General features: G+C 39.3%; 56 protein-coding genes and 1 riboswitch (1 of these 57 running past the window's edge). Of the genes, 10 read left to right on the plus strand and 46 right to left on the minus strand.

All coding sequences use genetic code 11. The annotated features are described in order from the left end of the window. Positions 1–229 precede the first annotated feature (229 nt). Complete coding sequence (locus AC25Y1_RS16175; RefSeq protein ID WP_488149100.1) at positions 230–1,132, minus strand: DMT family transporter; 903 nt, start codon at positions 1,130–1,132, stop codon at positions 230–232. A 225-nt stretch (positions 1,133–1,357) separates the two neighbouring features. On the opposite strand from AC25Y1_RS16175, the gene AC25Y1_RS16180 reads away from it, so the two are divergent. Beyond that, positions 1,358–2,359, plus strand: a complete 1,002-nt coding sequence (locus AC25Y1_RS16180) for a cation diffusion facilitator family transporter (protein ID WP_488149037.1) — start codon at positions 1,358–1,360, stop codon at positions 2,357–2,359. Positions 2,360–2,414: 55 nt separating this feature from the next. Here the strand turns inward: AC25Y1_RS16180 and AC25Y1_RS16185 are convergent, their stop codons facing one another. After that, on the minus strand, positions 2,415–3,578 hold the full coding sequence (locus tag AC25Y1_RS16185) for an iron-containing alcohol dehydrogenase (RefSeq protein ID WP_488149038.1): 1,164 nt from the start codon (positions 3,576–3,578) through the stop codon (positions 2,415–2,417). A gap of 118 nt (positions 3,579–3,696) precedes the next feature. Here AC25Y1_RS16185 and AC25Y1_RS16190 point away from each other — a divergent pair, with 118 nt between their 5' ends. Then, positions 3,697–3,939, plus strand: a complete 243-nt coding sequence (locus AC25Y1_RS16190; RefSeq protein ID WP_488149039.1) for a DUF378 domain-containing protein — start codon at positions 3,697–3,699, stop codon at positions 3,937–3,939. 43 nt (positions 3,940–3,982) lie between these two features. On the opposite strand, the gene AC25Y1_RS16195 is transcribed toward AC25Y1_RS16190, so the two are convergent. From AC25Y1_RS16195 to pruA, 3 genes are all read right to left on the minus strand, one after another. Further along, positions 3,983–5,227, minus strand: coding sequence for a Glu/Leu/Phe/Val family dehydrogenase (locus tag AC25Y1_RS16195; protein WP_488149040.1), 1,245 nt, complete (start codon positions 5,225–5,227; stop codon positions 3,983–3,985). A 78-nt stretch (positions 5,228–5,305) separates the two neighbouring features. Then, positions 5,306–6,496 carry an ornithine--oxo-acid transaminase gene (locus AC25Y1_RS16200; RefSeq protein WP_488149041.1) on the minus strand — a complete coding sequence of 397 codons (1,191 nt, stop codon included), beginning with the start codon at positions 6,494–6,496 and terminating at the stop codon, positions 5,306–5,308. Positions 6,497–6,596: 100 nt separating this feature from the next. Continuing rightward, entirely contained in the window at positions 6,597–8,144 is a 1,548-nt protein-coding gene (pruA, locus tag AC25Y1_RS16205; RefSeq protein ID WP_488149042.1) for an L-glutamate gamma-semialdehyde dehydrogenase, read from the minus strand. A 151-nt stretch (positions 8,145–8,295) separates the two neighbouring features. Between pruA and AC25Y1_RS16210 the strand changes: the two genes are divergently transcribed. Beyond that, positions 8,296–9,612, plus strand: coding sequence for an AAA-type ATPase lid domain-containing protein (locus tag AC25Y1_RS16210; protein ID WP_488149043.1), 1,317 nt, complete (start codon positions 8,296–8,298; stop codon positions 9,610–9,612). Positions 9,613–9,635: 23 nt separating this feature from the next. On the opposite strand, the gene yugI is transcribed toward AC25Y1_RS16210, so the two are convergent. From yugI to AC25Y1_RS16230, 4 genes are all read right to left on the minus strand, one after another. Further along, positions 9,636–10,013 (minus strand): S1 domain-containing post-transcriptional regulator GSP13, encoded by a 378-nt coding sequence (yugI, locus tag AC25Y1_RS16215; RefSeq protein ID WP_488149044.1) that lies wholly within the window; start codon positions 10,011–10,013, stop codon positions 9,636–9,638. 98 nt (positions 10,014–10,111) lie between these two features. Then, positions 10,112–12,301: an RNA polymerase sigma factor gene (locus AC25Y1_RS16220; protein WP_488149045.1), complete on the minus strand. Its 2,190-nt coding sequence runs from the start codon at positions 12,299–12,301 to the stop codon at positions 10,112–10,114. 50 nt (positions 12,302–12,351) lie between these two features. Further along, positions 12,352–14,934: a hypothetical protein gene (locus tag AC25Y1_RS16225; protein WP_488149046.1), complete on the minus strand. Its 2,583-nt coding sequence runs from the start codon at positions 14,932–14,934 to the stop codon at positions 12,352–12,354. 99 nt (positions 14,935–15,033) lie between these two features. Then, the gene (locus AC25Y1_RS16230) at positions 15,034–15,393 is read right to left on the minus strand and encodes a hypothetical protein (RefSeq protein WP_488149047.1); all 360 of its coding nucleotides are present in this window, start codon (positions 15,391–15,393) and stop codon (positions 15,034–15,036) included. A 129-nt stretch (positions 15,394–15,522) separates the two neighbouring features. On the opposite strand from AC25Y1_RS16230, the gene AC25Y1_RS16235 reads away from it, so the two are divergent. Further along, positions 15,523–16,851 carry a sodium-dependent transporter gene (locus tag AC25Y1_RS16235; RefSeq protein ID WP_488149048.1) on the plus strand — a complete coding sequence of 443 codons (1,329 nt, stop codon included), beginning with the start codon at positions 15,523–15,525 and terminating at the stop codon, positions 16,849–16,851. A gap of 43 nt (positions 16,852–16,894) precedes the next feature. Here the strand turns inward: AC25Y1_RS16235 and AC25Y1_RS16240 are convergent, their stop codons facing one another. After that, positions 16,895–17,155, minus strand: coding sequence for a DUF1871 family protein (locus AC25Y1_RS16240; protein WP_488149049.1), 261 nt, complete (start codon positions 17,153–17,155; stop codon positions 16,895–16,897). A gap of 86 nt (positions 17,156–17,241) precedes the next feature. Here AC25Y1_RS16240 and AC25Y1_RS16245 point away from each other — a divergent pair, with 86 nt between their 5' ends. After that, the gene (locus AC25Y1_RS16245) at positions 17,242–18,444 is read left to right on the plus strand and encodes a MalY/PatB family protein (RefSeq protein ID WP_488149050.1); all 1,203 of its coding nucleotides are present in this window, start codon (positions 17,242–17,244) and stop codon (positions 18,442–18,444) included. 159 nt (positions 18,445–18,603) lie between these two features. Here AC25Y1_RS16245 and AC25Y1_RS16250 read toward each other — a convergent pair whose 3' ends face one another. The 3 genes from AC25Y1_RS16250 to AC25Y1_RS16260 are packed head-to-tail and all read right to left on the minus strand — an operon-like array spanning position 18,604 to position 20,179. After that, a complete protein-coding gene (locus AC25Y1_RS16250; protein ID WP_488149051.1) occupies positions 18,604–18,822 on the minus strand; it encodes a hypothetical protein in 219 nt (72 codons plus the stop codon). A 40-nt stretch (positions 18,823–18,862) separates the two neighbouring features. Beyond that, positions 18,863–19,450, minus strand: coding sequence for a peptidylprolyl isomerase (locus AC25Y1_RS16255; RefSeq protein ID WP_488149052.1), 588 nt, complete (start codon positions 19,448–19,450; stop codon positions 18,863–18,865). A 12-nt stretch (positions 19,451–19,462) separates the two neighbouring features. Then, entirely contained in the window at positions 19,463–20,179 is a 717-nt protein-coding gene (locus AC25Y1_RS16260) for a peptidylprolyl isomerase (protein ID WP_488149101.1), read from the minus strand. Between the two features lie 127 nt (positions 20,180–20,306). Between AC25Y1_RS16260 and AC25Y1_RS16265 the strand changes: the two genes are divergently transcribed. Together AC25Y1_RS16265 and AC25Y1_RS16270 are read left to right on the plus strand one after the other, a co-directional pair. Further along, complete coding sequence (locus AC25Y1_RS16265; protein WP_488149053.1) at positions 20,307–21,545, plus strand: MFS transporter; 1,239 nt, start codon at positions 20,307–20,309, stop codon at positions 21,543–21,545. Positions 21,546–21,775: 230 nt separating this feature from the next. After that, entirely contained in the window at positions 21,776–22,795 is a 1,020-nt protein-coding gene (locus AC25Y1_RS16270) for a DUF1646 family protein (RefSeq protein WP_488149054.1), read from the plus strand. 61 nt (positions 22,796–22,856) lie between these two features. On the opposite strand, the gene AC25Y1_RS16275 is transcribed toward AC25Y1_RS16270, so the two are convergent. Then, entirely contained in the window at positions 22,857–23,111 is a 255-nt protein-coding gene (locus AC25Y1_RS16275; RefSeq protein ID WP_488149055.1) for a hypothetical protein, read from the minus strand. Positions 23,112–23,174: 63 nt separating this feature from the next. Next, on the minus strand, positions 23,175–24,686 hold the full coding sequence (locus AC25Y1_RS16280) for a leucyl aminopeptidase (protein WP_488149056.1): 1,512 nt from the start codon (positions 24,684–24,686) through the stop codon (positions 23,175–23,177). Between the two features lie 156 nt (positions 24,687–24,842). On the opposite strand from AC25Y1_RS16280, the gene AC25Y1_RS16285 reads away from it, so the two are divergent. After that, positions 24,843–25,319: a divergent PAP2 family protein gene (locus AC25Y1_RS16285; RefSeq protein ID WP_488149057.1), complete on the plus strand. Its 477-nt coding sequence runs from the start codon at positions 24,843–24,845 to the stop codon at positions 25,317–25,319. Positions 25,320–25,368: 49 nt separating this feature from the next. Here the strand turns inward: AC25Y1_RS16285 and AC25Y1_RS16290 are convergent, their stop codons facing one another. The 4 genes from AC25Y1_RS16290 to AC25Y1_RS16305 all read right to left on the minus strand — a co-directional run bounded on the left by AC25Y1_RS16290 (position 25,369) and on the right by AC25Y1_RS16305 (position 28,190). Beyond that, positions 25,369–25,728, minus strand: coding sequence for a YuiB family protein (locus AC25Y1_RS16290; protein ID WP_488149102.1), 360 nt, complete (start codon positions 25,726–25,728; stop codon positions 25,369–25,371). 185 nt (positions 25,729–25,913) lie between these two features. Further along, a complete protein-coding gene (locus AC25Y1_RS16295) occupies positions 25,914–27,125 on the minus strand; it encodes an NAD(P)/FAD-dependent oxidoreductase (protein WP_488149058.1) in 1,212 nt (403 codons plus the stop codon). Between the two features lie 298 nt (positions 27,126–27,423). After that, on the minus strand, positions 27,424–27,786 hold the full coding sequence (locus AC25Y1_RS16300) for a HesB/IscA family protein (protein ID WP_488149059.1): 363 nt from the start codon (positions 27,784–27,786) through the stop codon (positions 27,424–27,426). A 167-nt stretch (positions 27,787–27,953) separates the two neighbouring features. Further along, positions 27,954–28,190 (minus strand): NifU family protein, encoded by a 237-nt coding sequence (locus AC25Y1_RS16305; RefSeq protein WP_488149060.1) that lies wholly within the window; start codon positions 28,188–28,190, stop codon positions 27,954–27,956. 87 nt (positions 28,191–28,277) lie between these two features. Between AC25Y1_RS16305 and AC25Y1_RS16310 the strand changes: the two genes are divergently transcribed. Beyond that, positions 28,278–28,604, plus strand: a complete 327-nt coding sequence (locus AC25Y1_RS16310; RefSeq protein WP_488149061.1) for a YuzD family protein — start codon at positions 28,278–28,280, stop codon at positions 28,602–28,604. 437 nt (positions 28,605–29,041) lie between these two features. Here the strand turns inward: AC25Y1_RS16310 and AC25Y1_RS16315 are convergent, their stop codons facing one another. Beyond that, complete coding sequence (locus tag AC25Y1_RS16315; protein ID WP_488149062.1) at positions 29,042–30,109, minus strand: NAD(P)/FAD-dependent oxidoreductase; 1,068 nt, start codon at positions 30,107–30,109, stop codon at positions 29,042–29,044. Positions 30,110–30,246: 137 nt separating this feature from the next. Between AC25Y1_RS16315 and AC25Y1_RS16320 the strand changes: the two genes are divergently transcribed. Continuing rightward, positions 30,247–30,483 carry a YuzB family protein gene (locus AC25Y1_RS16320; RefSeq protein WP_488149063.1) on the plus strand — a complete coding sequence of 79 codons (237 nt, stop codon included), beginning with the start codon at positions 30,247–30,249 and terminating at the stop codon, positions 30,481–30,483. A 57-nt stretch (positions 30,484–30,540) separates the two neighbouring features. Here AC25Y1_RS16320 and AC25Y1_RS16325 read toward each other — a convergent pair whose 3' ends face one another. From AC25Y1_RS16325 to AC25Y1_RS16450, 26 genes are all read right to left on the minus strand, one after another. After that, positions 30,541–31,305, minus strand: a complete 765-nt coding sequence (locus AC25Y1_RS16325; protein WP_488149064.1) for a TIGR01457 family HAD-type hydrolase — start codon at positions 31,303–31,305, stop codon at positions 30,541–30,543. Beyond that, a complete protein-coding gene (locus AC25Y1_RS16330; RefSeq protein ID WP_488149065.1) occupies positions 31,302–31,757 on the minus strand; it encodes a DUF86 domain-containing protein in 456 nt (151 codons plus the stop codon). The genes AC25Y1_RS16325 and AC25Y1_RS16330 overlap by 4 nt, the downstream gene beginning before the upstream one ends. Positions 31,758–31,878: 121 nt before the next feature. After that, positions 31,879–32,169: a YutD family protein gene (locus AC25Y1_RS16335; protein ID WP_488149066.1), complete on the minus strand. Its 291-nt coding sequence runs from the start codon at positions 32,167–32,169 to the stop codon at positions 31,879–31,881. A gap of 18 nt (positions 32,170–32,187) precedes the next feature. After that, positions 32,188–33,135, minus strand: coding sequence for a lipoyl synthase (gene lipA / locus AC25Y1_RS16340; RefSeq protein WP_488149103.1), 948 nt, complete (start codon positions 33,133–33,135; stop codon positions 32,188–32,190). Between the two features lie 240 nt (positions 33,136–33,375). Continuing rightward, complete coding sequence (locus tag AC25Y1_RS16345) at positions 33,376–34,080, minus strand: ABC transporter ATP-binding protein (protein WP_488149104.1); 705 nt, start codon at positions 34,078–34,080, stop codon at positions 33,376–33,378. Beyond that, a complete protein-coding gene (locus AC25Y1_RS16350) occupies positions 34,073–34,861 on the minus strand; it encodes an ABC transporter ATP-binding protein (RefSeq protein WP_488149067.1) in 789 nt (262 codons plus the stop codon). The genes AC25Y1_RS16345 and AC25Y1_RS16350 overlap by 8 nt, the downstream gene beginning before the upstream one ends. Next, positions 34,851–35,801 (minus strand): branched-chain amino acid ABC transporter permease, encoded by a 951-nt coding sequence (locus tag AC25Y1_RS16355; RefSeq protein WP_488149068.1) that lies wholly within the window; start codon positions 35,799–35,801, stop codon positions 34,851–34,853. The genes AC25Y1_RS16350 and AC25Y1_RS16355 overlap by 11 nt, the downstream gene beginning before the upstream one ends. Before the next feature lie 12 nt (positions 35,802–35,813). Beyond that, complete coding sequence (locus tag AC25Y1_RS16360) at positions 35,814–36,689, minus strand: branched-chain amino acid ABC transporter permease (RefSeq protein WP_488149069.1); 876 nt, start codon at positions 36,687–36,689, stop codon at positions 35,814–35,816. A 101-nt stretch (positions 36,690–36,790) separates the two neighbouring features. Then, positions 36,791–37,957: an ABC transporter substrate-binding protein gene (locus AC25Y1_RS16365; RefSeq protein WP_488149070.1), complete on the minus strand. Its 1,167-nt coding sequence runs from the start codon at positions 37,955–37,957 to the stop codon at positions 36,791–36,793. Between the two features lie 296 nt (positions 37,958–38,253). Continuing rightward, on the minus strand, positions 38,254–39,834 hold the full coding sequence (locus tag AC25Y1_RS16370; RefSeq protein WP_488149071.1) for a Na+/H+ antiporter NhaC family protein: 1,581 nt from the start codon (positions 39,832–39,834) through the stop codon (positions 38,254–38,256). A 134-nt stretch (positions 39,835–39,968) separates the two neighbouring features. Continuing rightward, positions 39,969–40,149: riboswitch (Lysine riboswitch) on the minus strand. A gap of 57 nt (positions 40,150–40,206) precedes the next feature. Then, entirely contained in the window at positions 40,207–40,977 is a 771-nt protein-coding gene (yunB, locus tag AC25Y1_RS16375) for a sporulation protein YunB (protein ID WP_488149072.1), read from the minus strand. A gap of 14 nt (positions 40,978–40,991) precedes the next feature. Then, positions 40,992–42,383: a bifunctional metallophosphatase/5'-nucleotidase gene (locus tag AC25Y1_RS16380; protein WP_488149073.1), complete on the minus strand. Its 1,392-nt coding sequence runs from the start codon at positions 42,381–42,383 to the stop codon at positions 40,992–40,994. Between the two features lie 18 nt (positions 42,384–42,401). Next, positions 42,402–43,226, minus strand: a complete 825-nt coding sequence (locus AC25Y1_RS16385) for a sulfite exporter TauE/SafE family protein (RefSeq protein WP_488149074.1) — start codon at positions 43,224–43,226, stop codon at positions 42,402–42,404. Then, complete coding sequence (locus AC25Y1_RS16390) at positions 43,226–44,089, minus strand: DUF72 domain-containing protein (protein ID WP_488149075.1); 864 nt, start codon at positions 44,087–44,089, stop codon at positions 43,226–43,228. The genes AC25Y1_RS16385 and AC25Y1_RS16390 overlap by 1 nt, the downstream gene beginning before the upstream one ends. A gap of 174 nt (positions 44,090–44,263) precedes the next feature. Beyond that, positions 44,264–45,661: a Fe-S cluster assembly protein SufB gene (gene sufB / locus AC25Y1_RS16395; protein WP_488149076.1), complete on the minus strand. Its 1,398-nt coding sequence runs from the start codon at positions 45,659–45,661 to the stop codon at positions 44,264–44,266. 22 nt (positions 45,662–45,683) lie between these two features. Continuing rightward, complete coding sequence (gene sufU, locus AC25Y1_RS16400; RefSeq protein ID WP_488149077.1) at positions 45,684–46,121, minus strand: Fe-S cluster assembly sulfur transfer protein SufU; 438 nt, start codon at positions 46,119–46,121, stop codon at positions 45,684–45,686. Further along, positions 46,111–47,340: a cysteine desulfurase gene (locus AC25Y1_RS16405; protein WP_488149078.1), complete on the minus strand. Its 1,230-nt coding sequence runs from the start codon at positions 47,338–47,340 to the stop codon at positions 46,111–46,113. The genes sufU and AC25Y1_RS16405 overlap by 11 nt, the downstream gene beginning before the upstream one ends. Beyond that, positions 47,340–48,647, minus strand: a complete 1,308-nt coding sequence (gene sufD / locus AC25Y1_RS16410; protein ID WP_488149079.1) for a Fe-S cluster assembly protein SufD — start codon at positions 48,645–48,647, stop codon at positions 47,340–47,342. Before sufD ends, AC25Y1_RS16405 begins: the two co-directional genes overlap by 1 nt. Positions 48,648–48,665: 18 nt before the next feature. Then, on the minus strand, positions 48,666–49,445 hold the full coding sequence (sufC, locus tag AC25Y1_RS16415; protein ID WP_488149080.1) for a Fe-S cluster assembly ATPase SufC: 780 nt from the start codon (positions 49,443–49,445) through the stop codon (positions 48,666–48,668). A gap of 272 nt (positions 49,446–49,717) precedes the next feature. Then, a complete protein-coding gene (locus AC25Y1_RS16420; RefSeq protein WP_488149081.1) occupies positions 49,718–50,914 on the minus strand; it encodes a dicarboxylate/amino acid:cation symporter in 1,197 nt (398 codons plus the stop codon). Positions 50,915–51,158: 244 nt separating this feature from the next. Then, on the minus strand, positions 51,159–52,193 hold the full coding sequence (locus AC25Y1_RS16425) for an ABC transporter ATP-binding protein (RefSeq protein WP_488149082.1): 1,035 nt from the start codon (positions 52,191–52,193) through the stop codon (positions 51,159–51,161). Beyond that, positions 52,186–53,214 carry an ABC transporter ATP-binding protein gene (locus AC25Y1_RS16430; protein ID WP_488149083.1) on the minus strand — a complete coding sequence of 343 codons (1,029 nt, stop codon included), beginning with the start codon at positions 53,212–53,214 and terminating at the stop codon, positions 52,186–52,188. Before AC25Y1_RS16430 ends, AC25Y1_RS16425 begins: the two co-directional genes overlap by 8 nt. Positions 53,215–53,228: 14 nt before the next feature. Further along, a complete protein-coding gene (locus AC25Y1_RS16435) occupies positions 53,229–54,152 on the minus strand; it encodes an ABC transporter permease (RefSeq protein ID WP_488149084.1) in 924 nt (307 codons plus the stop codon). After that, positions 54,152–55,087: an ABC transporter permease gene (locus AC25Y1_RS16440; RefSeq protein WP_488149085.1), complete on the minus strand. Its 936-nt coding sequence runs from the start codon at positions 55,085–55,087 to the stop codon at positions 54,152–54,154. Before AC25Y1_RS16440 ends, AC25Y1_RS16435 begins: the two co-directional genes overlap by 1 nt. Before the next feature lie 129 nt (positions 55,088–55,216). Further along, entirely contained in the window at positions 55,217–56,854 is a 1,638-nt protein-coding gene (locus tag AC25Y1_RS16445) for a peptide ABC transporter substrate-binding protein (protein ID WP_488149086.1), read from the minus strand. A 208-nt stretch (positions 56,855–57,062) separates the two neighbouring features. Next, positions 57,063–57,671: the 3' portion of a MetQ/NlpA family ABC transporter substrate-binding protein gene (locus AC25Y1_RS16450; RefSeq protein WP_488149087.1), read on the minus strand. Its footprint extends 243 nt past the window's final position; only the last 609 of its 852 coding nucleotides appear in the window; the start codon falls outside the window, past its right edge; it ends in the stop codon at positions 57,063–57,065.

The raw sequence follows: 57,671 nt of genomic DNA on the forward strand, positions 1-57,671 counted from the left end.
ATATATCTTGACGTTTTGCTGTTCAGTTTTCAAGGTTCATTTTTGTTTCTTTTTTAAATCAGAAGAAGTATTAAGTTAGTTCGTTTCGCTTCTCTTCTGTAACAGCGACTTCTCAAATATAACAAATCCTACATTCAATGTCAACAGTTATTTTAAATTCTTTTTTTCTGTTGAATAAGAACGGCTTCTTAAGGACAAGTAATAATATACCCCAAGAAGCACTAAGAAATCAAGTCTTTTTTAAAAATAATATTTTTCTCATAGTTTTCCTATCTACAACAAACAATAGAATCCCCATAATAACAACAAGTCCTCCAGTTATTTGAGCTACTGAAAGCGTTTCGTGGAAGACATAATAAGCTAAGATTGACGCACCTACTGGCTCAAATAAGATTGCTATGGATATTACATTTGTACTAACCCACTTAAGCGCCCAATTAAATAATGAGTGCCCCAATAGATTCGGAATAAGCGCAAGTAGCAAAAACCACATCCAATCCATACTTGGATGTGGGCCAAACGATTCTCCTCTTACAATGACGTAGAAGAATAGTGTCACCGTACTGATGGAGTAAACAATAAATGTATACGTAATTAAAGAGAGATGTCGACGAACTACTTGTCCAAATAATAGATATGCCGTTATTAACGCACAACCAATCAAAGCCAGCATATCACCAAATAATGCAGTGCCACTCACTTTAAAGTCTCCCCAACTTATGATAAAGCTACCAGCAATCGCAATTAAAGCGGATAAAATTGTTTTAAAGCTTAACTTTTCCTTAAAGAAAAAGTAAGTACCCGCGAAGGCGAATATTGGCTGTAGTGTAACTAATACCGTAGAACTGGCTACGGATGTATAATTTAGCGATTCAAACCAGAAAATGAAATGAAACGCCAAAAACACACCAGCGAAGGTAGTGTTGATCCAGTCTTGTTTAGTTAATAGTTTAATTTCCCATCTATATTTGTACAGAAAAACGGGTAATAGTAATAAGACAGAGAACAACATACGATAAAATGCAATCACACCCGCGTCCGCAGTAGCTAATTTGACAAAAATAGCCGATAGAGCGACTGATATCACGCCAATCATTATTGGAATGTATGGATTGATGCCTGGTTTTTCCATAAAGAACACATCACTTTCATAATTAATAGAGCACACAATATTCATCAGTATATCATCTACCGAAGTTACAAACCTTCTATAGAAGGTATATGTCATTAAAAAGTATTAATCCTATAATATTTTTTAATTATAGTCCTATCTAGTTAACAAAGTTTAAATATGTCTATAACAAGGGAATATAAGTTTAACAACAATTTGTTGTTCCATTAAAGGGAGGATTTTTAAATGACAGGTATGTTTAAACTATTAAAAGAAGGAAATAAACCTTCTCTGCTCGCAGGAATCGTAAATACCATTATTGCAATTTTGAAAGGCATCGCATTTTTCCTAACTGGAAATGTAGCTATGTTTGCGGAGACACTTCACTCAATTGGTGATGCTGCAAATCAATTTTTCGTATTTATTGGCTCAGCATTATCAAAAAAGGCACCAACTCCTCAATTTCCAAATGGATTCGGACGAGTCGTTAATTTAGTTTGCCTCGGAGCTGTAATCATAGTCGCAATTATGTCTTATGAAGCAGTAAAAGAAGGTTGGCATCATGTAATGAATCCAACTGAATCAGGCGGATTTATCATTAACCTATCCGTGCTTGGTATTGCAATCATTCTTGAAGTTGGAGTCCTTTATAAAGCAGGACAGGAAATATTACATGAGGCCGGGATTAAAAAAGGTGGTATTGCACCACTAACATTAGGCTTTACTAATCTAAATAAAGCAAAACCTGCTACAAAACTTGTTTTCATGGAAGATCTTGTTGCCACAGCCGGTGGTATTTTAGCTTTTATCGCAGTTTTACTTGCGCATTTCCTTGGACTGCTCGTTGCAGAAGGTGTTGCTTCTATAATGATCGGGTTAATGATGTTTTATGTTGTCGGGAAAATCTTCCTTGAAAATGCTCGAGGTGCAATTGGAGAAACTGATGAAGAAATGCTTAATCACATCGCACATCTTGTTGCTATGGATTCCGATATTAAGGATATTCAACAAATCGAGGTGATCAAAGAAGGAGAGTTTCTTCATGTTCAAGTAATAGCCGAGGTTAATCCCTCCCTTACACTCGCTTATATAGATGATATACGTGATCGACTTATGAAGATCATCTTAAATCAAAAAGGTGTACAGGATGTTATTATATCATTTGATGAAGATGATGGTATCCGATCTTGGAAAGGATCAAATGAAATGATTAAAGTTGATGATTATAGTTCGAAACTTCCTGAATAACCATTTATTTAAAAAAACCGTCACGCAGCCCTCTGTTGCGTGACGGTTTTTCACATTATAAAGAGGCTACTAGCACTTTTTCAACATCTTCTTTATTCATATTCGAAAATCGACCGATGTTACCATTAATAGTAGCTTTTTCGGTCATTATGCTGATTTTAGAATTATCTATCCCATAATCTGCAAGTGTTTCTGGTGCGCCAATCGAAGACCAGAATGATCTTAAACGGTCAATTCCCTCTAAGGCAACTTCTTTTGTCGTTTTACCTTCGGAATTGACTTGGAATACTTTTTCCGCCATCCTTGCAAATCTCTTAGGATTTACATCCACATTTTGCCTCATCCAATGTGGGAATATAATTGCTAAGCCGCCTGCATGGGGGATGTCGTAAACTGCTGAAATTGCATGTTCGATTTCATGTGATGCCCAGTCCCCTAGGTAACCTAAGCGCAGGAAGTTATTTAGCCCTAGTGTTCCTGCTATTAGAATCGTTTCTCGTAAGTCATAATTTTCAAGGTCTTCCACAAGTTTGGGGCCATTTTCAATAATTGCGCGTAGTACACCTTCGCACATCTCATCTTGGACCGGCGTGTTTGTTGCTTCATTAAAGTATTGTTCGAAGATATGAGACATCATGTCAACAATACCGTATACTGTTTGGTCTTTAGGTACGGACATTGTATAGGTCGGATCTAAAATCGAGAATTTCGGGAATGTAAACGGACTTCCCCACCCGTATTTCTCTTTTGTATCTTCGTTTGTAATAACCGATCCGGCATTCATTTCAGAACCTGTTGCTGCCAAAGTCAGTACTGTACCAAACGGAAGTCCATCAGTTGGGAATGCTTTTTTACTAACAAAATCCCAGGCATCTCCATCATACTTTGCCGCACAGGCTATGAGTTTCGTACAATCAATTACCGACCCACCCCCGACTGCTAGTAAAAAGTCGATTCCTTGCTCTTTACAAATTTCTGCCCCTTTACGTGCAGTTGAAATACGTGGATTTGGTTCAACTCCCGCTAATTCATGGACTTCCATACCTAATTCTTTGAGTAGTGACATGACTTCATCATAAAGTCCGTTTCTTTTTATACTCCCACCACCATAAACAACAAGAACTTTTTTCCCGTAACTCGGTAATTCTTCAGTAAGCTTTGCTAATTGGCCTTTACCAAATATTAATTTGACTGGGTTGTGAAATGTGAATTCATTCATTATAAGAAAGCCTCCTCTTCTTCTCCTTATTATCCGAAACGTGATTCATGAATGCAAAATATATGTATTTTGTATTTATTCTTAACAAATGGACATACTTAATATGGAGGTGTTTTACATGGAAACTGTACAAAGAATCGCCCTCGCATTAGTCATAATTGGTGCATTAAACTGGGGTCTTGCTGGTTTTTTTCGATTTGATGTTGTTGGAGAATTAGCTGGTGGTTCTGCGGAGCCGATTGCTAGACTTATTTATATTGTTATCGGTGTTGCAGGACTTCTTAGCCTCAGCTTACTATTTGAGGAGTGGCGAGATAGGGACGTTTCAAAGGTGACTGTTCCACGCCCAGAAGAAATATAAAAAGACATCTCCCGGTTTATTTCGGGAAATGTCTTTTTGATTGTTAAGCCCAACCACGGAAACGTGATGCTTCTGCAGTTGCACGAACACCGACCATGTATGCAGCTAAGCGCATATCTATATTTCGATTCGTCGCTGTGGTATAAACATTTTCGAATGCTTCTACCATTTTCTCTGTTAACTTTTCACGAACTTCTTCTTCAGACCAATAGTAGCCCATATTGTTCTGCACCCATTCAAAGTACGAAACAGTAACGCCGCCCGCACTTGCTAATACGTCCGGAACAAGAAGAATTCCACGTTCAGTAAGTATCTGTGTTGCTTCTGCCGTCGTTGGACCATTAGCTGCCTCTACAACGATGCTTGCTTTTATATTATGTGCATTTTCTTCAGTTATTTGGTTGGCAATTGCAGCCGGTACAAGGATATCGCAATCGAGTTCAAATAGTTCCTTATTGGTAATTGTATCTTCAAAAAGTGTTGTTACTGTGCCGAAGCTATCACGACGATCTAATAAATAATCGATATCTAGACCATTCGGGTCATGTAGCGCACCATATGCATCAGAAATACCAATTACTTTTGCGCCAGCATCATGAAGGAATTTTGACAAGAAACTTCCTGCATTACCAAAACCTTGGATTACAACACGTGCACCCTTCATATCAATGCCACGACGTTTTGCGGCTTCTTCGATAACAATTGTTACACCTTCTGCCGTTGCACGATCTCTACCTTGAGAACCCCCAAGAACAATCGGTTTACCTGTTATAAATCCTGGTGAGTTAAATTCATCAATTCGACTATACTCATCCATCATCCATGCCATAATTTGAGCATTTGTAAAAACATCTGGAGCCGGAATATCCTTCGCTGGTCCCATAACCTGGCTCAGCGCACGGACATATCCACGACTTAAACGTTCAAGTTCGCCCATTGACATTTCACGAGGATCACAGATAACTGCACCTTTACCCCCACCATACGGAAGATTCACGATTCCGCATTTCAATGTCATCCACATTGCAAGTGCTTTCACTTCAATGTAATCTACATCAGGGTGGAAACGCACGCCGCCTTTTGTCGGACCAACAGCATCGTTGTGTTGGCCACGGAAACCTGTAAACACTTTAATTTTACCATCATCCATACGGATAGGAATCCGTACTTCAACCATACGAATTGGATCTTTTAGAAGATCGTACATTCCTTCATCGTAACCGAGTTTATCAAGAGCTTCTTTAATGACATCTTGCGTGGACGTTAACAGCTTCATATTATCAGTCAATTGTTTTTTCGCCTCTTTGATTTAATTTTTTCTTCGCAAATATTATAGCATATTGATTGACACCTTGAAACTAATATTTTAGGCAAAAACTTGTTTGATTTTCTCAAGTGCCCAATCAATTTCTTCTTTGGTAATAACGAGTGGCGGTGCAAAACGAATGACAGTATCATGCGTTTCTTTACATAGTAATCCTAACTCTTTCAACTTTTCACAATATGGTCGAGCATCTGTTAACAATTCCACGCCAATGAATAATCCGCGACCTCTCACTTCTTTAATCTGAGGATCATTTATCTTCTTTAATTCTTCCATGAAATAGTTACCAAGTTCTTGTGCATTAGCTGCAAGATTCTCGTCTTCTAGAACTTCTAATGATGCAATGGACACTGCGCATGCCATTGGGTTTCCACCAAATGTAGAGCCGTGTGATCCTGGATCGAACACGCTAAGAATATCTCTGTTTGCTACGACACATGAGATTGGAAATACGCCACCGCCAAGTGCTTTTCCTAACACGTACATGTCAGGCTCAATGCCTTCCCATTCACATGCGAACATTTTACCTGTTCGGCCAAGACCTGCTTGGATTTCATCTGCGATAAATAATACATTATGCTTTGTGCAAAGGTCGCGTGCTGCTTTTATGTAACCTTCTGGAGGAATAATAATGCCCGCTTCACCTTGTATTGGTTCAATTAGAAATGCTGCTGTGTTTGGTGTTATTGCAGCTTCGAGTTCATCGATATTACCATATGAAACTAGTTTAATGCCAGGTAGCATAGGGCCGAATCCACGTTGATATTCTGCTTCTGAAGATAGTGAGATAGCCGCCATTGTACGACCATGGAAGTTACCATTACAACCGATAATTTCTGCTTGTCCATCGGCAACGCCTTTTACATCATACGCCCAACGTCTAGCCGTTTTTATTGCAGTTTCTACCGCTTCTGCACCTGTATTCATTGGCAAAGCCATTTCTTTTCCTGACATTTCACAAATCTTTTCATACCATGGTCCAAGTTGATCATTATGAAATGCACGTGAGGTTAACGTTACACGGTCCGCTTGTTCTTTCAATGCATTAATAATTTTCGGGTGACGGTGACCTTGGTTAACAGCTGAATACGCTGCAAGCATATCCATATACTTATTACCCTCAGGATCTTTCACCCAAACTCCCTCTGCTTCTGAAATGACAATTGGTAATGGATGGTAATTATTCGCACCAAACTTTTCTGTTTGTTCAATTACATTTGCTGACACCGACAATATAATTCCCTCCTTCTTTAATAACCAATTGTCTCTTCGATATCGAAGAGACAATTCTTTATAGGTTCATGTATATATATTATCGCATTTCTTCTTACTTTTATAGTGTTTCTGAAGTTGTTTGTCCTTGCATATGAAGTTGCAAGTAATCTGGTCCGCCTGCTTTAGAGTCAGTACCTGACATATTGAAGCCGCCAAATGGTTGGTATCCAACAATTGCACCTGTGCAACCACGGTTAAAGTAAAGGTTACCGACATGGAAATCTTCGCGGGCTTGTTCAATATGCTCACGGTTATTTGTAATGACTGCACCTGTTAGGCCGTAGTCTGTGTTGTTGGCAAACTCAATTGCTTCGTCGAAACTTTTCGCTTTCGATAAGCCAACAACTGGTCCAAAGATTTCTTCTTGCATAACCCGAGCTGTTGGATCTAGGTCAGCAAATACTGTCGGTGCGACGAAATAGCCTTTTGAATCGTCACCTGTACCACCTGTAACTAGACGACCTTCTTCTTTTCCGATTTCGATGTATTTCATAACTTTGTCGTACGAAGCTTGGTCAATAACCGGTCCAGTAAAGTTCGAGTTATCTGATGAATCACCGTAAGTCAATTCTTTTGTCAGTTCTTCAACACGTGCTACAACTTGATCATAAACTTCTTCATGGATGATTGCACGTGAACATGCTGAACATTTCTGTCCGCTGAAACCGAATGCTGATTTAACAATGGATTGTGCTGCTAATTCCAAATCAGCCTGATTATCAACAACAATTGTATCTTTACCGCCCATTTCTGCGATAACGCGTTTCAACCAAATTTGTCCTTCATTTACTTTTGCTGCTCGTCCAAAAATTCTAGTTCCTACTTCACGTGAACCTGTAAATGAAACGAAACGTGTTCTTGGATGATCGACTAAGTAGTCGCCGACCTCTGCCCCCGAACCCGGGATGAAGTTAACGACACCTGCAGGCATTCCTGCTTCTTCAAGAACTTCGATAAATTTAAATGCAATAACTGGTGTTGTTGATGCCGGTTTAAGAAGTACTGTATTTCCAGTTACGAGTGCAGCAGCAGTCGTTCCAGCCATAATTGCGAATGCAAAGTTCCATGGGGAGATAACAACTCCAACACCTAGTGGGATGTAGTGGAACTGATTATATTCGCCAGGACGACTTACTACAGGCATGCCCTTTTTCAAATCAAGCATTTGACGGCCATAGTACTCCAAGAAGTCGATTCCTTCCGCGACGTCAGCATCTGCCTCATTCCAAGGTTTTCCTGCTTCTTTTGTCAGTAAGGCTGAAAATTCATCTTTACGACGACGTACGATTGCAGCTGCTTTGAATAAAACATCTGCACGGAATTCTGGTTTAACTTTTCTCCATGTATTAAATGTTTCATCTGCTACTTTCATGGCTTGCTCAGCTAACTCTTTACTAGCCTTAGATACACGACCAATGACTTCTTCTTTATTAGATGGGTTTGTAGATACTAGTTTTTCATCAGTTGTTATACGTTCTCCGCCGATGATTAATGGATAGTCTTCACCTAAATAGCCTTCGACTTGTTTTAATGCGCTCATGTACGCGTTGTAATTTTCTTCATTTGTAAAATCTGTGAATGGTTCATGTTTGTATGGAATCATCATAATTTCCTCCTTCAATAATGTAAGGTGCATAAAAAGTTTGCACTTTGTAATTGATTACATATATAATAATGCAAAAGATTCTTGCTTAATTCAAGTAATATTACTTTTTTCTTTTAATCTTCTTTACTAATTTTTTGACTGGAGGAATTTTATGCGCAAAGAAATGGATGCACTTTTTCCGTTCTATACGTTTGCCGTCGAACATGCAGCTCTTGGCATACATGCGATCGACCGTGTAGGTAACACCATTATTTATAATAAAAAGATGAAGCAAATTGAGGGACTTGCTTTAGAAGACGTTCAGGATCGTTCAATTTTGGAGTTGTTTAATTTTGAACAAGAGGAGAGCACTTTACTGAAAGTTTTGCAAAGTGGACATGAATGGTTAAATGTAAAACAAACTTATTGGAACCGAGATGGTATTGAAATTACGACGATTAATGACACTTATCCAGTTTTTGATGACGGAAAATTAATCGGAGCCATTGAACTTTCACGTGATGTGACAGCTTTAGAAAAAAGCTTACAACAACCTGATGCACGGTTTTATAAACCGACTACGTTCAACGAAATCATTGCAGAATCCTCTTCAATGAAAACAGTTGTCTCAACTGCAAAAAAAGCAGCCAAAGCGAAACTTTCGGTTCTTTTAATTGGTGAGACGGGAACAGGCAAAGAACTCATTGCTGAAAGCATTCACAATGCATTATCTCCCTCACTTCAATACTTTTATACGCTGCATTGTCAGAGTTCAGATCCACTTCTCATTGATCGTTTACTCGAAGATTTAAGTGATACTGAAAGCTATACGTTATTTTGTGAACGAATCGAATTATTATCCATTCCTTTGCAAAAGAAATTACTCTCTCTTTTGTCAAAAATGAATGATGGGAATCGCCAATTTATCGCCAGCATTGGGGATGACCCTGTTGAATTGATTGCTTCTGGAAGCTTATTGAAGGAACTTTATTATTTCTTCTCTTCTTTTGCGATTAGAATTCCACCTTTACGCAAGAGACGTGAAGATATGATGCCATTCATATTCGCTTATTTACAGCAGAGAAGTGAACGCTATAAGAGTACCATTACGGATATTGCTCCAGAAGTAAAAAAGGTTTTCGATCAATATGAATGGCCAGGGAATATTCGCGAACTTGAGATTCTCTTGGATGAAATCACTTCACTCGCATCGACAGAGACTGTAATTACACATAGTATGTTACCACTTCATTTTAGAGTGAAAACAGGTGATGAAGCCGACCAAACTATTGGCGCTGAGGATTTTATCGTGCAGCGCAACAAAGAACTATTACCACTCGATGATTATTTATATTCGGCTGAAGAATATTATATAAAAAAAGCGATGAAACTCCATGGTAATAATGTAACTCGAACTGCCAATGCTTTAGGCATGAGCCGACAAAGTCTGCAATACCGTCTGCGGAAAATAAATAAAATAAAAAAATGAGCGGTAGGCGTATTGCCTTCCCCTCATTTTCCTGATTGACCAAATTTCTCGATCCAATCTTCTAGCTTTTCCTCTAATGAATTAAATCCTTCTGCATCGTGTTTTTTTATACGTTCTTGCAAAGTCTCACGTGGCCGTTCGTCTCGACGCTCTGGTTTTTCTAAAAGTGCGCGAATCGACAAACTGATTTTATCGTCTTTTTCGATTACCTCCAGGACCTTTACTTCTACTTCATCACCAATTGATAAGAATTCGTTGATATCTTTTACGAAACCATAGGTGATTTCAGAAATATGGACTAAACCTTGAGTTTGTTCATCGAGTGAAACGAATGCGCCATACGGTTGAATACCCGTTACTTTCCCTGTGAGCTTTTCTCCTGCTTTATACCGTCTAGCCAATTGAAACAGCTCCCAAATTTTGATAACGAATCTGCCCTGAGGCCATCTCAATTATACCACGTATGCATATTACGGGCAAAAAAGCATGCGGTATTTACTTATTGGAGCTCATAAATCGTCCAGATATCGATATCGTCATCGAAAAGCACTCTTGCGAAATAATCGATGGTACCGTCTTCCTCTAGACCTATATTGCCATTTTTCTCATAACCAACTGTGGCTAGTTGCGAACCGTTTATACTGCCATCCCCTATATCTACAAATATTGACTCCACTTGTTCCAATATCGCCTCTTCTTTTGTCCAGTTTTCCATAAAATCTTCAAAAGAAATCGGATTGTATTCGCGGTTCAATAATTGCCACATTGTCTCTGGATCTTCGACATCATTCGCATAGTAATAAACACCGATAATCAGTAAAGGGTTCGCATCTTGTAATGTCACAAGATTATAATCGCGATTGTGAGAGAAGCTATGATACAACGCTGCCACTGTTGCTTGGTACTCAGGATCCTGGGTTAAGGTGGTCATTGTCCCGAATCCGATAATTTCATCGATCGTAAACAAATCCAAACTATTATCCTTCGCATAGCTTAACGCATTGGAAATGTGCTCCACATTTAAACGGTTATAACTTTTGGATTCTTTCCAACCGCTTGCTTTCATTTCTGACAAGATTTCCTTCATAATACGCGCTGCTGGAGATTCCTCTCCTATATTCCCGATTTTCTCCCAAGCCTCACGATACGCTACCTTCAGACTGCCTTCTTCATCAAATATCTTTCTTGTTTCATCCTGTTGGCCAAAATACACTTCCGCCTCGCTCTCAATAACCAATACATTAAATAACGATGAATAAGTATGCGGTAGGATACTATATTGCATATCCTCTGGTTGGGTTGCAAGCAATGTTTTTTCCATATCAATCAACTGGTCGACATATTCATCCAATGAATAAGTATCGGTCGGAAAGTATAATAACGGTTGTTTTTCAAGTAACGTCATATATCCACTCATATCTTCATGAAGAGATTTTCTAATATTCCCACTCAATTCATTGGTCTGGTATGTCGGAAAGAAAGGCGCCATATAAGGAATTGAGACCGGATAATAATTTTGCTTTTCTAACCCAATGAGAAGATCCCGAAGATCCTCTGGGTAAGTGTCCATCTTTTCCATAAACTTTTCGATATTAATTGAGTCATTGACTATCGCCTTATCAATTAATTCGTGATGTTTGAAGTAAACTTGATAAAAACCATCGAGAATTTCTTCTAACTTTTGAATGTATTCAATGATAAATATTTCACTTTTTTCTTTATCATTTGTTAGTGGGTTTTTTATCAACTGTGCAGCCATTTCAGATGGAAGCTTTAATTGTTCCAGTATTGCTTGATATTCTTTCTTCAATTCTTTTTTATCGAATTTTTCTTCTCTACTTAATTGTCTTTCGTAATTTCTAATCATTTCGTCAAAGTCACTGCGTGCTGTTTCCGAAAATCGATTGCCAAACGAGTAATCGTCTTGTTCTATTGTTTCGGCAAAACCTAATTCAGTGAACTTATCAGCTACTTCTTTTTCAAATGAAATTTTCAAACGTTCTATATATTTTTCAGCTGAAGATTTTTGGTATTCCTCGCCCGAGACGATTGAAACCGCTATAAGGGTTACTAAGGTGACAATCCCTGCCACCCAGGCAAGGATTACTTTCTTAGCGGACTTTGGTTTTACTTCTGGGTGATGAAGGACTTGTTCTACCTCAAAAAGATTTTCATAGACAAATTGAAAACGAATTCGTTCATAAGATTTTTTAAGGAATTGAAGTTGTTTTTCGAGATTTTGTTGAACTCTCTTTAGCTTTTCGAATGCTTCAGTTTGTCTATTCAATACCTCATCTTCAGGCAAACCTGTAATGAATGCGGCTTCTTTTTCCGTCATATCATGAAAATAGGTTAAGAGGAAGATGATCTTATCTTCACCGTTCAGATGATTAATTCTTTCATGAAGTTGTTGATCTTCTTCAAACTGTAATCTTGTTTCTTCTTCTGTAGATTGTTCAAGCTTTTTCATTGTATCGAATGCAATCTGGTACATGCGTAAACAAAGTTGTTTTTCATTTTCAACTTCAGTTATTTGGCTATACAGTTTCCTGAATGTCGCTTGAGTGACTTGTTGAATTTGGATAGTATTACATCCATATTGGAAAGCTAACAATTCGATCTTTTTGACTTGTGTGTTCATCCACTGCTCAAATGCATTTTTGTCTCCTGATTGTAGCTGATTGAACAACGCTATGTCCTCCGTGATTTACATCATCCCCCTACAAAACTGTATCTATATTATTTTACTGGATACACAACACGCCAACCATTCTTTGTCCACATCATATTGATTGCTTTTACTTGTGGTTCATTTGATGCAACTAACGTAGCAACACCTGGCCAGTTTCCATCCTCATCTTGGTCCAGACCCTCAAACGCAATGGATGTGAACATATCCTCAAATTTCCCTTGTGGCTCTCCACTTACTTCTTCAAGATATTGTTCTTTGTTTAAGTTTGTTTTTTCATCTTGGTAATGGAGCGTATATTGTGTGTCAAAATCACCTTGCTCAGCTGCGTAAAAATAAGCCGCAATTACATCTATGGGACTCAAATACGCCATATCATTAAGTGTGATGGAGTCTTTGAAATAATCATAATGATAGCTAATCCAATCCCGATCCATTTCAATCGTTTTTGTTTCAGGAATTTTAACGGTTGACGGTAGTGGCTGATGGACGTATCCATTAATCGAAAACTGACCATTGTTATCGACTAGAACTGTAACATGTTGTTCACTTAGCTGATTTTTATTGACAATCACGTTAGCGAAATAGTTTCTACCATGCTGCTCAATATCTTCCTCAGAAAATTCAATGGTTGTCGCTTCATCAAATAATGAAATTCCTTTTTGCCATTCCGCGATATAAGTAGTAGTCCACTCGGACCATTCCCTTTCTGACAGCCCCCCTGTCCCATAGTCGAATAAATTAAACATGACAAGCGGGTCGTCCATTTCATTTGCATAGTCATAGACAGCAACGGCATAAATCGGTGACAGGTTTTTAAAAACGGCTTTGTCGTATTTTTTACTAAACTCGACATATAACTTTTCCACTTTAGCGTTGAATTCATCACTTGGCAAATTAATTTTCTCACTGACGACTGTTGGCCTTTTGCCAAACATTTTCTCAGCGAGCTTACCGTTCCGTGCCATTTCGACTGCTTCGAGGATTGATGCATGATTTAGTTTTTCCCAGCTGTCTGATTTCTGCCAATTAGATTGGTACATTTCGTCAACAATCGGTTGAATTAAATAGATTAAAGGGAGCGCTTCCTCATCATGATAGTAATAAGAGAGATTTTGCCAAGCTTGTTGATAGGATGTTGGAACGGTACCTTTTTCAAACTCTTCTAGAATGGCCTTTCCTTTCATCAATTCTAGTAAAAAAGATACAAAATGTGACTCAAGTTCTATATATAACTCGTCGTCGTCATCCTCCAATGCAATAATGGCTTGTTGGATAGTGTCAAGTTCACTGGAAATCCATCCCGGACTGTACACCATATTGGCATGGTTAAGATAATAATCATAGGACAGCATTTCACCATATGGACGCGTTGTATGGTGAACATATGAAAGATACTGGTCATGTATGGCTGACTTGTAGTAGCAAGCATTGATGTCAAATGTATGTTTTTTTGCACAGAGTTGAATGGATTGGTCACGCATTGTGTCAATCATATGTTGAAGTTCATTTGGAAAACCTTCCCTTGAAAACATGAGTGCGTGTGCTCTTTGCGATCCTCCATCAAATTCATCAATCGTTTCTCTGTAGTCCCAAATGATACCGTTATAAATCAAGATTAAGTCCTTAACTTTTTCACTATAGTTTCTGATATATTCAATACTCTCAGTTTCAGTTTCACTTCCGTAAAGTGGTTCAAGTTGGATGTCGATAATCATTTCGGACGGCAATTTCAGCGATTCAATAATCATCCCTATTTCTCTTTCCATATTTACAGAGACCAACCCGTCTTTTATTACTTGCTTCAATATTTGAAAATCTTGATCAGCTTTCTGAATGAAACCTAATTGATTGAAGCGCGCTTTTTCTAACTGAAGTAAAATTTGTCGTTTTGTACGTTCTGATTTATATTCTTCTTCCAATGTTTTAAATGATTCCATATCAGAGGCATTCACAGTTCTCTGCTCATTTTGACCCGGGAATAGGATTGGCCTAGAAAGTAGAATAATAGCTAATAAAAATGCCGCAATTATTGTCCAGGCAATTGTTTTCTTTGATTTCTTCTTATTTGTTATGCTGGCTGGTTGTTCTATAGCACCAAAAACTTGATTTGCTTTAAATTTTACGGGTAATCGGTTATAGGATTTTTTTAATAAGTTCAGACTTTTCTCGTCGATACCGAGTAATTTGTCGGCTTCATGAATGCTGGCTTGAACAAGAGCTTCTGAGACATGGGCAATATAGGAAATTTGCTCGCTCGTTAACTGATGTAAATTAGATAGAATGAAAGAAATTTTATATCCTCGATTCATTTCTACGATTTTTTTATGGAGAAGCGAATCTTCTTTAAACGGAAAAACATCTTCTGGGACTGGTAATGTTGGTTGAATTCGCGAGAGCTTCTTCAATAATAGCTTATAGAGTGTAAGTAATAATGGACAATCCTCATCAAGTTTTATTAGCTCATTGCGAAGTGTGATATATGTATCCAACGTCACCTCGTTAGCTTCTTCTATTGTTAGTCCATATTGAAATGCAAAATGCATCATTTTTTCGGAATGTATGTCTATCCATTCTGGAAGTTTTGTATAGTCCCCGTTTTTCGCACTACGTATGAGTTCGTTCTCTTTCACTCCCCACCAACCCCTTTGCTCACAAAATGTTCATCATCCTTATTATACCAGAAGGTACACATTATTCAGTTTGTTTTTAAGATTATTTTAAATCTTTTCTTATATTGCATAACCGTGAAAAACAGGCGAAGGGTTGAAAACATCTCCCTTCGTTTGATATTTTAAGATTTCCCTGCCGTTTCCACGTTCTTCTTTGTATGATTTTTCTAATTCTAGACGAAACTGATCTGTGATTTCCCACTCATTCATTGGTGCCACATCACGGTTCTCGGTCAGATTGCAGGTTGCGGTTAAAAAGCCGATGATAAAGACCTCTTGTGTTACGACTGTTACATCTTCTAGATACGCACCGCAATGGTAGGCGAATTTTTCGACAGTCCGGTCATGTCGTTTCATCAATTCGCCGTATGCTTTTTTATCGCCTTGTTGTGCGTTTGTAATGAGTTGAATTTCGTCCAAGGGCTACCCCCACTTTCTTCTTATGTATGTGATACGACACTTTTATAGGATTTGTTTCACTTCCGATGTATTCTTTGTAAATTTCATGTACAATGAGAAAATGTTTGTAAATAGAAAGAGTGATGAATTATGGCGCCACGTGAACAGTGGACATCTAAAATTGGTTTTATCCTTGCCGCAGCGGGTAGTGCAATTGGGCTCGGTGCAATATGGAAATTTCCTTATATGGCGGGAACAAATGGTGGTAGTGTGTTTGTTCTGCTATTTATTATTAGTACGATTGCAATTGGACTCCCTATCCTTCTGGCAGAGTTTGTTATAGGCCGGATGGGACAATCCGATGCCGTCACTGCATTTAAACGATTGGCTCCCGGCAGTAAATGGAATTGGATTGGTTGGCTCGGTTTTGCTTTTGGATTTATCGTATTATCTTTTTATAGTGTTGTTGGCGGTTGGATTTTGTCTTATTTAGCCCGGGCAGTTATTTTCAAACTCAATGGTTTGGATTATAGTTTGGTATTCGATTCCATTACGGCGAACCCCATGGAAATTTTACTTTCACAAGCGGTCTTTATGCTACTCACCATTTGGATTGTACAAGGTGGGATTAAAGCGGGGATTGAACGAGCGAGTCGATGGATGATGCCGCTACTGTTTATCTTTTTTATCATCCTTGCCATTCGATCATTAACGCTAGATGGTGCGATGGAAGGTGTAAAGTTCTTATTTGTTCCGGATTGGTCTTTACTAACAGGCGAAACCTTTATCCTTGCGCTGGGACAAGCATTTTTCTCCCTTAGCGTAGGTGTGACTGGTATGTTGACATATGCTTCTTACTTATCAAAAGATGAGCAGCTTGGACAATCCGCAGTGAATGTTTCCATCTTGAACATTGTGATTTCAATTTTAGCGGGGCTTGTTATTTTTCCAGCAGTCTTTGCGCTCGGACAATCCCCTACTGAAGGACCTGGTCTTATCTTTGTCGTTTTACCGGCTATTTTTGAACAAATCCCCTTTGGGAATCTGTTTATGATTATCTTCTTTGTATTAATGCTCTTTGCAACTTTGACTTCTTCTATTTCAATGTTGGAAATTGTTGTATCAACAGGGATTCGTCAGCGCACAGAGCGTAGAAAACGTGCTGCTTGGATTTTGGGATCACTTATTTTCATCATTGGAATCCCAAGTGCTTTATCTTTTGGCGTATTATCTGATGTAAAGATATTCGGTAGTTCAATTTTCGATTTTGCAGATTTATTAACAAGTCGAATCGGGATGCCGATTGGCGCCCTATTGATTTCGATATTTGCCGGATTTGTCTTAACGAAAAAACAAACAGTTGATGAACTCAATACTCATCCGGCGATACATGGGATTTGGAAGTTTCTGGTGAGGTTTGCAGCACCAGCGGCAATCATCATTATCCTAGTCGCATGGATTTTTGAAATTTCATCTTAATTAAAACAACCTATGGATTTAACATCCATAGGTTGTTTTTATTTCAAACGATGCATTTCGCTTCGAATTTTATTGCTAAAAGCTTATAGGAAATCTGAACACACTTTTCGATAGGGATCCATATTGCATAGGAATGTTCGTAAATTTCCCGAATTTTTTTCGCGAGATCTGCGGGATGGTCAAGACGATGCAGTTCAGTTAGGACATCCACGATTTCAAGTTCATATGCTTTTTCACCTTGGTCAAATGGGTCCCACTGTTCCATTAGAATTATTGCCTTTTTATTGATATCGATTGTTTCCATAATTCATTCACCTTATTTTTTTTTGGATAGTTAATATGATAGCATAGGAATGATAAAAGAAAAACAGGAGGAGTCTGAGTAGCCGTATGAGTATTTTCGAAAAAGTAATCAATCGACGTGAAACGCGTTCTATTAAATGGGATCGACTAGAATCGTTTTATGGGATAGAAGATGGTTCTGATGTTTTACCAATGTGGATTGCAGATATGGACTTTGCTGCGCCGGATGTTGTCATTAATGCCATGCAAGAAGTGCTTGATCACGGTGTCTTTGGCTATTCATACATATGTGATGAATGTAAAGATGGGATTCGCGTATGGCTCGAACAACGACATTCATGGCATACACAAAATGACTGGATGTTATTCCACCACGGGGTTGTTCCAGCGATTGCGACGGTAATTGAAACATTTACCGAAACTGGCGATGGTATTCTCATCACGCCGCCTGTCTATCCGCCATTTTTTCAAGTTCCCGAGCGTATGGAGCGCACCATTGTTGAATGCGTGATGACCGAGAAAGATCGGCAGTATTCGATTGATTTTGTTGAATTTGAAAAAGCACTTCAAAAAAATGTGAAGTTGTTTATACTTTGTAATCCACATAATCCTGGCGGGATTGTTTGGACAAAGACAGAACTACAAAAAATGATTGAATTATGTACAAAGTACGATGTCTTAATATTATCTGATGAAATTCATGCTGATCTTGTTTTTTCTGAACATCAGCATATCCCATTAGCTGCAATTGCTGATGATGAAGCACACCGAATTATTACATGTGTTGCGCCAACGAAGACCTTCAACTTGGCAGGTGTACAAGCGGCAATCATGATTGCGAGTGATTCTGAAGTTCGAGCAAAACTCGAACAAAATGCGTTGGCACACGGACAGATGTCTCTCAGTCCTTTTGCAGCAGCTGCCGTTAAATCTGCCTATACACAAGGTGGACCATGGCTTTCTGAGCTACTAGAAATTGTTTCAGCTAATATGGATTATGTCATTTCGGAATTAGCAGAAGTATTACCCGACATTAAAATAAACAAACCGCAAAGCACATACTTGTTGTGGATTGACTATCGCAATACAGGACTTTCTGAAAAAGAAATGATGGACAAACTATTATACACCGGAAAAATTGCTCTTGAACCAGGATCTAAATACGGAGAATCCGGAAATGGTTTTCTGCGCATGAACGTTGCTTGTCCTTTTGCTACGGTGAAAGACGGCGTCCAACGAATCATCACTGCATTATCTGAACAAAAGTGCAAGCGCCAAGGAAGGATGTAGTTCAATCCTTCCCCGTCAGCCCCGACAAGTATGAAAAATGCGGTTCAATTTTTCCCTGCTGGAGGACTTTAAATAAAGGCGCTCTTTGCCTTTATCTTAAAGTCTGAAGCGACTCGAGGGGCTAGGCGCTGTAGCTGGATGTAAAAAAAATGAAACCCCTCAATTTTGAAGGGTTTCATTTTCTTTTTCTTCACGACGTTCGCGCATAATTCTTTCTTCAAGTTCTCTTGTCTTTTCTTCTTCCTTCTTGGAATGTCGACGAATCCAGTTGAAGGTAATGACTAATAAAATCATGAAAAACAAAAAGGATAATGCGGCTGGTACATATTCTACTTTATCTTCCGGAAAGTAAAGGAACGGCATTAATAGAGCGTTCATTTACGTACACTTCCTTATCTGATTTATTTCACAGGTCTGTTTACTTTTGAAGGATTTCAATTGATTCAATAGCAATGTCTTCAACCGGCTTATCTTGTCTGCCCTTTTTCACTTTTGCAATTTTATCTACAACATCCATGCCTTCAACAACTTGTCCGAAGACTGTATGTTTTTGGTCAAGATGTGGTGTTCCACCTTGTTCTGCATAAGCGACAGCGATTTCATCCGGCCATCCGCCTTTTTTCATTTGATCAGCTGAGCTCGGAACATCTGATGCATGTACGATGAAAAATTGACTTCCATTTGTACCTGGTCCGGCATTTGCCATTGAAAGCGCACCTTTGAGGTTGAATAGATTCATTGAGAATTCATCTTCAAATGAATGGCCCCAAATACTTTCTCCACCCATACCAGTTCCAGTTGGGTCGCCACCTTGAATCATGAAATCTTCAATGACACGGTGGAAAATAATACCGTTATAATAGCCGTTCTCAGCATGCGTTAAAAAGTTTTCAACCGTTTTTGGCGCAGCCTCTGGAAATAATTTGATTTTGATTGGACCAAGTGTTGTGTTCATTACTACGAGTGCCTCGTTTGCCGCAACTTCGTTTGTTAATTGTGGATACATGTTACCTGCCTCCTATTTTTCCGTTAGAATCTCGATTGATTCGATAATTATTTCTTCAATCGGTCTTGTTTCATTAGCTTCTGCTTTTGCAATTTTATCTACTGTGTCCATTCCTTCGATCACTTGACCAAATACGGTGTGGCCGTGGTCAAGATGTGGTGTTCCACCCATTTCTTCATAGGCTTGTAGAATTTCATCAGTATAAACCAACTCTTTGTCCTGATTGAGTGCAGCGTCATCTACTCCAGTCTTCTGGACAATGAAAAACTGACTTCCGTTCGTGTTCGGTCCAGCATTCGCCATTGATAGCGCTCCGCGGAAATGAAACACTGAATCTGAAAACTCATCTTCAAATGAATCTCCGTAAATACTTTCTCCACCTGCACCTGTTCCTGATGGATCGCCGCCTTGAATCATGAATTCTTCCATTACCCGGTGGAAAATAACACCATCATAATAGCCATCTTTTGCATGCGTCAAGAAGTTTTCAACTGTTTTTGGAGCAATTTCGGGAAAGAGTTTAATTTTAATCGAACCAAGTGTCGTGTTTATCACAACAACTTCCTCATTATCAGCAACTTCAGTTGATAATTGTGGGTAGTCGGTTAAGTTCTCTCCGGAATCCTTCGTACCATTGACTTCTTTTGGCTCTTCATCTGTTCCTTTACCGCATGCGGAAAGGATGACAAGTAATAAGCCTGTTAGTAGAAGTAAAGGAATTTTTCTCATAGTCATCACCATATTTACTCTACCATATTCACTTTCAGATTTCGATTATAAAGCACGTTACTTTCTTCGATTCCCGAAATGTTTTATACTGAGGTAGAATGGGTTTTACGAAAGAAGGTTTAGTTTCATGGATGTTCTTAAAAGAAATTTCATCATTATGTGGATATGTAACTTCCTCGTTGCAGGTACAACGACGATGATTATGCCGTTCCTCTCTCTATATATCGACACATTTGGCGATCACTCCGCTGCTTATGTACAAAAATGGTCAGGCTTGATTTTTGGTGCTACATTTATTACTGCTTTTATTATGTCACCTATTTGGGGAAGAATTGCTGATAAATATGGTTTTAAACCGATTTTAATTATCAATGGATTTGGTATCGCAACATCAATTTTCCTTATGAGTTTCGTACAGTCTGTGGAAACGTTTTTCATCTTAAGACTTGTGATGGGAATCGTTACTGGATTCATCCCTACTTCTTTAGCATTTATCTCTTCGCAAACTGCAAGAAAAGATGCTGGAAAAATGCTAGGCACGCTTCAAATGGGTAGTGTCTCAGGGATGCTTTTCGGGCCAATGCTTGGCGGATTAATGGCAGATGCTTTCGGTTTCCAATACACTTTCATCATCACAGCCGTCTCGATTAGCACCGCCACGATCATCGTGTTATTCGGGATAAAGGAACAAATTAGGGTGAAAAGTAAACGTGCAATTATCTACACCCGAAAAGCAATATTGGGCGGCGTTTTACGTCATCGACTGATGTTAACGGTCATGCTGGTCACAACCATCATCCAAATCGCTAATTTTAGTATTCAACCGCTTCTTTCGCTTTATGTTGCCGAATTGACGAATGCAAAAGATGTTGCTTTTTTAGCCGGGATCACGTTTAGTGCAGCCGGGCTTGGTAACTTATTGTTTGCGAGACAATGGGGTAAAATGGGCGATGATTTAGGTTATGAGAAAATACTATCTATCCTCTTACTGCTGTCCTTCGTATTTGTCATCCCACAGGCATTTGTAACCGAATTATGGCAACTCATGGTTTGTCGATTGTTGTTTGGAATTGCTGTTGGGGGAATGATTCCAATTACAACCGCACTCATTAGGCGAGAAGCGCCAATTGATATTCAAGGAGAAATGATGGGTTACAATACAAGTTTTAGATTCTTAGGAAATATTATTGGCCCTATGTTCGGTGGAATTGTCAGTGGATTTATCGGCATCTCCTCAGTCTTCATCGTCACGTCCTCATTATTCTTGATTGGGTTTGCTGTTCTTTTTCTTGCGAAGCGAAAACCTGCACAGGATTTCGAAGAGTTTTTAATTGAAGAAAATCAACATGAAATAGCGCATAAATAACCAACTATAAAATCAGTAATCTCTACTAGTTGAAATTTAGCAATTGGCGAAAATTTCATTTTACAATCTTCCGAGGGCGTGCTATACTAATCACAATCAAATAAACGGCACGAAATGGAGGAGTCTGTCACCAAGGGATAAGTATGCCCATTAGTGATAGACTTTTTTCATGTTTTTTTGATTATACTTAGAATACATACCTTAAATGGTGGAAAAGGAGCTATAAAACAATGATTTTAGGATTAACCGCAATACTTATTCTCGTATTATTTTTGCCCTTCACAGTGAAAATTGTCGAAAAAAACTTGGAGGTATTTCTATTTGTCATGGGGGTTGCCGCAGTACTTATTAGTCAGGCGTTAGATTTTGACCTTCTCATGAAAGCGCTTAAAGATCCGATTTACATAACATTAGCAGTGCTTGTAGCTGGCCTCTTGTTTAGATGGCTCCAGAATCCAATGGAAAAAGGAATCATTAGCGTTAGTAAAGCAATGCCATTTCGTGTGTTTGTCGCGCTGTTCGTAATCATTTTAGGACTTATTTCGAGTATTATTACAGCAATTATTGCTGCAATTGTTCTTGTTGCTGTTATCAGCGTTCTAAAACTAGATAGAAAGTCTGCGATACGTCTTGTCATTCTCGCTTGTTACTCGATTGGACTTGGAGCTGTTTTAACGCCAATCGGTGAACCACTATCCACAATCGCTACAAGTCAATTGAACGAAGAATTTTGGTACTTGTTTAAACTACTTGGCGCAGATGTTATCCCCGGCGTAGTTATTTACGGGATTATTGCAGCATTTATGGTTAAACCACCACAATTAAATTCAATTGATCAATCTGCGGATCAGGAAACTGAATCTTACGCGGAAATCATTATCCGTAGTGCTAAAATTTATTTATTTGTTATGGCTTTAACGTTTCTTGGTACAGGTTTCCAACCATTTATTGAAAAGTTCCTACTCGATCTCAATCCATTAGTGCTGTATTGGATAAACATGATTTCTGCAATTTTGGATAATGCTACATTAGCTGCTGCAGAAATTAGTCCTGCTATGGATTCACAAACCATTAAAGCCATTTTACTTGGACTTCTAGTCAGTGGTGGAATGTTAATTCCTGGGAATATCCCGAACATTATCGCAGCTGGTAAAATGAATATTACAAGTAAAGAATGGGCACGTTTAGGTGTTCCAATCGGCTTGATATCAATGGTCGTATATTTCATCGTAATTATTACACTACATTAATTCAGGACAAAAAAATAACGCATGGAATCCAGTAATGGGATCCATGCGTTTTTTTATCCTGTTAATACGGGCGATAATAATCGTACGGTGGGTACCCATAGTAGTATGGGTAAGCGCCATACGGCGGGTAGCCGCCATAATAAGGTGGAGGATAGCCTCCGTCGAATCCATCAAACAAGACGCTTCCCAGTAAACCACCGGCTAATCCACCGATAAAAGGTCCGCCAAATCCAAATCCGCTTCCAAATCCGCCGCCTCTGTAATCATCACGTCTATATCCACGATGACCTCTTTGGCCTTGATAACCTCTAGGCAATTTTTCTTCCCCCTTCTCACTTATCCTATTCAAACTGTTCATGAGAAAGAGGGCAGCTGCCTATCAGTTGTCTACATTGTCACTTGCCATTCGTTCAACAACCGTTGCTAGTGTTCGTACCATAACGCCAGTTGCTCCTTTAGGACCTAAATCATGAGCACCACTTGCGCCCGAAGTACCCGCAATATCTAAGTGAATCCAGGGTGTATCACCGACAAATTCGCCGATAAAGCCACCACCGAAAATCATATGACCATCTCGCCCAGGCGAGTTGTTTAAATCAGCCACATCGCTTTTTCGAAGGCGTTTCTTATCGCTTTCCGTCAATGGAAGCCGCCAGACAAATTCACCTGTTTCTGTAGCTGCATACATGAACTCTTCAAAGAACGCCTCATCGTTTGTAAGCGCTCCCGTCTTATCCATACCCAAAGCTACAATGACGCCGCCTGTGAGCGTGGCTACGTCGATTAAATAGTCTGCACCAGATTGCTTCGCATAAGTGACCGCATCTGCAAGTACAAGACGACCTTCCGCATCTGTATTTAACACTTCAATTGTTTTCCCGCTTAATGAAGTAATGACGTCATCTGGTTTAAAGGCGTCACCCGACACCATATTGTCTGTTGCAGCAATCACAGCGATGACGTTTTTTGCAGGACGTGTTTCTCCAATGATTTGCATCGCCCCGAGAACAGCTGCAGCTCCGCCCATATCACCTTTCATCCCAACCATACCATCACGCGGTTTCAGTGAATATCCGCCTGTATCATACGTTACGCCTTTTCCAACGAGTCCAACAACGTCTTCCCAAGTATCGGTCGCCGCATATTTTAAAACAATCAGTTTCGGTTCTTCAACAGATCCTTTATTCACCGCAAGGATTGCGCCCATTCCCTGTTCTTCCATTTCTTTTTTACCTAAAACTTCAATTTCAAAGTTATATTTTTCTGCTAGACGGTGCGCATAGTTGGCCATTTCAGTCGCTGTTAAAATATTTGGTGGCATATTCACAAGATTTCGTGCCGCATTCACTGCGTCTGCATGGATACTGCCTACTTCAAACGCAGCTTTTAGCTCGTCCACATCGGCATCTGCTAGAAATGACACCTCTTCAATTGAGTAATCACGTTCATTGGAATTTGTTTTATAACTTGCAAACGTATATACACCTAAGCCAAGACCTTCCGCAGCAATATAGACAGCATCCTCGGCCGTTATTTTTTCATTGGTAAACGGTGTCGTCCATATAGCAATTGAAGTAGCTTTCATATTAGAAAGTTCTTTACCAACAGCTGCAAACACTGAACGCAATCGATCATCAGTCAATTTGTTTTTCCTGCCAAGGCCGATGAATAAGACACGTTTGAAACCACTCTCATGAATGGCTGGCAGCTTAACAATTTCTTTATAATCAGTTTTAACATCACCCGATTTAACCCATTCTGGTAATCGGTCACTAAAAGATGAAACAAAATCATTCCATCCTTGTGTATTTTCGGGATGTTCGGGTACACCAATAATAAGTACATCTGTTTCAACTTTGCTAAAATCTTGTTCGACTATTTTAATCTCCATTAAAATCCCCCTAGTTGTTATGTCAGATTTAATTATAGACCATAATTCCATTTGTTTGAAATGAACTTTCACTTTTTTGTGATTTTTGTTTCTTCTCAGTTTCGATATGTTATAATTGCAATAATTATTCATTGTAGAAAAGAGTTGTAAAACCCTATGGCTATCTTACAAAATGTTCCATTACTTGCGGCATTATTCGGTATTATTTTTGCACAGTTTATAAAAATCCCCATTAAATTTATGATTACTCGAAAACTTGACTGGAAACTGTTCACTTCTACTGGTGGAATGCCGAGTTCTCATTCAGCCGCGGTGACATCTCTTACAACGGCCATTGCATTTGAAACGGGAGTCGATTCACCTCTCTTCGCCGTCTCCGCAATTTTCGCGGTCATCGTCATGTTTGACGCCTCTGGGGTTCGTTTTCAAGCGGGGCAGCAAGCACTGATTATTAACCAAATGCGTATAGACTTTCAAACTTTCGTACAAGAAGCAAAAGGTTGGCAGAAAAAAGATGAGGAACAAAAAATCAAGGAGTTAAAAACACTACTCGGCCATAAACCAAGTGAAGTATTTGCCGGGGCTGTCACTGGAATTATCATTTCGGTTGTCATCTATACTTATTTCGTTTAAATCAAAAAGAGAGGATAAGCAAAAATTTGCTTATCCTCTCTTTTTCCAATTAAAACATTTGATAGCCTTGTTTCCGGAGTAGTTTCATGACAAATCCAGAGATAATTGCGCCGACAAGACCACTGGCAAGTATGATAATATCCGCTGTTTGAAGTGCCATAAATTTAACGCCCAAAAGTTTAAAGGCATATGCTGGTTTCGTTATATATTCGTATATTTTCACTTCATCAATGATCAAAATAACGATAATCGGGTAAATAATCGCCATTAACCATGTCATTCGAAGTAACATATTCAATAAAAAACCGATACCAAAAAAGATAACGATAAAAATGAGTACGGATAACACAACATGTACAAGTGAAATCGATCCTTGTGGCGAGACCGCTGCGATTGCTAAAGCATTCATAAGAGTCATTCGTATAACCTCCAATTTCCATTCATAATTTTACATGAATTACTGAAAGCATTCAACAGAATGCCACTAGTTCGATAATTTGTCAGATTTGCAAATTAAGCTGGAACTAATTTACACATAACAAAAAAGCATCTATCCGTAATCGAATTTACGGATAGATGCTTTTAATATTTATATTACAATATATTAAATTTACCTTTTTTAAGCGTTAATCCGACTCCGCCAATAAGGAATAGCGAGCGATTATCTACGACTTTTTTCATCAAAGAAGCTTTTTTACCTGTTAATTTCTTGCCAAATGCAACACCAATTCCATCATCACTACCAAGTGAACAAATACTACCTTTTATATCCGGTGTAAAGTCTTCAGTTGGTTGTCCTTTTATAAGCGCAACAATATTGTTCGCACACATATCACCTTGTTGCATAGCAATTTGAGCTGTAGGTGGATATGGACGATTGATTTCTTCGTTGATCATCAATGCACAATCTCCGACGATAAATACGTCAGCATGGCCAGGTGCGCGAAGATCTTTATCAACTTTAACACGAGCACGCATATTTTCAATACCTGTCTCTTCAATTAGACGGTTACCGCGAATTCCGGCAGCCCATACAACAGTACCTGCTTTGATGAATTCAAACTCATCATCACCAGTTTTTATCTTCACGCCTTCTTCAGTCGCTTCGACAACCGGTGTGCCAATTGAAAACTCAATGCCTTTTGATTCGAGTTGGCTAACTGCATAGTTCACAAGGTCTTCGTCGAATCCTGGAAGAACCATTGGTGCCGCCTCAACACAAAGAACACGTACTTTTTCAAAGGGAACGTCAAATTCTTTACAAAGTTCCGGAACGCGATTACCAAGTTCACCTAAAAATTCAATTCCCGTGAATCCAGCTCCACCGACAATAATCGTTAGACGGCTATCGTCTTTCTCTTCTTCGAGCGACCACGTTGCGAATTGATATTCAATATGTTCGCGGATCTGACGTGCTGCTTTAACATTAGCTATGGATAATGCATGTTTATCAAGACCAGGAATACCGAAAGTTTCACCTTCGAAACCAAGAGAAATAACGATATAATCATACGTATGTGTTCCGACATTTGTCGTTACAACTTTCCCTTTTACGTCGATGGCTTCAACAGTTGCTTGTATAAAATCTACATGTGTCGCAATTACACTTTTGATATCATAACGTACTTGTTCAGGAGATAATGTTCCAGCAGATGCCTCATGAAGCCAAGTAGATTCATAGTGATACTCATTTTTATTAATGAGAACGATGTTAGCATCATTTGCACCCAATGATTTTTGCAAGTTAACAACTGTTGATAAACCGCCGTATCCTGCCCCTAAAACTAATATTGTCGGTCTTTTCACGAAGATCGAACCACCTTTTACTTTTATTTTACTCAGAACAGGCGAATTGAATACGAAGAACGAACATCGTTCTACAATGAATTAACATATTCCGAGTTGAAGTAACAAATTTAACAAACTAACTCTCTCTATATTAGCCCTTTTGGATGAGTAATTCAATACAATAAGTGAATTGGGAATGGTTTGAAAATACTAATTGGGGAAGAGTTTTGAGTCATAGCAAAAAACTGACCCTCCAATTCTACTAATAGGAGGGTCTCATAACTAATATTTCTTTAATATTCTAAGGTTGTTTTTATTAACAATCTGCTGGGGCTCCAACCTTCGTCGCCGTTCTGAATGAAGTTCCACAACCGCAAGATAAAATGGCATTCGGGTTATTAATTGTGAATCCCCCGCCCATCAAAGATTCTTTATAATCAATTTGTGTGCCTTTTAATATATCTACATCATCATTGGCAACAATCATTTCGATTTTATGTTGCACCAGTAATTGATCCTGTTCAGTCAATTCTCTTTCAAATCCTAAACCATAAGTGAGTCCACTGCACCCACCGCCATTAATAGCAACGCGGAGGTATGAACCTTCTTCCCCATTATGACGCATCATTTCTTTAACACGGTATGCTGCCGCTTCTGATAGTTCAACCAATTGAGTCATTTACGTTCACCTTCCCTATCCTTTATATCTATTGTAACAATCTTTTGGCATTCTATGCAATTAAAAAACTCGATTTTACGGTTCGTTGCGATATAATAAAGGTGTAGCGTTCTTAAATAAATTTGTTATTCAAAAAAAAAGGCCTATCATCTAGGCCTTTTCAGTAATTAAAATACTTGTTCTACTTCTACTACACCTGGAACTTCTTCAAGAAGCGCACGTTCAATACCCGCTTTTAGTGTAATTGTTGAACTAGGACATGTACCACATGCACCAAGAAGGCGAAGTTTTACAATTCCGTCCTCAACATCTACAAGCTCACAATCTCCTCCATCGCGAAGAAGAAATGGGCGCAATTTATTTAGTACTTCTTGAACTGGTTCTGTTAACATTGCATCAGTCATTTTGTATCGTCCCCTTTCCTTATAATAATTATTATAAACTGGAAAGCAGAAAAAATCCATCTTTGTATACGAAAGGAGGCTTTTAAATTGAAAAAAGATCATGTAGTGATTGAAATTTATGGTGCCGATGTACTCTGTGCAAGTTGCGTGAATGCCCCGTCTTCAAAGGATACACATGAATGGTTGGAAGCAGCAATTAGTCGAAAATATCCTGCTCAACCTTTTGATATCAAATACATTGATATTGATTCTACAATTGAGAATGATCGTCAAAATGAAGTGGCTGAAAAAGTTCGCAATGACGAATATTTCTATCCACTCGTTATGATTAACGATGAGATGATCGGCGAAGGTCATATCCAATTAAAACCGGTTTTTAATGCACTAGAAAAGCATGGGTATGAGGCTCTGTAATTGAGAAAGCGTTGAGAGCGAACTTAGAGTTTCTCATTAAATACGCTGCGGCGCTAGGGAAAGATTGAACTGTATCTTTCCGCACTTTGTGGATGCCTCCCACGATAAGCTTGGTAGAAGATCACTACCAATCTTATCGCTCCGGCTACCACTGGCAAGGCGCCTACGCTGGATTCTTTTTGTAGATTATTGCCGTTTCTATTATGGAAACGGCAATTTGATTTAGTTAATAACGATTACTAAATTAGAGTTCTATCTAGATTAGTGCAGCTGATCTAACTTTCTTAATACAGTGAAATCAATGGATCCTATAACAAGTATTGCTTGAATAATGGGTTGTTCTAGTAATCGTAATAGTTTCGATTCTTTCTTTCAGTAACAAAAAAGTATGGAGGGAGTGTACCAATCCCGTTCATACTTTTTTTCGTTCTATTTTTTTAGCCATTATGACGCTTGTACATCCACAGTACGCCTGATTTTAGTAATCGTGCGATGCGACCTGTTACGGTGCGATCTGCAAGGTAAGCGAAGCCTTGTTTTTTTCCAAGTGAACCTAGGAATCCTTTTAACTTAATTTCCGGTATTTTTTCTGGAAGTGGTTCTTCATTCCACACCAGTCTTAGGATTTTAACAATTTGTTCTGCTTGCTCTTCTGCGACTTGTGCACTTGGTGCGTAAGGTAAATCTGCGCAATCCCCAGCGACATAAACATCTGAATAAGTTGGTAATTGGTGGTACTTATTTAACGCTAAGCGACCAGAATTACCTTTTTCTGTATTAATATTTTGAACCGGAGTAACTGGGCGAATCCCAGCTGTCCAAACAACTGCATCCACTGGAATCGTCTCTTCGTGATTATAAAGGACATCCGGACCTACTTCGGTAATATTTGACTCTGCGACGACATCTACATCGTGTTCGTCAAACCAACCTTTTACATAATTACTTAAACGTTCCGGGAAATCTCTTAAAATACGTGGACTGCGGTCAAACAACTTGATCTTTAAATCGGGTCTACTTTCACGAAGTTCACTCGCGAGTTCAATACCACTCAAGCCAGCACCGATAATTCCAACCGTTGCTCCGCCACCCAGACCCAATAGTTTTTCGTAAGTAATTCGCGACTTGCCGATTGTTTGGATACTATATGTATGTTCTGCAGCACCTGGTACATCATGATAGTTATCCATACAGCCGAGGCCAATCACTAGTTCATCGTATGTAATGGTTTGTCCATCATCCAGATAGACACTTTTTTCATCTGGAGAAATTTCAATAATCTCACCTTCAACGACTTTTAACTGATTGTGAGCAGGTAAGGGTACACGTACAACAGAATCTGATACTGTCCCAGCAGCTAGTGCATAAAACTCCGTTTTCAAACTGTGAAACGGCGTACGATCGACAAGCGTGATTTCAATATCGTTCGGTAAATCTTTTGTTAACAGACGTAATAAAATCCGCATATTACCATATCCTGCACCTAGTAATACAAGTTTTCTCATAGTTTTCTCCTTTGTAACCCAATTTCCGATGGTTTCTCATTTTGATTATAGCATTTTACGACATGCTTCTCAATAAGGCAGAGAAATTGACGAATGTCCCATAAAGTAGTAGGATTCCTAATAGTGAGGTGATCTACGTGAATCCGATAGTAGAATTTTGCATGAGTAATCTTGCAAATGGTTCACATAAAACTTTAGAAAAACTAGAGCTAGATCCCAACCTCGATGTTCTCGAATATGGTTGTTTAAGCTACTGTACAATATGCGCTGAATCGCTTTATGCATTGGTCAACGGTGAAATTGTAGAAGCCGATACATCTGAGGAACTGACGGAGCGTATCTATCAATTTATAGAAGAAAATCCGCTCTTTTAGAAGGACTCAAGTTCGCCAAAACAGTTAACTTTCCGTAATTAACGGAAAGTTTTTTTATTATAGATTCCATTCTGCAAGTGATTTCAGAAGATATGTCGGCTTTTTATCTTTACTTAGTACTTCTTCTCTCGAAGAAATTCCGCCCTCCACAAAAACTGTGTCGATGCCGTAATCGATTCCGGCTAAAATATCTGTATCATAATTATCCCCAACCATGACCATTTCATCTTTACGATAGCCTTTTTCTTCGCTAATAAAAGCTAACATATGTGGTTCTGGTTTTCCAAGGTAAATGGGTGTAACCCCCGTTGTATATTCCACAAGTTTGACGAGAGAACCTGTTCCAGGTAACAGACCTCTTTCTGTAGGAATTGCTTTATCCGCATTCGTTGCGATAAACTTCGCACCTGAACGTATCGCCAAAGCAACATCCGTAAATTTCGCGTAATTCACTTCACGGTCTAGTCCTACTATGACAACGTCTGGTTTTTCATTTACGATTTTAAAACCTTCCGATACTAATGCATCATGTAGGCCCTTTTCTCCAATAATCTGGATGGATGCGCCATCATAATGTGCTTTGCAATATTTTGCAGCAACGATGGCAGATGAAACAATATTCTCTTCATGAGTTTTCACGCCAAAAGCAGCAAGTTTTTCTTTAACTTGCCCAGGTGTCGCTGATGAATTATTCGTTATGTAATAAGGTTCGATTCCCTGTTCCTGTAAACTTGAGATTAAAGATACTGCTTCTGGGATCGGTTCTGTTCCATGATAAACTGTCCCGTCTAAATCTAGACATACCACATTATATTTTCTCATTTGTTTTCCTCCACTGGTAAAAATGCAGATACTGGGCCGAGCTCGTGTTCAAGATAATGCCGAACTTTTACTGGAAATTCTAACAGTGCATTCATTGATTCGTTTAATACATCTACAACTTCTGCGGTATTGACATTACTAAAATCCCTTACAATCATCTTGCGGAGTGCAATAACTTCTTTTAATGGTTGAGACATTTCCGTCGTGATGACTTTCTCATCTTCCATAATGTCGATAATATCATCATAACCACCAGGATCACGCATGATAAATCCATCAATCATTGAGTTCCCTACATCGATAATAGACTCTATTACCACATGACTAAGACGAGCAACTGCAAGCGCGTGTATTAAATCCCCACTCCATTCTTTTTCTTCACTATATAGGCCCAATAATTCATCCATATGCGCCAATCTATTTTCAATCAACTTTCGATCAACAAAATACATACGATTACCCCTCTCAAATTAATTCAATCTCTAATTCCATTCTACCATATTCGGACATCAAAAAAGAAAGCCTCTGTATTAACCATTAAGATCTCTACAAAAGCCTTCTTACTTATTAAAGTTAATTTGTTTTTTTAACTTTACTCTTTTTCTTCAGCACAAAATGTGCACAACCAAAATTACAATACTCATAAAGATAATCTTGTAGGGTACTGATCTTCGTTTCATACGTGGCTTTTTGATTTCGATCTTCAAAAAATCCTTTTAACCGAAGTTGACCGTAACCCCAATCACCAAGTATGTAATCATATTTTTGCAACACTTCACTATAGCGTGCTAAGAGAGCCTCTTCTTGAAAACCATCTCGGAAATCTGTGATGATTTCATATTCCCAATTTTCAAGTGTTATCATTTATCAATTCACCGCCACTCAGCTTTGCAGTGCTTTTTCAAGTGTCTCTTCACCTAAACGCTGTCTTTCTTTTGCTGCTGCGTTCACTTGTTCATCTGCATGGTAACTAGAACGAACGAGCGGCCCAGCTTCACAGTGTGAGAAACCTTTTGACATTGCAATTTTTCTTAATCTCCCAAATTCCTGTGGTGTATAATACTTTTGAACAACTAAATGTTTCTTTGTTGGTTGTAAGTATTGACCTATTGTCATGATATCTACATTATTTGCTCTTAAATCATCCATCGTCTCAAGAATTTCTTCATTTGTTTCTCCAAGACCAAGCATTAATGAAGATTTCGTTGGAATGTCAGGGTACAACTCATTCGCACGTCTTAGTAATTCTAATGATCGATCATAGGTTGCACGCGCTCGAACTCTAGGTGTTAAACGGCGTACCGTTTCAATATTATGGTTTAATATATCTGGTTTAGCATCCATCAGTCGCTCTAGATTTTCAAAAACGCCGCCCATATCTGAAGGTAGAACCTCGATTGTTGTGAAAGGGTTCTTCCTGCGAATTGCACGAATTGTTTCAGCAAAAACAGCAGAACCGCCGTCTTTTTGATCATCACGTGCAACAGCTGTGACAACAACATGTTTTAAATTCATCAGTTGCACTGAATCCGCAACTCGTTCTGGTTCAGCAAGATCCAACTCATTAGGAAGTCCTGTGTTAACTGCGCAGAAACGACAAGCACGTGTGCAAGTTGCTCCTAAAATCATGAAAGTAGCCGTGCGACGTTCTCCCCAACATTCATGGATGTTCGGACAACGGGCTTCTTCACAAACCGTATTTAGATTTTGTTCTCGCATTAACTTCTTAAGTCCTCTGTAGTTTTCATTGGTATTTAGTTTAATATTTAGCCATTCAGGTTTTCTTAAATGCTCGGATTTTCTCCCGCGTACAGGTTTACAGGTCACGATTACAACTCCATTCTATACATTTCAGATGAAGGATTCATTTAATTAGCACATTTTATTGACTATTTTAAATGTATCACATTTGTACTACTCAAACAACTATCATAATTAATAATAATCCTATGAATGACCTATGTATTTTTCAAGATTGAACTTTTTCCACTACAAAGTTATCTTACCTTTCTAATCAATTGAAAAAAGTACAGGCAACTCCACAAAATGAGGAGCTGACCATACTTTGTCTTAATGTCCGCCTAGGTACGCATCTTTAATTTCATCGCTAGCATGTAATTCTTCCGGCGTGCCTGATAAAATGACCTTGCCTGTTTCAATCACATAGGCTCTATCCGCTACTGAAAGGGCCATATTTGCATTTTGTTCGACAAGTAGAATCGTCGTCTCGTGATTAATTTCCTTAATCACTTTGAATATCGTTTGTACCATTAATGGTGCTAACCCCATTGAAGGTTCATCTAATAAAAGGAGTTTTGGTTTCGCCATAATGGCTCTACCCATCGCTAGCATTTGTTGTTCCCCACCTGACAGTGTCCCAGCAGATTGTTTACGCCGTTCATAGAGTCGAGGAAAAGTCTCATATACTTTTTCGTAACTCTGTTTAATCTCCTCTTTATCTTTTCTGAGAAAAGCCCCTAATTCAATGTTCTCCTCTACACTCATTTCTGCAAAAACGCGTCTTCCTTCTGGAACTTGGGTTATGCCTGCTTTTACAATATCTTGAGCAGCTTTACCCGCGATCGATTTGTTCATATATTCAATCGTTCCTAGTTTTGGTTTTAATAAGCCAGATAACGTTTTTAAAAGTGTACTTTTGCCTGCGCCATTTGCACCGATTAGTGTAACAATCTCACCTTCATTGACCTCTAGTGAAACACCCTTTAGCGCATGAATACTACCGTAATAAACATTTAAATTCTCAATTTTAAGCATGCTCATCGTGAACTTCCTCCCCTAGATAAGCTTTAATTACGTCGGGATTCCTTCGAATTTCTTCGGGCAATCCCTCAGCAAGAAGAACACCATGATCCAACACATAAATCCGCTCACAGATCCCCATGACTAGATTCATATCATGTTCGATCAATAAAATCGTTAAGTTAAATTTTTCTCGAACGAAAGCGATTAACTCCATGAGTTCCTTTGTTTCTTGAGGATTCATCCCTGCAGCTGGTTCATCGAGTAGTAATAATTCGGGTCCCGTAGCTAACGCTCTCGCTATTTCAAGCCTGCGTTGTTTCCCGTACGCCAAGTTTTTTGCGTCTTCATCTTTATATTGTTCTAAGCCAAATATCTCTAAAAGTTCCATTGCTTTCTTTTCCATCTCATGTTCACCCGAAAAGTACGATGGAAGACGAAGAACAGAACTTAGTACCGAATGCTTTGCTAATGTATGGTAAGCAACTTTTACATTATCTAGAACAGACAACTCGTTGAACAATCGAATATTCTGGAACGTTCTGCTAATCCCTCTACGGGTAACTTGGTAGGGTGCCATTCCATTAATTCGTTGCCCTTTTAATAAAATTTCACCCTCCGTCGGTTTATAAACACCTGTCAATAAGTTGAAACTAGTTGTTTTACCCGCGCCATTAGGGCCAATTAAACCCACAAGCTCCCCTTGGTTTATTTCTAAATTAAATTTTGAAACAGCTTTCAGCCCGCCAAACTGAATGCCTACGTTATCCACTTTAAGCAAAGGGCTACTCGGCATGGCTTTTGCCTCCTTTTGAACCTTTCCATAATTTGAAGTAATCCGTTATTTCCATAGTGCCCATTAACCCCTTAGGACGATAGAGCATAACTGTAATCAGGACGAGACTATAAATGATCATTCGCGTTTCTGGATAAGATTGTAAGAATGTAGAAACGATTGTCAATAAAATCGTAGCAACAATCGCACCCGATAAACTACCAAGTCCCCCTAATACAACATAAATTAAAATATCAATTGACTTTAAAAATCCGAAGTTCACAGGCTGAATAATATAAAAGTTATGTGCATATAATGCCCCTGCGATTCCTGCAAAGAATGCGCCAATAGCAAATGCCAATACCTTATAATAGGTCGTATTGATCCCCATAGCATCTGCTGCGATTTCATTTTCTCGAACCGAAATACATGCACGACCATGCCTAGAATTTGTAAAATTGATAATGACAACCAACGTAATCAAAAGGCAAACAAAAGTGTAGGTCCATGTCGTTAAATGAGTCACCTGCATTCCTGCCGCTCCACCTACATAATCAATATTTAAAAACACAATCCGTATGATTTCTGCAAATCCAAGTGTCGCAATCGCCAAATAATCTCCTCTTAATCGTAAGGTTGGAATACCAATGATCAACCCCGCGATTGTCGCAATAATTCCCGCTGCTAAAATCGCAACTGGAAATGGCAATTGCAATTTCATCGTTACGATTGCCGATATATAAGCACCAACCGCTAAAAATCCGGCATGTCCTAACGAAAACTGCCCTGTTATACCAATTATTAAATGCAAACTAACGGCAAGCATAATATTTATGGACATAAATATGATTGTATTCAAATAGAAATTATTCAACAAACCCGTAGAAATTAGGATTTGAACAATTACATATGCAGCTAAAGCTGAACCTAGAAACACCCAAAATTGTTTCGACTTTTTCATAACTAGTCTCACCTACACTTTCTCTCGTGTATTCTTACCAAATATTCCTGATGGTTTGAAAATGAGAATTAAGATTAAAATAACAAATGCAGCTGCATCTCTCCATAAGGATCCGCCCACCCCACTAACAATCGTTTCTACAACACCGAGGACAAGCCCTCCGACCATAGCGCCTGGAATAATACCAATTCCACCAAGAACCGCTGCAACGAATGCCTTCAAGCCAGGAATAATTCCCATTAAAGGATCAATCTTTGTGTAGTAAATCCCAAAAATCACACCCGCCGCACCAGCTAGAGCTGAACCAATCGCAAACGTTGCAGAAATTGTGTTGTCTACATTAATCCCCATAAGCTTTGCTGCTTCAGCATCATAAGAAACGGCACGCATTGCTTTTCCAATTTTTGTTTTATGCACGATAAATTGAAGGATAATCATCAGGACAATAGTAACTGAAAGAATTAGTATCGCCTGGCTACTAATTTGTGCGCCAAAAATGGTATATGATTTATTTGCTAAGACTGCGGGATAGGCTTCTGGTTGTGCACCGCGCATATAAATAACGCCATTTTGAATTAGGAGCGACACCCCAATCGCCGTTATTAATGCCGCAATTCTCGTCGCATTACGTAATCTTTTGTAAGCTATTCTTTCAATGACAACGCCAATAATCGCACAAGAAGTCATGGATATCAGAAGAGCAGGTAAAAAACCGAGCCCCCAACCGGCAATTGAAAAATAACCAATAAAGGCACCAAGCATAAAAATCTCTCCATGGGCAAAGTTAATGAGTTTAATAATTCCATAAACCATCGTATAACCTAAAGCAATCAATGCATAAATGCTTCCAACTGAAATCCCGTTAATTAATTGCTGTAACCACTCCATAAATTATCAACTCCTTTTTAAGCATTCACAGTAAACCCATTGTAAAAATAAATGGGAGAAGGATACTATCCCTCCTCCCATTTTATATCCGATCCAATAAATTAAGGATTGACCTTCGTATTAAAAACTGTCTCTCCGTCTACATATTCTAATATTGTAGCCGACTTAACAGGATGATGATTTTCATCTACTGTGTACAATCCAGTAACAAGTTCGAGATCCTTAGTTTCTGCTAATGCTTTTTGAATATCTTCCGAATCTGAACTACCAGCACGCTTAATTGCATCAGCTAAGAGATAGACTGTATCATAGCCAAGTGCATTAAAGGAATCTGGTAGTTTACTATACTTCTCTTCGAATTTATCATTAAAGTTTTGGATTTTTCCGTCCGGATCTTCAGCAGAATAGTGATTCGTTGTAAATGTATTATTCAATGCTTCCGCACCAGCTAACTCGAGTAATACCGGAGAATCCCAACCATCTGCGCCCATTAGTGGTACTGTAATTCCCATTTCACGAGCTTGTTTAACGATCAAGCCAACTTCTTCATAGTACCCAGGAATGAAAATAAATTCCGGATTTGCTGCTTTGATACGAGTAAGTGTGGAGCGGAAATCGGAATCTTTCGCAATGTAAGATTCGCTAGCTACAATTTTTCCACCTGCTGCTTCAAAGTCTGTTTTAAAGGAAGCTGCAAGGCCTTTTGAGTAGTCACTTGCATTATCGGAATAGATAGCTACATTTTTAACTTTTAAATCGTTTGCAGCAAAGTTTGCTGCAACTGTTCCTTGGAAAGGGTCAATAAAAGATGTACGGAAAACAAATTCATTGACTGTGCCATCATCTTGTACAGTTACACTTGGGCTAGTCCCAGATGGACTGATGATCGGCGTCTTATTTTTATTTGCAATTTCAGCTTGCGCAACAGTTGCACCACTTGTCGCCGCTCCAATAATGGCAACCACTTTATCTTGGTCTATTAACTTAATTGCTGCACTTGTTGCCTCAGCATTATCAGACTTGTTATCTACTTTTATAATTTCGATTTTCTTCCCATCAATTCCACCTGCCGCATTAATCTCTTCAACAGCTAGATCGATTCCGTCAGCTTCTGAGGTTCCATAAGAAGCCACATTACCAGACAACTCCAAGTTAACACCAATTTTAATCGTGTCTCCATCACTCGAACTGTCTTCTCCACATGCTGCTAAAACCCCGACTGCAAGTGTTAATGAAGCGAATACCCCTACAAGTTTTTTCAATTTCATTGATAGTCCCCCTTTTCATCTCAAATTAGTCGATATTCCTAGAATGAAAACTTCCCCAAATACCTACTAACATAATAGAAGATTCCGCCAATTCAACTTATAGTTTGCTATGTATCTATAAAACTATGAGAGGAAAGTGTCGGCATGTACAGTCTTCAGATATATCAGATATCTGAATATCAAGCATATACTGTTATCTAACTATTGTCAAAACAATTTTTAAAAACTATATATACATAATAAAAAAGCGATAAAAATCATCGCTTTTCCATTCTATCAATATGCCATTAACTCTGTTACACTAACGTTCTTTTTGTTTTTATCGTCCAAGTCGAAAACAATATTGCAAGAATAATAATTACACCTATTAGACCCAACCAAACGGAACCTGTTAGGCCTAAAATAATATAACCAGCTGCTGCTATCGCAGCTGAAATTAGTGCATAAGGTAATTGTGTGGTTACGTGATCAATGATGTTACTCCCCGCTCCAGTGGAAGACAGAATTGTCGTATCTGAAATCGGTGAACAATGATCTCCAAAAACTGCGCCGGCAAGAACTGCAGCAAGTGCAGGTAATAATAATTCCGGAGATGCATCCAACATAATTTGCCCCGCGATAGGAAGTAGTATACCAAAAGACCCCCACGACGTTCCTGTCGAGAATGCCATCAAGCCAGCAAGAACAAACATTATTACAGGCAGGAATGCGATCGGAAGATTTGCTTTACTAACAACATCAGATAAGTATAGACCCGTATCCAATCCTTCTATTATATAGGTAAGGCCCCATGCCAAAACCAATATTAAAATCGCTGGCATCATAGCATTTAATCCACTTACGACTGCACGCCACATTAAGGAAAGCGTTGCAGTCTCATTTCGCTTCATTTGCAGTACATATAAAATACCTGCTACTACAGTTCCGGATAGTCCACCAATCAGTAACGATAATGGAACATCTGTATTTTCAAAGATTGTCCAAATACTCGCTTCCAGTCCTTGTGCAATACTCGCTTCATAGCCCGTCCAAATCATCGCCGCGAATATGACTACAACTAACGTTAAAATAGGCCCTATAAGATCGAAAACTTTCCCATGTGAATGGACAGGAAAGTCTTCTTTTAATTGTCCCGGTATTTCCTTATTCGGATTAAAAAGTTGACCTGTTTCACTAGCAAGTTTTTCATGTTTTTTCATTTCAAAGAAATCAATATTTGTCCATGCAAAGAAAAATACCATCGCAAGTGTTGACACAACATAAAAATTCATGGGTGCCATTAATATAAAAGCAGAAAGTGGTGAATAACTAACCGCCGCAGCCCCTCCAAAAATAATCCCAAGCAACCCAATGATATAAGCACCCCAACTTGAAATTGGCGATACGACACAAACAGGTGCTGAAGTTGAATCGATAAAATACGCTAATTTAGCACGAGAAATTTTGTGTTTGTCCGTAATGGGCCGTGAAATTTGGCCGACTGCAAGTGCATTAAAGTAATCGTCAACAAAAATGGCAATTCCTAGACAGACTGTCAGTAACTTTGCGCCCCTCTTTGTTTTAATACGATGCACAGCCCAGTCGGCAAATGCTATACTCCCGCCTGATAAACTTACAAAGGCAGTAATGACGCCAAGTAGTAATATAAATAGCATAATATTTATATTTCCCGTATTTATTGTACTCGAATCCCAATCCCAAAACGATACCGTTATCGCTCTCCACAATGCGCCTAGAGATTCACTTGGTGAAAATGCAGCCACTAAAATTGCGCCTACAATAATTCCCGATCCAAGTGATAGTAAAACCCTCCGCGTAATAAGCACCATGACAATGGCTATTATCGGTGGGATAATTGATACCCATGTTCCATCCATTCTTAAATCCTCCATTTTGGTAAGGTAGGGATATTCAGGAAATTAAAAACCGGTCCTTGTGCATACGAGATGCATGAGGAACCGGCTTTTCTACTTTATCGTTTTGTTGGATAACTAAGTTGATTATCAAACGCACGATTTGTAGCTCATCATACGCGCATTCGCAGTATGACAGTGCCATCCCTTTTCGGAATGACCCCAGCTTAATCGGCTTGACAACCACATTAAACTTCGGCAAAGCTTCCTTTTACACACGGTCTACGAATGTCTATCTCGCGTGTGTTACTCTTAAGCAATGCAGCCTCTACCCTATCGATATTTTTTTCTACAGCTAATCTTAACATGATTCGCTCTCTTTTTCAACCGTACCCTTTACTCACCTTTTGGAAGCTCAATCGGAACTTCGAATTGGGCTGCACCACCAGCGTCGCCTGAACTGAAAATATGTGGAACTGCGCCTTGTACTAAACCAATTGCAACTGGAATTTTTTGTTCAACAACAGCTGTTTTCGTTGCCAGGGGCACGATGATCTCAACGTTTACGCGTATTATAATATTCACTTCAATATAGGCATTATTGATGCCAAACGGTTCTATGGATGCTACTACATTTGCTTGCACGTCCCCAATCACGTGAAAGCGAATTGGAATTCTAGGGCCTAGATTTCCTAGTAATGGAACCCCTGTCGCCTGCCCAATTGGCAAGAAAAAGACAACGCCACCTTGATCTTCCATCTTCACTGGATCATATTCTATGTCGTCAGACGGCAACATATCAAGGTTTCCTGCTTCTACTTGCGCCAAGTGCATCTCAACTAGATTTCTCGTATCGGCTAATACTCTATTAATAATCTCCGTATTGAATTTAGTTGTCACCATATTTGATGTATCCGTAGGGACATGTTCAATGATGTCATTGACGTCTAGGATATTTGCAACCCTTGTACTGATCGCCTGATTAATGACGTGTGCCGCAATTTTTGTCGTTTGCCTTTCTGCATATCGAACATAAGTTGGCGTGAGTCTCGCATTAACCACAAAGAAGAAGAAAACAATGGCAGCTAAGATCGCTGGAATTAATAGCGGAACCAGTTTGCGCTTTCGGCGCTTAGATCTTCGTCCTACCTGTCCTTGGAATTTCAAAACGACTCCTCCTGCTATAGATTATGCTCAGGAGGAGCCGTTGATTCTTCGAAATATTTCCGGCCATAGTCACTTGCAATATCTCTTATTAATTCGGGCATATAATACTCTTTTTTCGCATGTTGTAAAGACGGAAAAAAGAAGCCGAATGTGAACATATCAAGCGTTGCCAATGTATACATCTCACCCGGAACAACTTCACGATTTCCTGCAAAAAGTTTTCCGTGCCTATTTTTATATAGTCGTTCATAGAGCATCGCGCCCATAAGCGCACCACGGAATCCTAATCCCTTCACTGTTATCTTCGGCCAGTCTTCATTCAACGATAACTCATGGATTTCGATCAATTCCGTTCCTTCAAGTGATATCAAGCAGACATTTATCGGGTGTGGCAGTAAAGAATGCATATCTTCTTTCGTAACCCAACCGCTGTCAAGACTTCCAAGAAATATTCCCGCGTTAAACATGGCACAATCTGCTTTTGTATAATCAATTAAAGCACGACCGAAAAAAGCAGAGAGCGCACTCGGCGCAAATAGATTTTGCTTTAACAGACTCGGATTGTAAAAGAGTTTTTCTTGCATTGCCTGTTTTCCAAGATCCAGTACGGTATTTAGACTTTGTACATCTTCATCGCTAACGGGTAGTGATTCTGAAGGATATAGGGTTGCACGCATATCATCGATTCGTTTGTTCACTTCATCGAACTCGATTGTCACATGCCCTGTATAGTCCCCGTACTTCCCTGTTGCAGCCAATAGCGTATTCCCGACAAACTCTCCATCTGTAAAGAGATGATGCGTATGCGCGCCCAATATGACATGAATGAGCGGACATGCTTCTGCTAGCTTTTGATCTTCGGAGAGCCCCATATGCGAGAGACAAATAAGTATATCTGTCTTCGAAGCAATTTTCTCAGCGATTTCGATTAACTTTTCTCGCGGGGGTACTATGTCCCATCCCAGAGTTGCATAAAACTGGGTATATAACGCCGTTGCACCGATAACGCCTATTTTCGTGCCTGTTTTCGTTTTATAAATCTGATGATCAATTGCCCAATGCGGAAACTCCCCATTCGTATCCATCAAATTTCCGAGAATAACATCAAATTCAGCATCGACATATAGCGAGGATAGGGCTTCTTTCGACATCGTTATGCCTTCATTATTCCCAATTGTCACCGCGTCATATCCCGCTTCATTGAGCAGTTGGATATTCCCTTTTCCTTTAGTTCCTTCTGTAAAGGGATGCGACCGATCTACATGATCACCAATATCGAAGAGTAAGAATGCATCTCCTGCGGCTTCATGCGCTTGTCTTCTCTCAATAAGCAGCCGGTTAATTTGAGGCCAATTTTCGAAATGACTATGAATATCGTTTGTATGATAAATATGTATGGTTTCCATTATGCGCCCTCCAATTTATCAACCCCAAATTCCGTCAATAATTGAACGGATACCAAGTAAGAGAAGTATAATTCGTAAAGCAAAAACGAGTGTTTCCGATTTCATTTTCTGGTTTAACTTTGCTCCTAGCTTCGCACCAATATACGCTGCTGGAATAACCGGTATCGTGTATAACCACGGAACGTTGCCCAGGGAAATATGCGTAATCGAATTGACGATCGCCGATAAGAAAACCATGAACATCGACGTCCCCACAGCAACATGAGGTGGAAATAAAAACAGTAAAATCATAGCAGGAACAATAATCGAGCCGCCGCCAATTCCGAATACCCCTGATGCGAACCCAACACCGAACGTTAATAGTAAGGCAAACCAAACGGGATAGCCATATGTATAAGACTTACCAAAGTTGTCAGTAAATGTACGTGTTTTTCCGCGTTTAACAAACCAACTAACCGGCTTCAAATAATTACGCAAAAGTAGGAGAAGCGATATTAATATAAGTAAAATGCCAAAGTATAAATTAAACGATGGGAGATCTAGCCTTTTATTGACAAAGGCACCGATAAGCGTCCCCGGAATACTTCCCGCAAAGAAGATGAGACCACTACGAATGTCTACTGTTTTTGTCTTCAGGTTAGAAAGTGTTGAACCTAACCCTGTAAAAATCATCATGACGACTGATAAACCAACGACAGTTTGAGGCGTGATTCCGTCAATCCAACCAAGGTTTATCCCGACAAAGAGGGTTGCTGGGACAAGTATAATCCCACCGCCGAGACCAACAAGTGCTCCTATAATTCCTGATGCTAAAGCAATTATCGCTAATAGTATAAATTCCATTACCATTCTCCTTCAAACAAGCCGAGCTGTTTCGGCGTCAAATTATCATATGTAAGATTCATTTTTCTTTGAAACTGTTTTGCATTTTGTGCTGCATGTTTTCCTGAGTTATTATTAAATATCACAAAAACTTCAGCTGTATCTTCCTTCAGCTTATTCACAGCTGTTTTGATCTCATCGAGTTCTTCTTCAATGTAATTATAGAGATAACGTACTTTACGCCACGCTTTATCGTCCCCTGTCGTATTCCGCCACCCGTAAACATTCCGACCGTGTAGCCTACATAAGACCTTGTCTCGCCTCGTGGACACCGGTACAAGCGGGATACTACCCTGTCCTGCTTGAGGTTCATCGCAAACGGAATGAATAACGTTTAATTCTCTAAGAAACTCTAGTGTCTGTTGCATGAATGAAGGCGAATACCAAGATTGATGCCTAAATTCTATCGCGATATCAAAGCCGGTTAATTTCTTGTGGATGAACCGAATCTCCTCAACATTTTCTCTTGTGCAATCGAACCACGGGGGAAATTGAACAAGAATCATCGCAAGCTTCCCTGCTTCTCGTAACGGTTCCATAGACATCCTAAATAACGCGTACATCTCATCCACAGATTCAAAAGGTAATTCACCTCGATGATGTCCCGTCATCCCTTGATAAGCTTTAACGATAAAACGAAAAGTATCCGGTGTTTCATCAATCCATTTGCGAATGTTTCGTTCTGGTTGAATCGCATAAAATGTGGAATCCAGTTCAACAATTGGAAAATGCGAACTGTAATCCAGTAATTTATCTTTTGTCGTTGAGTTGGGATGATAGATATCGGGATGATCGCCCCAACCCGTTAAGCCAATTTGAATCATCTTTCTCCCCCTTTCATGATTACTGAATACTCTCATCCTATCATATTCTGCATTAGATGGAATGCTAGAACTTCGATTGAAATGAAAAAACCGACCACTGGGGCCGATTTCAAAAGATACTAAGTAAAAAATAACCCTTGTCACAAGTATTGATGTGACAAGGGATTAAGTAAATTATCCGATTGAACCTTCCATCTCGAACTTAATCAAGCGGTTCATTTCTACTGCGTATTCCATCGGTAGTTCTTTTGTGAATGGCTCGATGAAGCCTAGTACGATCATTTCAATTGCTTCTAGTTCAGGAACACCACGGCTCATTAAGTAGAAGAGCTGCTCTTCTGAAACTTTAGAAACACTTGCTTCGTGTTGAAGTGAAATGTTGTCGTTTAGAATTTCGTTGTATGGAATTGTATCTGATGTTGAAATGTCATCCATAAGCAATGCGTCACATTCAATGTTCGCACGTGCGCCGTCTGCGTTACGACCAAAGTGTACAATTCCACGGTAAGTTCCTCTTCCACCGTGTTGTGAGATTGATTTCGAAACGATTGTAGAAGACGTATTTGGCGCTAAGTGCATCATTTTCGCACCTGCATCTTGATGTTGTCCTTTTCCAGCAATCGCGATTGATAATGTCATACCACGTGCGCCTTCTCCGCGAAGAAGAATTGCTGGGTATTTCATCGTCAATTTCGAACCGATGTTTCCGTCAATCCACTCCATTGTACCGTGCGCATCTACAACTGCACGCTTCGTAACAAGATTATAAACGTTATTTGCCCAGTTTTGGATTGTTGTGTAACGGCAATAAGCATTTTCTTTAACGATGATTTCAACAACCGCACTGTGAAGTGAGTTTGTTGTGAAAACTGGTGCTGTACATCCTTCAACGTAATGAACGCTTGCGCCTTCATCAACGATGATCATTGTACGTTCGAACTGCCCCATGTTTTCCGAGTTGATACGGAAATATGCTTGTAGTGGTGAGTCTACTTTAATACCTGGTGGTACGTAAATGAATGATCCGCCTGACCAAACTGCAGAGTTCAGCGCAGCAAATTTATTGTCAGTGTTTGGAATTACAGTACCCCAATATTTTCTGAACAGTTCTTCATCTTCTTTAAGTGCAGAATCAGTATCTTTAAAGATGATTCCCATATCCGTTAGGTCTTGTTTCATGTTGTGGTAAACAACTTCTGATTCATATTGAGCTGAAACACCAGCCAAATACTTTTGCTCTGCCTCAGGTATTCCCAATTTATCAAAAGTACGTTTGATTTCTTCTGGTACTTCATCCCAAGAACGTTCAGTACCTTCAGAAGCTTTAACGTAATAGGTGATTTCGTCAAAGTTTAATGAATTTAGATCTCCACCCCATTGTGGTGTAGGCATGCTGTAAAACAATTCTAATGATTTCAAGCGGTAATCCAACATCCATTGTGGCTCATCTTTCATCGAAGAAATTTCTTCAACGATTTCACGAGTTAGTCCACGTTCAGAACGGAAAACAGATACATCTTTGTCTTGGAAACCATATTTGTAATCGCCCATTTCAGGGATTTTCTTAGCCATTCATTATTCCTCCGTTCAATTTTTATTCAGAGTCTTTCTGGACTCCTTGTTCCATCGCTTTCCAGGCTAGTGTTGCACACTTAATCCGGGCTGGAAATTTCGCGACGCCCGAGAGCGCTTCAATATCTCCTAAATCGACAGAATCATCATATTCATTTCCTAGCATAATATTCGAAATTGTGTTTGCGAGAGACAGGGCATCTTCTACCGATTTCCCTATAATCATCTGGGTCATCATTGATGCTGACGCCATGGAGATTGAACAACCCTCGCCTTCAAATTTTGCGTTTTGAACCGTGCCATTTTCAACTTGCATCGTTAAATGGATCACGTCGCCACACGTCGGGTTGTTCATATCGACGGTGACACTACTTTCTTCAAGTACACCTTTATTTCTCGGTGTTTTATAATGATCCATAATCACCGAGCGGTATAACTGGTCGAGATTTTTAGTTGACATCGTTAAAATACTCCTTTGCGATGCGGAGTCCGTCCACGAGGCGATCAACGTCTTCTTCCGTATTGTAAATGTAGAAGCTGGCGCGTGCTGTGGCCGATACATCTAGCCATTTCATAAGTGGTTGACAGCAATGGTGTCCTGCTCTCACGGCAATCCCGTGCATATCAAGCACAGTCGCAAGATCATGAGGATGGACATCGTTCAGATTAAATGTGATAAGGCTTGCGCGTTTTTCAGAATCAAGTGGTCCGTAAATCGTAATTCCTTCAACTTCTGACATGCGTTTCATCGCATATTCAGCAAGATGTTGTTCATGCTTTTCGATATTGTCCATACCGATTTCTTCGAGATAATCAATCGCCGCACCAAGACCAACAGCACCTGCGATAATCGGTGTTCCGCCTTCGAACTTCCATGGAAGTTCTTTCCATGTCGACTCGTATAGGCCTACAAAGTCAATCATCTCTCCGCCAAACTCGACGGGTTCCATCTTATTTAGTAAGTCTTTTTTGCCGTACAATACGCCGATTCCTGTAGGTCCAGCCATTTTATGCCCAGAAAACGCATAAAAATCGCAATTGAGTTCTTGTACATCCACCTTCATATGCGGAGCTGCTTGTGCGCCGTCGACAACCATGACAGCACCATTGGCATGCGCAATTTCAGTGATTTGCTTGATTGGATTGACCGTTCCAAGAACATTGGACACATGCATAATCGACACGATTTTTGTTCGCTCTGTAACAACTTCACGCACTTTTTCAAGTGAAATCGTTCCGTCAGTCTCAAGGTCTACAAATTTAAGTACCGCACCTTTTTCTTTTGCAAGTTGTTGCCATGGAATGATATTCGAGTGGTGTTCCATATGCGTGATAACAATTTCATCGCCTTCACCAACATTTGCACGACCGTAACTTTGTGCAATGACGTTTAACGATGTTGTTGTCCCGCGCGTAAAAATGATTTCTTCTCTCGACTTCGCATGGATGAAGTCGCGTACTTTATCGCGCGCGCCTTCATATGCTTCTGTCGCTTGGTTTCCAAGTGTATGCACACCACGGTGAACGTTTGAATTATCATTTTGGTAATAGTTACTAATTGCATCTATGACTTGCTGCGGCTTCTGGGAAGTTGCAGCACTATCAAGATAAACGAGCGGATGCTCGTTTACCTCATGCTCGAGTATCGGAAAATGTTTGCGGATGTCTTTGTTAAGCATTAGCGCACTTTCCTTTCAATAACCTCCGTCAACAGTTTCTTAACACCTTCGACTTTTAACTTATCGACAACTGGTGCAAGGAACCCGTGAATGATCAGGCGTTCTGCTTCTGTCTTTGTAATACCACGGCTCATTAAATAGAACATTTCAATTGGATCGACACGACCAACTGTTGCTGCGTGGCCAGCTGTTACTTCGTCTTCATCTATAAGTAGAATTGGGTTTGCATCCGCACGTGCACGTGGGCTTAACATAAGCATACGTGATTCTTGTTCAGCATTAGACCCGGTTGCACCTTTAACGATTTTACCAATTCCATTAAAGATTGCTGTTGACTCATCTTTAACGACAGCATGTTTGAGTATCATACCGTTTGTATTTTTACCCCAACTAATAATTTCAGTTGTGAAGTTTTGACGTTGTTTTCCAGTGCCTACTACAACTGTTTTCATGTCAGCGCCAGAACCATCTCCCACTAAGTGTGTGATGTTTTCTGCAATTGTGTTTCCATCGTTCATCAGTCCGAGCACCCAATTCAGTTGACTGTCACGGCCCGTAACACCACGACGGTTAACATAGGTCGTAAATCCTTCTGAAAGAACATCTACAGCACCGTAAGTTAAGTTTGAATTGTCTCCTGTAAACACTTCAGACACAATATTCGCTTGTCCCTTAGCATTATCAACAGTCGACATATAGTTTTCGATATATGTGAATGAGCTATTCGCTTCAGCAACTACAATTACGTGGTTGAAAAGTGAAGCTTGCTCGTCATCATGCAAAAAGAGTGTTTGAATCGGTTTTTCAATGACAACGTTTTTAGGTACATAAACAAAAACGCCACCATTCATAAACGCTGCGTTGTATGCAGTTAGTTTATGTTCATCGACTTTTACACCATTTGTCATATAATATTTTTTCACTAGTTCACTGTGTTCACGTGACGCTGTGAATATATCCGTTAAAATAACACCTTGCGCTTTTAAATCATCTGATAATGAAAGAAATGCTGGCGTATTATTATGTTGAATATATAGGCTACCGAGGCTGTCTGTATCAAATAACTCACGTGCTTTAGCCGGTAGTTCATCAAGTGATGCGTAAACAGAACTTTCTACCGCATGGATAGGGAAGTCTGTGAAATTCCAACGATCAATTCTTGTTTTATCTGGTTTTGGCATTGGAAGTTGTTCCAATTTCGCAAATGCATCTGCGCGGAAATCTGTCATCCACGCCGCTTCATTCATTTTCTCTGAATAGGAACGGACATCCTGTTCGGTCAATGCCAATTTTGTTTCAACCGTCATTTTGAATCGTCCCCCTTCTTATGCTTCTTGCTCTACAGTTTCTACTTCGATACCAAGTTCTTCATGTAACCAATCATAACCTTGCGCTTCAAGTTTATGTGCTAATTCAGCACCGCCAGATTGAACGACTTTACCTTGAATCATTACGTGGACATGGTCTGGTGTAATGTAATCCAACAGACGTTGGTAATGTGTAATAATTAGGCAACCAAACTCTTCGCCGCGTAGTTCATTAATACCTTTTGCAACAACTTTCAATGCATCTATATCAAGACCGGAGTCAATTTCATCAAGCACTGCAAATTTAGGTTTCAACATCATTAGTTGAAGAATTTCGTTACGTTTCTTTTCTCCACCTGAGAATCCTTCATTTAAATAGCGTGTTGCCATATCTTCATCCATTTCAAGTGTTTCCATTTTCGCATCAAGTTCGCGAATGAAGCCCATTAATGGAATTTCGTTACCTTCGCCGCGCTTTGCGTTGATAGATGAACGTAAGAAGTCAGCATTTGTAACGCCTGTAACTTCACTTGGATATTGCATGCCAAGGAAAATTCCAGCACGTGCACGCTCGTCTACTTCCATTTCAAGTACATCTTCACCATCAAGAGTGATCGTACCTGCAGTTACTTCGTATCTAGGGTGCCCCATAATCGCTTGTGCAAGCGTAGATTTACCTGTACCGTTTGGACCCATGATTGCGTGGATCTCGTTCGTGTTGATTGTCAAATCAACACCTTTTAATATTTCTTTGCCTTCAATTTCAACATGAAGACCTTTAATTTCTAAAGTTGACATTCCAATACCTCCAATATGTTAAAGATGAACGGAAAAACCATTCTCTATTTAGTATCATTCTAATCTTACCCGATAAAGCTTGCCCTTGCAAATGTTTAAGAGTCCCCTTACTTCTGATTAGACTGCACTAAATTCATAACTTGTTTTTCTCCTTTATCATCCGACTATACTTTATCATTTATACAGTTCTTATTGAGAATGAAGAAAAAAATGCTGACACATAAAGTGCCAGCACAATATTTTATACGTCAATCATTCTAAAAACGTCTAGATTAAGATGTTTTAGACTCAGATGTAGCAGAGATTTCGGCTGCAGTCTCTTTTGTAAATGTATCGACAATTATAGCAAGTGCTCCGTCACCTGTGACATTTGTTGCAGTTCCAAAGCTATCCTGTGCAATATACAATGCAATGATAAGACCAACCATTGTTGGATCAAAATTAAGCATTGATATTAGTATGCCAGTTGCCGCAAAGACTGCTCCGCCAGGTACGCCTGGTGCCGCTACCATTATAACGCCGAGCATAAAGATAAACGGAATATATGCGCCAAATTCAATGGCCTGTCCATTTAAAATCATGACTCCAATCGAACACATGACCAGCGTAATCGTACTTCCAGCTAAGTGAATTGTAGCAAATAATGGAACTGCGAAATCAGTTACACGTGCAGAAGCACCCGTTTTTCGTGCTTGGCGCAGCGTAACGGGAATGGTCGCAGCTGACGATTGCGTTCCAAGTGCTGTAAAATAAGCAGGTAGCATTGTTTTCAAAAGAACTAGCGGATTGCGTTTTGACAGTGTTCCTGCTGTGAAGTACAAAATTAGAAGCATGATCCAATGTAAGACTAAAATTATAGCAAATACAATCGCGAATACGGACAGTACTTTTACAACTTCCCCACCATAAGTCATATTCAAGAACAAACCAAAAATATGAATTGGTAATAATGGAATAATCACAAATGAAATTACTTTTTCTATAATTTGATTAAACTCATCGAAAAGATTAAGCATTGAACGACTACCAATAGATGCCATACCAATTCCAAGTACAAATGCCAGAACGAGTGCAGTCATAATCTCCATTGGTGCTGGGATTGCTAAATCAAAAAAACCGCTTACTGTTGACTCACTCGGATCATTAACCCCACCTAACTCTTTGCCGCGAAGAAAACCTGGTAGGAGAGAAATCCCTGCAAAATATGCAAGAATACCCGCAAAAATCGTCGAAGTATATGCAGCAATTGCGGCAACGCCAAGTAATTTCCCCGAACCTTTTCCAAGCTGCGCAATTCCAGGAACTATAAATGCAATAATAATAAGCGGTACAATGAACATTAGAAAACTTCCGAATATGGTATTAAATGTTGCGAGTATTTTTACAAAAAATTCTGGAACGAACGTACCAATTAGCACAGCTAGTGCAATGGCGATTATAATTCGCCATATAAGTCCAACCTTCTTCATTTTTTTCCCCTCTCTAGAACTAATTCTATTTATATAATAATAATAACATAGTTCATTTACGAATGATATATCCTTTCAGACAATTCAGGTTTACATTCCCCCCTGTATCGAGACCTTGTAAATCAGCTAGATGATAAACGACTAAAGCGACTCTCAAAATGACCATAGTCCAATAAAAAAACCTCAAACCCCTAAAATTTCCTAGGATTCAAGGCATGCATTACAAGCCGAAAACTATGTAGCATTATTTAACAGGAATGCCCATAGAAATCGGGGCTATCGGTACATCGAATTCTGCGTTATATTCATTGTTGTATATATGACAAGCCACCCAATGATCTTTCTTCTGCTCTAATAATTCGGGTACCACTTTACTACATACCTCTTCGGCGTATGGGCATCTAGTTCTAAAACGACAACCACTCGGAGGTTCGATTGGACTTGGTATATCTCCTTTTATAATCATTCTTTCACGATTCCGTTCCAATATTGGATCTGAGATTGGGATTGCACTTAACAACGCTTGCGTATAAGGATGCAAGGGTTCTTCAAATAGCGCATCACTGCTTGTTACTTCAGCCATGCTGCCCAAATACATCACACCAACTCGGTCACTAATATGTTTAACCATTGATAAATCATGTGCGATAAACAAATACGTTAAGCCACGTTCTACTTGCAACTTTTTCAGTAAATTGACAACTTGAGCCTGAATCGATACGTCTAATGCAGATATCGGTTCATCGGCTACAATGAATTGCGGATTTACCGCTAAGGCGCGGGCGATGCCAATTCTCTGACGCTGACCACCACTAAACTCATGCGGATACCTATTTCCATGGTCACTGTTAAGCCCGACTGTTTCGAGCAATTCATTTACCTGAGCAGTTCGATCGGCCTTGTTTTTTACTAAACCATGAATATCGAGCCCTTCTGCAATTATGTCTTTGACCGTCATTCTGGGATTCAAAGAAGCATATGGATCTTGAAAAATCATTTGCATATTCCGATTGAACTTTTTTAATTCTTTTTTCGACTTTTTCGTATGAACATTTTCACCTTGAAAATGTACTTCCCCACCACTTGCCTCGTATAGACGCATAATTGTACGTCCTGCAGTAGATTTTCCACAGCCAGATTCGCCTACTAATCCGAATGTTTCTCCTTTATAAATATCAAAAGTAATTCCATCGACTGCCTTCAAAATCTTATTTCGATCTACTTTAAAATGTTTTTTCAAGTCTTTTATTTCAAGTAATTTCTCTCGATTTTCAGACATGTTGCTTATAACCTCCTACAACAGCAGTTTCCGGTATTGCTACTTCTGGAGCACGTTCGTCCAATAACCAGCACGCGATCTTTTGCGTATCCGATAAATGCGTGTACTCGGGCATATTTTGTTTGCACACTTTCATTGCGTAAGGACATCTAGTAACAAAAGGGCATCCTTTGGGAGGATCTGCTAAATCTGGTGGTGACCCTGGAATTGCTAATAACTCTTCCTTTTTGCTGTCAACTTTCGGCATTGAACCTAGCAGCCCCCATGTATACGGATGCTTCGGGTTATAGAAAATCTCATCAACGTTTCCTGTTTCTACAATTTTCCCACCGTACATAACTGCGACTCGACTCGCGACGCTAGAAACAACCCCCAAGTCATGAGTAATTAAAATTATTGCTGTGCCAGTCTTTTCCTGCAAATCACGCATTAGTTCCAAAATTTGAGCCTGTATCGTAACATCTAATGCAGTTGTTGGTTCATCCGCTATCAGTATTTTAGGATTACATGCCAATGCAATCGCAATCATTGCACGTTGTCTCATTCCCCCAGAGTATTGGTGCGGGTATTGATTTATCCGGGTTTCGGAATTTGGAATTCCCACGAGTTTCAACAGTTCAACTCCGCGTAAATATGCCTCCTTCTTTGACAAGCTTTGATGCTTGATAAGACTTTCAGCAATTTGGTTTCCTATCGTCATTGTTGGATTCAATGACGTCATCGGGTCTTGGAAAATCATACTTATTTCTTTTCCGCGAATCTCCTGCATTTGTTTCTCTGATTTCAATGTTAAGTCTTCATTGTTGAAAAATATTGATCCCCCAACGAATTTACCAGGAGGCATATCTATTAAACGCATAATCGAATAGGCAGTAACACTTTTTCCGGATCCCGACTCCCCTACAATGGCCAAAGTTTCTTTTTCTTCTAATTCAAAAGAAATTCCACGAACGGCCTGTACATCTGAACCATATGTTTCAAATGATACGGAAAGGTCATTTACTTCTAATAGTTTCTTCATACTAATGTACCTCCTTATTTACCTTCCTTCGGATCCAATGCATCTCTCAACCCATCTCCGATGACATTAAATGCGAGTATCGTCAAACAGATGAAAAATGCCGGGAAAAAGAGTTGGTAGGGATAATACTCAAACCCAGATAAAGCATCATTGGACATTGTTCCCCAACTCGCACGAGGTGCAGGTACACCTAAACCTAGATAACTTAAGAACGCTTCAGTAAAGATTGCAGTAGGTATCGTTAACGTCAATGTCACAAGTATTGGACCTAATGTATTGGGTATCAAATGTCGCACTAACAACCTAGTATTACTAGCTCCCAAGGATTTAGATGCCATAACATATTCTTCAGATTTTAGTTGCAAAACCTGTCCACGGACAATTCTTGCCATACTAATCCACCCTGTTATGCTCATTGCAATGATCATCGTCCATAAGCCTGGAGGCATGACAACCATTAACAATATAACGACCAATAAATAAGGCACTCCATACAAGATATCTGCTATACGCATCATATACTCATCTACTTTTCCACCGAAGAAACCAGATACTGAACCCCAAATTACACCAATTATTAAGTCAATTAGAGATGCCATTAAACCGATGAATAATGAAATTCTTGCTCCATACCAAGTTCTTGCAAATATATCTCGACCAAGATTATCTGTTCCAAACCAATGTTCACCCGACGGAGTTTTGTTCACATTCATTATATTGGTGTCTTGGTAATTTTTACCTGAAATTGGTTCGCCAATTAAAGCCATTATTGCCAATAAAATAATCGTAATTACCCCGAAGACAGCCAGCTTATTTTCACGAAAACGACGCCATGCATCTTTCCAATAAGAAGTACTTTCTCCAACGATTTTTTCAGACTCTTCTTGATCTACTCCCAATGCTTCGAAATCTGTTTTATCCAGTTGCAAGCGTGTCATTAACTGTTAGCCCCCTTATTTGCCAGTTTTATCCGTGGATCAATCCACCCGTAAATAAGATCGACTATCAAAATGGATATGAGTAAAAGGACGCTAAAAAATACAGTAGTACCCATAATAACTGTGTAATCTCGATTTGTTACACTTTCAACAAACTCGCGACCTAAACCTGGAATCCCGAAAATCTTTTCGATTATGAAACTACCAGTTAGTATTCCAGCCACTAATGGCCCCAAGTAGGAAACAACCGGCAAGATTGCATTTCGAAGTCCATGTTTATAAATGACAACGCGTTCCGATAACCCCTTTGATTTTGCTGTTTTGATGTAATCTGCATTTAAAACTTCTAGCATACTAGACCTCATTAACCTAGCTATAAAAGCAAGCGGTGTTGTCGCAAGCGCAAATGCCGGTAATATCGTATGGGCAAAAGACTCGAATCGAGCGATTGGCAACAAGGACAATTGCATTGAAAAAACAAATTGCAGGATAGTCGCCATGACAAAGCTTGGAACAGAAATTCCTAATATCGCGATAACCATGACCGTATAGTCACTGGTCTTATTATGTCTAATTGCAGCGATTGTCCCAAACAACACACCGAAAGCCAATGCGATGAAAATTGCCTCCAACCCTAGAATTAAAGAGTAAGGGAAACTTCTTTTTATAATATCCCTAACTTGTTGTCCTTCATATTTAAAAGAAGGCCCAAAATCAAATTTGGCAGCGCTGATTAAATAACTAAAATACTGTTCATGAATCGGATCATTTAATCCATATGCTTCCTGCATTTGTGCTTCAATTGCCGGTGAAGTTTTTCGTTCGGATGTAAAAGGTCCACCAGGTGCTAATTTCATTAATCCAAATGTAATTGTAATAATAAACAATAAGGAAACAAGAATATAACCAATCCGTTTCAGCAAATATTTAGCCATGTGATAACACCTCCGTAATCCTCTAGATAATGCGTAGGTCACGCTTTTTCACTATGAAGCTTCTTTTGAATGAAAAATAGAGGTGAAACAAATCACCCCTATTAAACCTATAACTATCGTTCATAGTATTTATTCTTCTGCAATATAGCCCCATTTATATTGAACGAGACCAAGAGGAGATACTTCAATATTTTTAACCTTGGCATTATTCGTCCAAACGTTTGTATAGAAGTAAATTGGTGCTAACGGAAGTTCTTCCATAAAGATATCTTCTGCTTTTCGTAATAAATCTTCACGCGCCTTAACGTCTGTCTCAACTCTTGACTCTTTCAACAAACCTTGGTATTCAGCATTTTCCCAGTTCGTGTAGTTGTTCCCGCCAACTGTTTCAAAGATTTCCAAGAAGTTGATGGCATCGTTAAAATCTGCAAGCCAACCCATACGCCCGACTTGGAAGTCACCTGCACCCATGGAGTCAAGATAGACACCCCACTCTTCATTATTAAGCTCTACATCTACTTCCAAGCCCTTTTTCCACATATCCTGTACGGCTTGTGCAATGGAGGCATGTGCTTCACTTGTGTTATAAGAAAGTTTAACGGTAGGCATTTCGCTTAAACCTAATTCTTCTAACCCTTTTTCCATCAATTTTTTCGCTTCATCAAGGTCATTATCCTTGAAGTAGCCTTCTGAGTTTTCTTCAAAAATTGAAGGTGGTACCAATGCCATCGCAGGTGCTTGCTCAGCCTGTGTAATATTGTCTACAATTCCTTGGCGATTGATCGCCATGGCGAATGCTTTACGAATATTAACGTTAGTAAATGGTTCTGCTTCTGTGTTAAATGCGTAGTAGTAAACACCAGCAAGTGGAGATATATTTAATACTTCGTCTTTCTTATATGATGGGATTGCTGCCAACGGAATCGAGTCTGTTGGGGAACCGAGCCAATCCAATTCACCTTTATCATACATTTGTTTCGCTGTATTTTCTTCCTCAATCATAACCATTTTAATTGTTTCTAACTTCACTGTGTCCGCATCCCAATACTCAGGATTTTTCTTTAGAACAATCTCATCTTTATGTTTCCAAGACTCCATAAGAAATGGACCATTTGTCACATAATTTTCCGACTGGTCTTGTGCCCAGTTAGGGTTTGCTTCGGCTACACTTGCATTGACGGGAAAGAACGTATAAAACGCTGTCAATTCAAGGAAATATGCTGTAGCTTGTTCCAACTCGACAACCAATGTTTGATCATCCTCTGCTGTAACTGCTACATCGTCCAAGGAACCGCCATTTTCTTTCGCAGCTTCGGCACCTTTAATCATATATAATTGATAGGCATAATCCGTGTCCACATTAGCTGGATCGAGTACCCATTTCCAAGCATATTCAAAGTCTTTTGCTGAAACAGCATCTCCATTAGACCATTTTGCATCTTTTCGAATTTTGAATGTATATTTCAAGCCGTCATCAGACATTGTGTAACTTTCCGCCATGGCCTCTTCTACTTCACCTTCTTGATTTACACGCATTAAACCTTCAAACGTCTGGTTTAATACCGCCCCTGATGTTGTGTCTGTTGCTAACGATGGATTTAATGAAGGCGGTTCTGACCTGATGTTCACATTTAGCGTTTGATCCGCCGCTAGTTTACCTGTTTCTTTTTCATCTGTTTTTCCAGTCTTTTCATCATCACCACAAGCTGCTAAAATCACACTCATAGTAAACACCACAACTAGTAATACTAACCATTTTTTCTTCATACTTCATTCCCCCCTCAGGCTTTTATTAAATCCAACATGTTGAAAGCGCTTACAACATATCTTGTAGTTATTATACTACCAATGATTGAATATTCCCACCTGAAATTACAGAAATGGTAGAAAAGTACGAATAATGTTTTTTCGAGAGAATTTATAACAAAAAAACGCTACCAGGTTATTCCGGTAGCGTTTCATTTCACTATTATAATTATTCCACAGGAACGATTGAACCTTTCCACTCTTCCAAGATAAAGTCTTGAATTTCTTTCGATTTCAATACTTCGATTAATGCTTTAATTCCAGCGTTGTTTTCATCGCCTTTACGGACTGCAATCACATTCACGTAAGGTGAGTCCGTTTCCTCGAGCGCAATTGAATCTTCAAGTGGATTTAGGTCTGCGTCAAGTGCATAGTTTGAGTTTATCAGCACTGCATCGCCTTCGTCATTATTATAAAGTTGTGGCAATAATGCAGCTTCAAAGTCAGCTTCGAACTGAATATTTTTTGGATTGTCAATAATGTCTTTCACTTCAGCAGTCGTTTTCTCAACGTCAGGATTCAGTTTGACAAGTCCTTCTACTTCAAGCATTGCAAGTACACGGCCATGGTCGGCAACAGAATTACTCATCAAGATTGTTGCACCATCAGGAAGATCCTTTAGTGAGTCGTATTTTTTCGAATAGACACCGATTGGTTCAATATGGATTCCACCCGCATTTACAAAATCATAGCCATGATCACTCATCGACGATTCTAGATACGGTATATGTTGGAAGTAGTTTGCATCAATTTCACCGGAGTCTAGGTCTTCGTTCGG

It is taken from the genome of Sporosarcina sp. Y1009 (assembly GCF_057669865.1).

What these genes read in the sequence shown, in the direction of transcription:
- AC25Y1_RS16210 (WP_488149043.1), top strand. Translation starts at nt 8,296, where the DNA reads ATGCGCAAAGAAATGGATGCACTTTTTCCGTTCTATACGTTTGCCGTC.
- AC25Y1_RS16365 (WP_488149070.1), bottom strand. Translation starts at nt 37,957, where the DNA reads ATGAAATTGAAAAAACTTGTAGGGGTATTCGCTTCATTAACACTTGCA.
- sufC (WP_488149080.1), bottom strand. Translation starts at nt 49,445, where the DNA reads ATGTCAACTTTAGAAATTAAAGGTCTTCATGTTGAAATTGAAGGCAAA.
- AC25Y1_RS16185 (WP_488149038.1), bottom strand. Translation starts at nt 3,578, where the DNA reads ATGAATGAATTCACATTTCACAACCCAGTCAAATTAATATTTGGTAAA.
- AC25Y1_RS16325 (WP_488149064.1), bottom strand. Translation starts at nt 31,305, where the DNA reads ATGAGAAAATATAATGTGGTATGTCTAGATTTAGACGGGACAGTTTAT.
- AC25Y1_RS16290 (WP_488149102.1), bottom strand. Translation starts at nt 25,728, where the DNA reads ATGAATGCTTTAGCAATCGCAGCGGTCTCGCCACAAGGATCGATTTCA.
- AC25Y1_RS16300 (WP_488149059.1), bottom strand. Translation starts at nt 27,786, where the DNA reads ATGACTCAATTGGTTGAACTATCAGAAGCGGCAGCATACCGTGTTAAA.
- AC25Y1_RS16390 (WP_488149075.1), bottom strand. Translation starts at nt 44,089, where the DNA reads ATGATTCAAATTGGCTTAACGGGTTGGGGCGATCATCCCGATATCTAT.
- AC25Y1_RS16260 (WP_488149101.1), bottom strand. Translation starts at nt 20,179, where the DNA reads ATGAGAAAAATTCCTTTACTTCTACTAACAGGCTTATTACTTGTCATC.
- AC25Y1_RS16235 (WP_488149048.1), top strand. Translation starts at nt 15,523, where the DNA reads ATGGCGCCACGTGAACAGTGGACATCTAAAATTGGTTTTATCCTTGCC.
- AC25Y1_RS16360 (WP_488149069.1), bottom strand. Translation starts at nt 36,689, where the DNA reads ATGGAGTGGTTACAGCAATTAATTAACGGGATTTCAGTTGGAAGCATT.
- AC25Y1_RS16315 (WP_488149062.1), bottom strand. Translation starts at nt 30,109, where the DNA reads ATGAGAAAACTTGTATTACTAGGTGCAGGATATGGTAATATGCGGATT.
- AC25Y1_RS16330 (WP_488149065.1), bottom strand. Translation starts at nt 31,757, where the DNA reads ATGTATTTTGTTGATCGAAAGTTGATTGAAAATAGATTGGCGCATATG.
- AC25Y1_RS16345 (WP_488149104.1), bottom strand. Translation starts at nt 34,080, where the DNA reads ATGCTTAAAATTGAGAATTTAAATGTTTATTACGGTAGTATTCATGCG.
- AC25Y1_RS16255 (WP_488149052.1), bottom strand. Translation starts at nt 19,450, where the DNA reads ATGTATCCACAATTAACAAACGAAGTTGCGGCAAACGAGGCACTCGTA.
- AC25Y1_RS16425 (WP_488149082.1), bottom strand. Translation starts at nt 52,193, where the DNA reads ATGTCTGAAAATCGAGAGAAATTACTTGAAATAAAAGACTTGAAAAAA.
- sufD (WP_488149079.1), bottom strand. Translation starts at nt 48,647, where the DNA reads ATGACGGTTGAAACAAAATTGGCATTGACCGAACAGGATGTCCGTTCC.
- AC25Y1_RS16240 (WP_488149049.1), bottom strand. Translation starts at nt 17,155, where the DNA reads ATGGAAACAATCGATATCAATAAAAAGGCAATAATTCTAATGGAACAG.
- AC25Y1_RS16250 (WP_488149051.1), bottom strand. Translation starts at nt 18,822, where the DNA reads ATGAACGCTCTATTAATGCCGTTCCTTTACTTTCCGGAAGATAAAGTA.
- AC25Y1_RS16265 (WP_488149053.1), top strand. Translation starts at nt 20,307, where the DNA reads ATGGATGTTCTTAAAAGAAATTTCATCATTATGTGGATATGTAACTTC.
- AC25Y1_RS16430 (WP_488149083.1), bottom strand. Translation starts at nt 53,214, where the DNA reads ATGAAGAAACTATTAGAAGTAAATGACCTTTCCGTATCATTTGAAACA.
- AC25Y1_RS16380 (WP_488149073.1), bottom strand. Translation starts at nt 42,383, where the DNA reads ATGGAAACCATACATATTTATCATACAAACGATATTCATAGTCATTTC.
- AC25Y1_RS16435 (WP_488149084.1), bottom strand. Translation starts at nt 54,152, where the DNA reads ATGACACGCTTGCAACTGGATAAAACAGATTTCGAAGCATTGGGAGTA.
- AC25Y1_RS16335 (WP_488149066.1), bottom strand. Translation starts at nt 32,169, where the DNA reads ATGATAACACTTGAAAATTGGGAATATGAAATCATCACAGATTTCCGA.
- AC25Y1_RS16420 (WP_488149081.1), bottom strand. Translation starts at nt 50,914, where the DNA reads ATGAAGAAGGTTGGACTTATATGGCGAATTATAATCGCCATTGCACTA.
- AC25Y1_RS16280 (WP_488149056.1), bottom strand. Translation starts at nt 24,686, where the DNA reads ATGGAGATTAAAATAGTCGAACAAGATTTTAGCAAAGTTGAAACAGAT.
- AC25Y1_RS16350 (WP_488149067.1), bottom strand. Translation starts at nt 34,861, where the DNA reads ATGCCGAGTAGCCCTTTGCTTAAAGTGGATAACGTAGGCATTCAGTTT.
- sufB (WP_488149076.1), bottom strand. Translation starts at nt 45,661, where the DNA reads ATGGCTAAGAAAATCCCTGAAATGGGCGATTACAAATATGGTTTCCAA.
- AC25Y1_RS16370 (WP_488149071.1), bottom strand. Translation starts at nt 39,834, where the DNA reads ATGGATGGAACATGGGTATCAATTATCCCACCGATAATAGCCATTGTC.
- AC25Y1_RS16245 (WP_488149050.1), top strand. Translation starts at nt 17,242, where the DNA reads ATGAGTATTTTCGAAAAAGTAATCAATCGACGTGAAACGCGTTCTATT.
- sufU (WP_488149077.1), bottom strand. Translation starts at nt 46,121, where the DNA reads ATGTCAACTAAAAATCTCGACCAGTTATACCGCTCGGTGATTATGGAT.
- AC25Y1_RS16190 (WP_488149039.1), top strand. Translation starts at nt 3,697, where the DNA reads ATGGAAACTGTACAAAGAATCGCCCTCGCATTAGTCATAATTGGTGCA.
- AC25Y1_RS16440 (WP_488149085.1), bottom strand. Translation starts at nt 55,087, where the DNA reads ATGGCTAAATATTTGCTGAAACGGATTGGTTATATTCTTGTTTCCTTA.
- AC25Y1_RS16175 (WP_488149100.1), bottom strand. Translation starts at nt 1,132, where the DNA reads ATGGAAAAACCAGGCATCAATCCATACATTCCAATAATGATTGGCGTG.
- pruA (WP_488149042.1), bottom strand. Translation starts at nt 8,144, where the DNA reads ATGATGATTCCATACAAACATGAACCATTCACAGATTTTACAAATGAA.
- AC25Y1_RS16180 (WP_488149037.1), top strand. Translation starts at nt 1,358, where the DNA reads ATGACAGGTATGTTTAAACTATTAAAAGAAGGAAATAAACCTTCTCTG.
- AC25Y1_RS16385 (WP_488149074.1), bottom strand. Translation starts at nt 43,226, where the DNA reads ATGGAATTTATACTATTAGCGATAATTGCTTTAGCATCAGGAATTATA.
- AC25Y1_RS16445 (WP_488149086.1), bottom strand. Translation starts at nt 56,854, where the DNA reads ATGAAGAAAAAATGGTTAGTATTACTAGTTGTGGTGTTTACTATGAGT.
- AC25Y1_RS16285 (WP_488149057.1), top strand. Translation starts at nt 24,843, where the DNA reads ATGGCTATCTTACAAAATGTTCCATTACTTGCGGCATTATTCGGTATT.
- AC25Y1_RS16305 (WP_488149060.1), bottom strand. Translation starts at nt 28,190, where the DNA reads ATGACTGATGCAATGTTAACAGAACCAGTTCAAGAAGTACTAAATAAA.
- AC25Y1_RS16355 (WP_488149068.1), bottom strand. Translation starts at nt 35,801, where the DNA reads ATGAAAAAGTCGAAACAATTTTGGGTGTTTCTAGGTTCAGCTTTAGCT.
- AC25Y1_RS16405 (WP_488149078.1), bottom strand. Translation starts at nt 47,340, where the DNA reads ATGCTTAACAAAGACATCCGCAAACATTTTCCGATACTCGAGCATGAG.
- AC25Y1_RS16270 (WP_488149054.1), top strand. Translation starts at nt 21,776, where the DNA reads ATGATTTTAGGATTAACCGCAATACTTATTCTCGTATTATTTTTGCCC.